We start from the raw sequence: 57,671 nt of genomic DNA, 5'->3' as shown, positions 1-57,671 counted from the left end.
GGCGATGGCATCGGGCTGCCCGCGGACCACGTCGGCCGTGATCAGCCTGACCGGATAGACGTCGGTGCCCGTCTTGGCGGACAGGTCGTCCTGGATGCGGCTCGCATCGAGCGCGGGACCCGGCGCCCAGGTGCAACCGGTGACAACGGTCGCCAGCGCAATGGCGGCCATCAGAGAGAACATGCGATTTACCATGGCAGCGTCTCCTTGTCGGCACATGCGTGCCCTTGTTGCTGCTTACCGATGGATGGCATTGAAGCGCCAGCGCCGCCGCGCTGGCTGTCTGTTTCCGCACGTAGCACATGGCGTGGCGTGGCGGGCACGGTCAGGCGCAGGGCCTGCGTGGCCTCGCGCCGCGCGCGCAGCGTCAGCGACAGGCGGCGCCATGCGCGCTGGCCCTCGCCGCCGAAGGCGAGCGTGAGCGCGCGCAGCAGACCCGGATAGTTGCGCGAGCCCGCAAGTACCTGGTAGGCGCCGGCGAGCGCGCGCCGCGCCGCCGGCACGCCGCTCGCGCGCAGGTGCTCGCCCAGCACGAAGTGCAGGTTATAGCTCGCGTTGTAGTAGGACTCGGCATTGAAGATCGCACGCTGGTCGGCATCGGCCCGTGGCGCGGGATAGTGGTCCACGCACAGCGCCGGGTCGTACAGCAGGCGCCAGCCGCGGCGGCGCACCGCCAGGCTGAAGGCGAGATCGTTGTGCACCTGCGCACCCGCGCCGCGCAGGCGCCCGTCGAAGCGCAGGCCGTCCACGGCGGTACGGCGCCACGCCATGTTGACGCCCTTGAGGATATCGACGTCGCGCGGCACGCCCGCGCCGATATGGTGGTTGCCGATCACGCGGCCATACCAGCGCAGCTCGCCCACGCAATGGGCGGCGCCCTGCAGTATCTGGCCGTTCTCGTGCACGCAGTCGCGTCCGCCCACGCCACCGAGGCCGGGATCGCGCTCGAAATGCGCGGCGATGCGGCCGATCCAGTCGGGATGCGGCGCGGCATCGTCGTCGGTGATGCACACGATATCGCCGCGCGCGGCTTCGAGCCCGCGGTTGTTGGCGGCCACCTGGCCCGGTACCGTGACCGTGGCCACGCGCAGGCCGGGCAGCGTGGGTCCCGTGGCGGTCGACAGCCAGCGGCTCAGCAGCGCCAGCGTCGGCGCATCGTCGGCGCGCGCCACCACCACCACTTCGTGGGCCTGCCGGCGCTGGCGGGCCATGGCATGCAGGCATCGGTCGAGATCGTCGCAACGCCTGTAGCTGGGAATGACTACCGAGACTTCCATGATGTTCCCCGTATGAACAGCGGCCGCGCGGCCGCGGCCCATGCCCGGCCGCCGCGGAACCGTCTTTCCTCTTACCCTGGGTAAAAGCCTGCGCGCGCTCTAGTAGGCGTTGCGCCGGAGCAGGATGCACGCCGGCGTGCGCAGGATGATCTGCAAGTCGAACCAGAACGACCAGTTGCGGATGTAGAACAGATCGAACTTCACCCGCGCTTCCATCTTCTCCACCGTCGAGGTCTCGCCGCGGTAGCCGTTCACCTGGGCCCACCCGGTCAGCCCGGGCCGGATGCGGTAGCGATGCATGTAGCCCTCGACCAGGTTCTTGTACAGATCGTCATGCGCCAGCGCGTGCGGCCGTGGCCCTACCAGCGACATCTGTCCGCGCAGCACGTTGAGCAGCTGCGGCAGCTCGTCGATCGATAGCGCGCGCAGCACGGCGCCGACCTTCGTCACGCGCGGATCGCCGCGCCGCGCCTGCGTCAACACGCCCGGCACCTCCTCGTGCTGGCACATGGTGCGGAACTTGAAGATCTCGAATTCGCGGCCGTCGTAGCCCTTGCGGCGCTGGCGGAACAGCACCGGCCCCGGCGACGAGCGCTTGACCATCACGGCCACCACCAGGAATAGCGGCAGCAGCACCACCAGCGCGATGGCGGCGGCGATGCGGTCGAACACCTCCTTCGGCCAGAGCTGGTATTCGCGCGCCGGCGACATGGCGAGGTTCAGCGTGGGATAACCGAGCACCTTGTCCACCGAACACTGCACATGCGGCACACCGCGCAGGTCGGGCATGTAGCGGATATCGACGAAATCGTTGCGGAATTCGCGCACGAAGCGGCGCAGGACGTGTTGCTCCGCAAGCGGCACCGCGAGCCAGATCTCGTCGATGGCGCGCGCGCGCACCATCGACGAGAACTCGGCAAAGTCGCCGCAGACCGGCACATTGCCAAGCCACCGCGGCGCCTCGCCGGCCTCGTCGAACACGCACGCGGCGCGGTACGGCGTGCCCGGCGCGTGCGCGATCTGCGCCAGCACGTTGCGCGCATGCGCGCAGTGGCCAACCACCGCCACCGAGCGCGTGCGCACCGCCCCGCGGCCAAGCGGCCGCGACAGCCAGGTCGGCACCAGCCGCGCCAGCAGCAGCGCGTTGAAGGCCACCAGCAACAGCTGCAGGTCGGCCCAGCTGGCGCGCACTGCGTGTACCGCGAGCTGCTGGGCAAGCAGCGCGCTGCCCGCCACCAGCAGCACGTCGACGCAGGCCACCAGGCCGGTGAGACGCCGCGTCGGGCGGGTATCAGCGGCGGCCATAGTTGTCCTCGAAGCGCACGATGTCGTCCTCACCGAGATACGAACCCGATTGCACCTCGATGATCTCGAGCGGCGTCCTGCCCGGATTCTCGAGCCGGTGCAACGTACCGATGGGGATATAGGTCGACTGGTTCTCGCTGAGGATGCTGACCGTATCGCCACAGGTCACGCGCGCGGTGCCGCGCACCACCACCCAGTGTTCCGCGCGGTGGTAGTGCATCTGCAGCGACAGGCTCGCGCCCGGCTCCACCACGATGCGCTTGACCTGGAAGCGGTCGCCGTGATCGATCGCGTCGTAGCAGCCCCACGGCCGGTGCACCTTGCGGTGATTGACGACCTCGGCGCCATGCTCGGCGCGCAGCCGCTGCACCACGTTCTTGACGTCCTGCACATGCGCCTTGTCGACCACCAGCACCGCATCGGCGGTTTCCACCACCACCACGTCGTGCACGCCCACGCAGGCGATCAGGCGGCCTTCCGAATGCGCGAGGCACGACGCCGCGCCATCGAATACCACGCGGCCGCGCGCGGCATTGCCCAGCGCATCCTTGGGGGCGATATCCCAGATCGCGGCCCACGAGCCCACGTCCGACCAGCCCGCATCGAGTGGCACCAGCATGCCCGGCACATCCGGCAGCGTATCGAGCTTCTCCATTACCGCGTAGTCGATCGAATCCGACGGGCACGCGGCAAACGCATCCGCATTCAGGCGGAACATGTCGCCAGCGGCGGCACCGGTCTCCACCGCGGCGCGGCACTGCACGTAGATCTCCGGCGCCAGCGTGCTGACCGCACGCAGCCAGACCGCGGCACGTACCACGAAGATGCCGCTGTTCCACCAGTATTCGCCCGACTCGACATAGTGGCGCGCGAGTTCGAGGTGCGGCTTTTCGACGAATTTCTCTAGCACGTAGGCGCCGTCGTGCGCATCGCGTCCGGCGCGGATATAGCCGTAGCCGGTCTCGGGCGCCACCGGGCGCACCCCGAGCGTGACGATGGCGCCGCGGTCGGCATGCTCGACCGCCAGTGCGAGCGCCGCGCGAAACGCGGCCGTATCCGCCACGCTGTGGTCGGCAGGTGCCACCACCAGCACCGCGTCGGCGCATTCGCCGGCCTGCGCAACCGCCTGCAGAGCCGCGACGGTCAGCGCGGGCGCGGTATTGCGGCCGCAAGGCTCGGTCACGATGCGGGCCGGTTTGCCGGCGCGCTTCATCATCTCGGCGATCATGAAGCGATGTTCCTCGCCGCACACCACGAGTTGGGGCTGCTCCATGCCGGCCGGGCGGCCCGCCATCAGCGCCATGCCGTCGAAGCGACGCGCGGTGGCTTCGAGCAGCGTGTCTTCCGCCACCAGGTTCAGCAGCTGCTTGGGGAACTGCTCGCGTGACAGCGGCCACAGGCGCGTGCCGGCGCCGCCCGCGAGGATCACGGGCTGGAGCGCCGGCAAGATGGACGCTGCCGCCACCGCAGCCGCGGCGGCAGCGTCCAGCGCGTGGGACGCGTCGGCGGACAGGCCCGTCAGAGGGGTCGATGGATTCATGATGTCTCCTGGCCGTGCCGCGGCGCGGCTCAGCGTGTCAGCCGGAACAGCCGGGCCCGGGCCCGCAGCGGTTGCCAGACCATGCCGATGAAATGCGTACCGTGTTCGAGGTACGGCCCCTCGCGCTTGACGAAGCCGAACTGCTCGCAGAATTCGCGCAGATAGAACGGCACATGGATGTTGGCCGGAATGCCGGGCCAGCGCGCCTGAATCGCTTCCTGCGTGCAACGCATGAGCGCCTCGGCGGTGCCGTCGCCGCGCCGCGAGAAGCGTGTGAGGAACTTGTCGATGCGGATCACGCCGTCATCGCCGTGCAGCAGGCGCGCATACGCCAGCACCTGCGGTGCCTCGTCGGCCGTCTCCACGCCGAGTACGTGCGTGCCGATAAAATCCTTGCCGTCGGCGTCGAGCACCAGGCTGCCCTGCTCGACGATGAAAACTTCGCTACGTACACGCAGAATCTGGTACAGCTCCCGCGTGCTCAGTTGGCTGAAATCCTTGTCCACCCAGTCCATGGCCGCCTTTCCAGTCGCTCCGCGACGCGTGCCCGCCAGCGGCCTCGCCAGGCGTCACGCATCCCCGTCTTGATTCGTGAGCCCAGTGTAGAAACGCCCCCTCGGTGGCTCTGTTCGCTTCCGCACACCGTGCCGGAAGTGCGTGCGCCAAGGCTTGCGGAAGCGCGCGCGTGTGGACTGTGTTGGCGAGCGCACCAATCTTTGGCGGCGATCGGGCTGTAATGGAATCCGCTCAATCGAACCGGAGAATTCCATGAACGGCACGGCGAATCTCGTGCGCAGCACGCCTCTGTCGGTCCCGGCGCACACCTCGCACGCGCTGCACGGCGAAGACGCGATCTGGCAGGAGACGAACTGCTATATCGACCTGTGGATCGAGTTGCTGCACGGCTGGGGCCTGGAGCCGCGCGCCGCGCTGCCCTTTACCGTGACGCAGGATTTCGAGGGCGACCACTTCACGTTCTTCAAATATCCCGCCAACGATATCGAGCGGCTGTACGGCACCATCGTGCAGGAGATGGCGATCTACGACACGCTGGAGGCACACCTGGTCGAGCAGGTCGGGCGCGGCCATACGGTGCTGGTGGAGGTGGACAGCTACTACCTGCCCGATACCAAGGCCACCGCCTATCGGCGCGGCCACGTCAAGACCACCATCGGCGTCGATACCATCGACCCCCAGGTGCGCCGCCTGGCCTACTACCACAGCCTTGGCTATCACGTCGCCGGCGGCGACGACTACGACGGCCTGCTGCGGCTGACCCCGGAGCTTGCCGGCAACGCCGACGTGCTGTTCCCCTATGCCGAATGCGCCAAGCGCGTGCGCGCCCCGGTGGCCGCCGCGCAAATGGCCGACGCTTCGGTCCGGCTGCTGCGCGAGCACCTTGCGCGCCGCCCGGCGGCCAATCCGGTCAGCCGCCTGCGCGCGGTATTTCCCGGCCACATGGAGCGCCTGCTGGCGCGCGGCGACGCGTATTTCCACCAGTACACGTTCAATGTGCCGCGCCAGCTCGGCGCCAATTTCGAGATGCTGTATCACTACCTGACCTGGCTTGGCCAGCAGGGGCACAAGGTGCCCGAGGCGGTAACCGAGGCGGCCCGCACCATCGCCAGCGAAGCCAAGGTGCTGCAATTCCGCCTTGCGCGCGCGGCGGCACGCGGCCGGGCCGACGCCTGCAGCGATTGCCTCGACGTGCTCGAAGGCGCCTATGACCGCACCCTGGCGGGACTCGTCTCCAACTTCGGCGCGGCCAGCCCGGTCCACGTCCATGCGGGCGCATGACCCCATCGCGGCGAGCGGCGGCGCCCCGGCCGAGGGCGCCGGCCCCGCCGTCATGCTGCCGCTGCTGTTCGCGGGCTGCTACGGCTGGCTCCATCTGCCCGCACCGGCCGCACGGCGTCCGTCCGCACCTGGCGTGGTGTTGTGCAATCCGTTCGGCCAGGAGGCCGTGATGGCGCACCGGGGCTGGCGCTACCTCGCCACGCAACTGGCCGCCAACGGCATGCCGGCGCTGCGCTTCGACTATCACGGCACCGGCGATTCCCTTGGCGAGGAGAGCGATCCCGCGCGCCTGCGGGCGTGGACGCAAAGCATTGTCGCGGCGGTGCGCGAACTGCGTGCGCAGACCGGCGTGACGCGCGTGGCGTTGTGCGGCCTGCGGCTCGGCACGCTGCTCGCCACGCTGGCCACCCAGGCGCTGGCCGAAGCGGCAGATGACGGCACGGGGGACCACGCGGGGGGTGTCGAGATCGAGGCCCTGGTGCTGCTGGCACCGGTGGTGCGCGGCCGCGACCACCTGCGCGAGCTGCGCGCGCTGCAGGGCACGGCCCAGGCCACGCTGGCGGACCAGCTCGATCCCGCCGAGACCGACGCCTTCATGACCGTGATCGGCAACCGCTTCTATCGCGAGACGATCGAGGCGATCCAGGCCACGGACTTCGGCAAACCCGGTCAGCTCGTGCGGCGGCCCGCCGCGCGCATGCTGATCCTGTCGGCCAGCCCTCACGATGGCGCCGCGCGCCTGGCCGATGCCGCCGCGCAACTCGGCTGTGCGGTGGAACGCGACAGCTTCGACGAATACGGGCAGTACGTCAGCTACCCCGAACTCAACGAGCTGCCGTGGCAGGCCTTCCGCCGCGTGACGGGCTGGCTGGCCGGTCTTGCGCCGGACGCGGTGCGCATGCCGCCCCACGCCGACGTGGCGCCGGTGGCGCAGGCGCCCGTGCTGCAGGGCGAGGGCTTTATCGAACAACGCATGCACTACGGTGCGGACGGCCTGTTCGGCATTCTGTGCGAGCCATTGCAGGCACGCCGCGGCGCGCAGGCGCCGGTGGTGCTGATCGTCAATACCGGCGCCGGCCACCATATCGGCGACGCCCGCATGGGCGTGCGTTGCGCGCGCGAAATGGCGCGGCAGGGCGTGGCATCGCTGCGCATGGACCTCGGCGGCATCGGCGACGGCGTTACGCTCGCGCTCGCGCGCTATCGCTTTCAGCCCTACGACAGCGCGCTGCAACACGATGTGGCCGCCGCCGCGAGCTGGCTGCGCGCGGAAGGTTTCGGCCGCGTCGTGGTGTTCGGCATCTGCTCGGGCGCTTATGTCGGCCTGCATGCGACCACCGCCTGCGAGCATGTGGCCGGCGCGTTGCTGGTCAACGTGCAGCGCTATATCTGGCCGGAAGGCCTCGGCATCCAGGAAGTGGTCCAGCAACGTCCGGGTCCACGGCAGGCGTCCACCCGCACCTATCTCGCGGCCAGCATGGATCCGCAGAAATGGGTACGCGTACTGCGCGGCGAGGCGGAGATCGGCAGCATCGTGCGGGAACTGGCACGGCGCGTTGGCCGGCGCGTGCGCGCACGGCTCGGCGAAGCCTGGGCGTGGGCGTGCCGCGCCGATACGCCGGTCAGGCAGGTACACCGCCTGTTTGCACGGCTCGATGCGCGTGGCGTGCCGGTGTGGCTGGTGTACGGCGGCTACGACCCCGGCCTGGGCGAACTCGGCCTGCACTTCGGCCATCGCGGACGTGGCCTGCGCCGTTATCGCCATGTGCGCCTGGTGCTATCCGACCGCGTCGACCATGCGCTGCGTGCGTATGCGGCGCGCGATGCGGTGATGGCGCTGCTCGAGGCGTACCTGCGTACCCATTTCTGCGTGACGCCGATCACGGCGCCGTCGGCTTCCACGCCGGCTCAGCCGGCCGCGGCACCGGCTTGCCAGGCGTCGGGACCGCTCAAGGCCTGAGCGATCAAGGCCCGCGCTTCGCCCGCGCCGGCCCTGCTAGAACACGAACTCCCGGCGCACATGGTCCACCACCGTCACCTCGCCGGTGGTGGTCATATGGTGCGAGCCGATCAGCCGGCGCCCGAAGTCCGGCTCGATCCGCAATACCTCGCGCTCGGCATAGCCGGTCTCGGAGACCGTCATCACCTCGTAGACGATGAGGCCCTCGCCGTAGCGGTCAAAGCCCTGTCGTTGCGCAAAGCGATAGACGCGCTCGCCCTCGATCGCCAGGCCGGCATTGCGGCCGCCCGCGGGATCGATGCGCACCGGGTTGGCCGCGCACGGCGTCCATGCCTGCCCAAGCGGTGACGGCCCCGAAAACAGGTAAAGCTCGCTGCAGTGGTCCTTGACGTCGGCCGCGTCGATGCTGGTCAGCATCCACCAGCGGCCATCGCGCGGAAACAGCATGGTGTCGGCGGCCGATACGTTCTCCATCAGCACCGCGGCCAGCTCCCATTGCAGCGGAAACCCCGTGCAGCGATAGACGCGGATCTGGCCCGATCCCGAACATTCGGGACACATGTACAGCGTGCCTTCATGCGTGAACAGGAACGGGAACGACAGGTGGTACGGTTCGACGATCACGGGTCCAAGGTCGGTGACGCGATTGCCGTCCACCTGCAGCGCCGAGATATGGGCGCGGCCGGTGGCGTACACATAGTCCTCGACGAAACACACCACGCGCCCGTCGGGGCCGGTCCACAGAAACGGGTCCGCCCAGAAGCGGCCGCGCGGCGCAAACACTTCCACGGCTTCACGCAGGTCCGCGTCGCGCCAGTGCCGCTGCAGGATCGAGATGCCGAAGCGGCGGCGGAAACGCAGCGTGCGCTGGGTGCCCTTGACCGCCAGGCGCATCAGCATGCGACCCGCATAGCCGGCCAGCTGCGAGAGCGCGGGCGACACCGGCGCGGCATCCGTCGTGACCGGCGCCACCAGCGCGGGCAAGGCGCGCGTGGCGGCCATACGCAGCAACAGCGCGCGCAGGTGCACATCGGCCTTGCGATACAGGTGCGCCTGGTTCTCCAGAAAACTGATGCGCGTGCCGACGCGGCCATGGGCCACCACCTGCCGGCGGCCGTCGAGCCGTTCGATGGCGAACGCGGTGGCGGGCTCGCGCCGCAGGCATTCGCGAAATCCCGCGGCCGGCGCCGCGCCATCGGTGCCGTAGCGCATCCACAACGTGCCGAGCGCCGCCGCGCGTGTCATGTCGGCACCGATCACGGCGCTGCCGAAGCCGAGCAGCACATCGAGCCCGAGCGCGCGCACGCTGGCCACCGCGGCCGCGTCGAAATGCAGCGCGCCGTCGGCGGCGCGGCGCGGCGCGGCAATCTCGAGCCGCAGCGGCGCCAGCGCCGCACTGTCGTGCCGCCGCACGTGACTGCGATAGGTCCGCCGCAATACCATCGCCTCGGCCCGCGCGATGCCGCGCAATGCCAGCGCCGACAGCCGGTGCGCGGCGCGTGTGGGCGCGGGGCCGTGCACGATCACCGCGACAATCTCGATCTCGCCGCGTGCGCGTGCCCATTCGACGAGCGTGCGCACATGGTCGAGAGCGTCGTTCCGGTCGAGCAGCAGGCCGATTTTCAGCGCCGATGGTGGCGTGGCAGTCATGAAAGGATCTCCGGGTGAAGGGGCGCCGCCTGCGACGACGCGCCCCGGCGCAGGAAGTCGCGCGTCTCCGCGTGACGTCCGGCATGGTCGGCATCGACGGCATTGAGCACGCTGCCGACCAGGCGCGCGCCGGCCAGATGCAGCCGGCGCACCGCCTCGGCCACCTTGTCGGCGGGCGTATCGTCGGCGCGCACGCATAGCAGCGTGGCGCCAGCCAGGTGACTGACAAACGTGGCGTCGGCCACCGCCAGCACGGGCGGCGTGTCGACGATCACGAGGTCGAAGCTGGCATCGCACGACTGCAGCGTGTCGCGCAGGGCCGGCAGCATCAGCAGTTCCGCCGGATTGCGCGGGGGCGCCCCTGCCGGCAACAGCGCAAGACCGGCCACGGCCGTGGGTTGCATCACATGCGCAAGCGTGGTCATGCCGCCGAGCAGTTCGGCCAGGCCCGGCGCCGCCGGCTGGCCCAGACGCGTGGCCACGTCGCCCTGGCGCAGGTCGGCATCGACCAGCAGCACGCGCCGGCCGGCCTCGGCGGCCAGCACGGCGAGGTTGATGGCGCCGAAGGTCTTGCCCGCGGCGGCGGTAGCGCTGGTCATCGCCAGTACCCCGTTGGGCGCCGAGGCGAGGATGAAATGCAGCGCCGCGCGCAGGCTGCGCAGTGTTTCCACCGCGAGGGCGTCGGGCGCACGCCGCGCCAGCAGGTAGCGATCGTGCAGTACCGTGGTGCGTGGTGCCCCCACGGGCGCGAGGGCCGCCATCGGCGAGACGGCTGTCGACGATGGCATCGCTGGCATGACTGTCATGGCTGTCATCGCTGGCGGCGGCCCCGGCATCGCCACCGGTAGCGGCGGCCGCCGGAACGCATCGTGCCGCATCCACGTGCCGGGCACGCCGGCATGCCGTGGCGGTTCCGGCTCGGGACCCGCCAGCGAGAGCCCGCACCATTCATCGGTGGCGCCATCGGCCGTGCTACCCGCCTGGGCATCGGCAGCCTCGGCGCCGTTCGCGCCGTTCGCGCCATCCACGCCATTTGCGGCCTCGTCGTTGCCCTGACGGGTGGGGTCGCTGCCGCGCAGGTGGGCGCCGTGGCCCGTGGCTGCGTGAACGACGTCGGCGTCCACCCCGCCCATGACAGGGTCCATCCCTGCCCGCGGCAACGCGTGTGCTAGCAGCACCGGCGTCCGTTCGTGCGTCAATGCCACCGTAGCCGGCGCCTCGCGCTCGAGTCGCAACTGCTCGGGGCTATAGACGATCTCGCCAAGCACCGGCAAATGGAAACGTCCTTCGAGCGTAGCGGCATCCGCCATCCGGCCGCGGCGCCGCCGCAGCAGCATGGCGAGCGCGGCACCGACCAGCAAACCGGATGCGCCACCGGCAGCGACGATGCGCGCGCGTGGTGGTCCCGCGGCCAGCACCGGCACCACCGCAGGGTCGAGCAGGCGTACCTCGCCGCCACGGTCGGCACGCGCCAGCATCAGCGCCTGCTCGCGATTGCGCAGGCGCATATAGGTGTCTTCGGCCACCCGCACATCGCGCGTCAATGCCACCGATTCGCGCTCGGCCTCCGACAGGCCGTGCAGCCGGCTATCCAGACGCCGCCGGTCGCCATCGAGCTGTGCGATCTGCGCGTCGACCGCGCGCACTTCCTGGCTCTCGCCGGTGAAATAGCGCAGCAGCCGCGCGCGTTCCACGCGCAACGCCGAAATCTGCCGCTGGTATTCGATACTGCCACTCAGGTACGACTGCGCCTCCTGCGTCGGCTGCAGCGAACCGCTGCGCGCCCGATAACGCGCCAGCGCGCCCTCGGCCTGTTCGAGCTCGGCCCGTACGCGCGGCAACTCACCCTGCACGAAAGCCAGCGCGCGCTCGGCCTCCTGCTGCCGGTAAGCCGCCTGGCGCTCCACATAGGTGCGGGCGATATCGTTGACCACGGCGGCCACGCGATGCCGGTCCGTATCGCGCCACGCGATCTGCCAGCCATCGCCCGCGGCGCCGCGCGGCACCACGGACAACGTGCGCGCAAGTTGTTCGACCGCGCTGGCCTCGTCGCGATGCCGCAGCGAAAAGACCGTACCCGGCCGCGCCACCAGCCGATCCACGCGCAATACCATACCGGCCCCCCGCGCGGTCTCGCCCACGGTGCCGGTCAGCAGTAGCCGGCCATCGGCGCTCTCGACGCGATAGCGTCCCGACCCGCCCGCCACCAGCGTGAGCACGCGGTTGTCGCCACGTTCTTCGCCACCATCGACACCGTCCGCCCTCCCCACCTCGAAGCGCCCGATGGCAATCGCCTCGCCGCCCCAGCCAAAGCGGTCCAGCCCGGCCACGGCGCCGACCAGCGGCGGCGGCGCGGCCAGCCCTGCGGCGCAGGCGCCGATAACGCCCATAGCGCCCATAGCGCGCCGAGTACCGGCACCTGCCGCGGCGCGGCTTCGATATCGAGGCCGTTGTCGCGCACCACGCGTCCCAGCACGGTGCGACTGGTGAGGATGCCGGTGTCGATCGGCTCGGCGCCCGTGTCGCGGCCGGTCAGGTTGCCCATCAGCGCGCGCGTGTCGCTCGCTGCCGGCCGTACCACGGCGTCGGCCGAGTACACCGGCGCCAGCGACCACGCATACAGCGCGGCTGCCACGGCGCCGACCACGCCGCACGTCGCGGCTACCAGCCCTGGGCTGGCACGATGTGTCCCGCGTCGCATGACGACGCCCCCCGTCGATACGGAAAGGTGAGTGGGCTCAGGCGTGCGCCAGCGCGGGCAGCAGGCGGTCGTACTCGCGCTTGACCAGCTTGTAGCACTCGCAGGAATGCGCTTCCAGGCCGCAACGGTCCAGCACGGTGATATGACCGCGGCTATGGTGGATCAGACCGAGGTCCTCAAGCTTGCCGGCAGCTTCCGTCACGCCTTCGCGGCGCACGCCAAGCATGTTGGCGATGACCTGCTGCGTGATCACGAGCTCGTTGGAGCTCATGCGGTCGATGGCCAGCAGCAGCCAGCGGCACAGCTGCTTGTTGAGCGAATGATGGCGATTGCAGGCAGCGGTCTGTGCGATCTGCGTCAGCACGGCCTGCACATAGAGCAGCGTCACGCGTTGCAGCGCCGGCAGGTGAGCAAGTTCGGCGCGCAGCGCACGCGCCGGAATGCGATAGGCAAAGCCCGGGCTGCGCACTTCGACGCGGCTCGGCATGGTGTCGCCACCGGTCACGACCGGAATGCCGACCAGCCCTTCGTTGCCCACCGCGGCAAATTCGACGGTGGCGCCATCCTCGAGCAGCGAGAGCAGCGAGACCACCGACGTGGTGGGAAAGTACACATGCACGATGCGCTGGCCGGAGTCCGTCAGCAATTCGCCGGCGCGCAGCCGTACGAGTTCGAAATGGCGAGACAGTGTTTCCCACTCGTGACGCGGCAAGGCATTGAGCAGGTGATTGACATGCAGGTCCGACCGATGCGTGATCATGATGCTTTCCTCCCTCTGACCCGGAAGCGACATCGGCTGCCCCGCCACGGCCGATGCCGTGACTGGTCGTGACCCGATTGTGCGCTTCACCCGTTACCGAAGCTGGCGATTGCGGCAACCTTGTGGCTGCCCCCGTCTGACCGGTGCGTGGTGCACCGCTTGTTGACTGTTCTGTGTCTGTATTAAGTGCCATACCGCACGGAACCGACAGTAGGCAGACGGCTGGTACCCGGTCGTGCTTTGGTAGGTTGGTAGCAGAGGGGATGGAAGTAGAACGACTGGCCGGTAGCGGCCGCGACGGCGTCACCCCGGCCACGTGGCGACAGGCGCCCCGGGCCGGTATGAGAGAGGTGGATCAATCGTCCGAACGTGCGCAGTAGTCGGCTGGCCGCTCGGCATTGAGGGCGTAGATCTCGCCCGAAGGGATGGCATCGGCGGCAACCTGCCTGCCCGGGTCATGCATCAGTCGGATACGGCGCGCCTCGCCCGGCCCAAGATGGAACCAGTTCTCCACCGGACGGAACGCGGCATCCTCCACATGCACCCAGCGCGCAAAGCGCCGCGTGCTGATCGTGAGCCACCACTCACCGTCCACGCGCGCCACCGTGCCGGACAACTCCGGCGGACGCAGTGCGTGCGCGCGCCGGTCGGGCAGGTACACCGCCTGGCTGAGCAACGCGTTGCCTTCCACTTCGTGCAGCGTCGCGATCACTACGTCGTGCGCCGGCGGCCCAAAGCGATAGGCGTAGGTGAAGTCGAAGAAGTGGTCGAGCATGGCGGCCGTGGCCAGCCGCCGCGTCTCGCGCGGCTGCAGCGTGAGCGTCTGCTCGGCCTGCGCGGCCACGGCCTCGCCGTCACGCAGGCAACGCAGGCGCAGCCGCACCGTGCGCGGCTGCGCGCTTTCGTTGATCGCGTGCACGTGCAGGCCGTTGAGCCCCTCGTCGGTCAGCAGCACCTGCAGCGGCTGCCACACCTGGCGCAGCGCATGCCAGGCCGATTTCGGCCGCCCGGCGGCGTCGATCACACCCCAGCCCGCGCCCGGCAACAGATCCTGCAGTTGCCACACCAGGCCACCCGCGCAGGTCGAACCCGCGCGGCGCCATTCGCCGAACACCTCGCCCATGATCTCCGCCACCACCGCGCGCGACAGCATCAGGTAGCGTGCCGGCTGTTCGTAGCGCAGCCGCGGCGGATCGACGTCGTACAGCGCGCGCAGGTAGAAGTCGCGGATATCCTCGAAGTCCCACGCCGCACCGGCATCACGCGGCACGCGCGCCTTCCAGCGCGGGTCGTGCAGCGGCTGCGTCAGCCCGGCCTCGTGCAGTGTGCGCGCAGCCGGCACATTGGCAAACGCCAGGCATTCGGATGTGAAGCGCACGTTGGCGAGCCGCGCGTCGGACAGGGGTCGCTGGTAAGCGCCCACGCCATAGTAGTGCGTGATGCCGGTATCGGGCTGAAACGGCCACGCGCCTTCGCTTGGCGAATTCCGTACATACACCACGTCGGGACGATAGCGCGACACCAGCTCTGGAATCAGCGTATCGAACAGCGGCTGGCGCCATGCGCCGCGCGGTGCGCCCATCATCGCCGCCTGCTGCTCGGCCTCGCTGCCGCCGCACAGTACGGCCAGGCTCGCATGCGCGCGCGTGGACGCCAGCCATTGGCCCACCTCCCGCGCGGCATCGTCCATCAGTGCCGGACTGGCCGTGGTGTCGCTGCCGTAGTCGAAGTTGGCGAACATGAAGTCCTGCCACACCATCAGGCCGAGTGCATCGCACTGGCGATAGAACGCCTCGCCCGGATAGCACGTCACGCCGCTCACCCGCACCATGTTCGCGCCCGCGTCACGCGCCAGCTGCAGCCAGCGCGTCACCGCCTCGTCGGTGTCGGCGAGGCCCGGCAGGTCATGGCTCGATACGCACGCCCCGCGGCAGAAGACCCGCTCGCCGTTCACGCGCAACGCGAACGCACCCGGCTCGCCAGCGCGGTCGGCCTCGATGGTGCGAAAACCGGTGCGCCCGCACGCCACCGCGGCACCGTCGAGCATCGCGTGCACCTGGTACAGCGCCGGCTCGCCATGCGTATGCGGCCACCAGAGCTGCGCCTCGCGCACGCGCAGCGTGCCGGTCATGGTCTGGTCGTCGTCGCGGCGCAACTCGCCGTGCCACTCGCCCCCGTGCCCATCTTGCGCGCGGAAACTGGCATGCCGGGGTGCGGTGCCGGCAAAGTGGAGCCGCAGCAGGATCATGCCATCGCGGCCATCGAGGTGCGACGCCAGTTCGGCGCGCACGCCATGGGTCGGGTCGGTCGTCTCGGGATCGAGCAGTTCCACGTCGCGCCAGGGTCCCACCGCATGCACGGGTGGGCACCAGCCCGGCATATGGCCAAGCAGCGTGGTACGTACCGCGCGCAGCGTCGGCGGCTGGATCATGCGCGGCTTCCAGCGCACCAGTCCGCGCTGCGTGCGCAGCCACGGATGCAACGCGCGGAAGCACAGATGGAGCTCGTTGCGGGCATCGTCAGCCGCGCCGGCTGCGGCCAGTTCGACCACCACCTGGTGCGCCGCGAACATGTGGCGCGTGGTCAGCACCAGCACGCCGTTGAGCCAGACCTCGGCCAGCGTCGCCAGACCGTTGAAGCGCAGCACGCGCCGGCCGCTGCCGGCAAAGCGCACGCGATACCAGTGGTCGTGCTGATGCAGCGGCGGTGGCGCACTATCGTCCCAGCGGCCCGCGGCGCGCATCGCGCTGGCCACGGTGCCGGGTACCGGCGCCGGCAGCCAGCCCGCCTCCTGCATGCCGGCGGACAGTTCGCGCGGATGCGCGGCGGCACCGGGGAGCGTGGTCAGCCACATCCACTCGCCTTGCAGCCGGGTATTGCGGCTCAGGGCGACACCGGGCTGAACCTCCGCCCGGGCTGGCAGGAGCGGCATCAGCGCGGGCACCGGATCGCGTGCGGTCATGTGACGGTCTCCCCGAAGTACGCCGCCAGCGCCGGCACCGTGCCCTGGTACGACAGCTCGAGCTGGTCGAGGCAGTCCGCACACGGATCGGGCTTGTGGCTGATCACGGCGCGCATCAGGCGGAACTGCATCACCATCGCCTCCGACGCCATCGTGTAGCAGGCCTCGCAGATCGAATCGGGCAACGGCTGGCCGTGATGCACGAGCCAGCGCAGATAGCGCCCGAGCAGCTCGAAGTTGGCACCGAGCTGGCGCAGCACGCTGGAGGCATAGACCTGGAAGTTGGGCTCGCCACGCGCCATCAGCTGCTCCAGGTGCGCCGGAAACGCGGTGCGGAACGCGGTGATGGGGTTCTGCCGCGGCCGGCGCGCCAGATGGTGGCGCAACAGTTCCAGCGACGCGCGCAGCAGGGCGGTGCCGTCCTGCGCGGGAAAGCGCCGGCGCACCACCTCGGCGTGCGGAAACACCGGCGCGTCCCACTCCGGCGGCATGCCTGGCTGGCGAAAGATGGCCGCATAATCGTCCCCGCTCGCGGTGTGATACCCGTCGCCGTGGTAATACCCGACGGCGCTGGCCTCGGGCACCATCACGTCGATGCCGATCGACGAGCGCGTATGTTGCCGACGATAGGCGCTGGGCGGCTGCGGCAGGAAATAGCTGTCCACCTCGAGCAGTACCACATTGCCGCGGCACGTCTGCGCGGCCACATGCGTCTCGAGCTTGTCGTAGGTCGACAGCTCGTGCGTGTCGATGCCGAACAGGCGCTCCAGGTCGCCCGGCGGAAAACTGGAGAGCGTGAACTGGTCGCCCTCGAAATCCTGCGTCACCGTGAACGGCAGCGCTGCAATCGGTTCCAGTTCCCAGCCATGCAGCAGTTCGACCCACAGATCGATATGGCGGTTGGCATGCGCCCAGACCGGATTGCCGCCATGCAACGCCGGTCCACCCCGCGGTCTCACCCTGCCGTCACCGTACATGATTCACAGACCCCCAAGCGTGTCCCTTACCGATTGCGGCCAGCGGGCCGGATCGAGGCCGTGATGCTTGAGCAGCGCCAGGGTCAGTCGTTCGATGCCGAAACCGACGCAACCCGTGTGGGCCACGCCGCCATCGGCGGTACGGATGCCCCACAGCGCGCCGAAGTGGTCCATGTGGTAGTTGAAACTCATGCATGCGGTGGCCGGCAGGCCGTCGTTGACCGGGATCAGCAGCTCGAACTTGAGCTTCAGCTCGCGCTGGCTGTCGGCCACGATCTTGCCGCCGCGCCCGAAGAACGGATCGTTGGCGACATCGAGCTCCACGGGCAGCTCCAGCGCGCGTCCCAGCGCCTGCCCGCGCTCCATCCACAGGTCGCGGAAGTCGACGATGCGCTGCGGCGAACCGAGGCAGACGTACTCGCGCTGGCGGAACAGCTGCATGCGTGTCGGCTCCAGCGAGGGCTCGTGGCGATAGCAGTACGACAGCACGTCCACCACCTTGCCCTCGGCCGGCAACGGCCCGCGCCGCGCCATGACCGGGTAGATCGGATAGCACGCGGCCGGCGTCAGCACCACGCCGGTCGGCTCCTGCTGGTCGGTCCAGTCCTCCTTGTCCTCCAGGCGCGCGAGCAGGCGGCGATGGCCGCGGTCGTCGCCGCAGAAGCTGTGGATGGTGCCGGCCAGCTGCGGAAAGCTTTTGAGGTACTCGCTGGTCTCGAAGTCGTGCTGGCTCATGGCCGGCGGAAAGCGCAACCGCTCGGCGTTCTGGTCGCGGCCGATCCTCGCCACCGCGCTACTGAGCCCCTCGGCAATCGCCTCGAACTGCTCGCTGCGGCCATACAGACCGAGCACGCCACCCGGAATCAGCAGGCCGGCGTCGATCAGGCGGTCAAGGAAGGTCGCGGTCGCACCTGGCACGCCGGCCCCCCCGACTTCCTGCTGTCCAGCGTCTTGCAGCAGGCCGGAAACATTGGCATCCATGGCGGACTCCTTACGAACGGTCGGCCAGCAACAGGTTGGCCGTATTGGTGAGGATGCGATCGTTGTTGATCATCAGCGGGGCCGACCACAGGTCGCGCAGATGGCGGCCCAGGCTGAACGGCGTGCCATGCTTGTAGGCGGCCATGCCGCACACGAGCAGGGCCTGCTGCACGACCTCCAGCGCCATCGTCGACACCGTCGTCTTGAGGCCGTTCATCTCGGCCGCGAGCGTGAACGACGCCGACACCGACTGGCCGGCATGACGCTGGCGCTGATGGACCAGCGCCATGTCGAGACGCGCCTCGATCATCTGCAGCAGGTTGACGGCTTCCGCCACGCGTGGTGCCGAGGGCGGCAGCGAGCCGGGCCGCGCGCGCGCCTGGCCCTGGAAGAAAGTCTTGGCCCGCTGCACGGCATCGCCGGCAATGCCGAGCCACAACGCACTCCACAGGATGTGCGAGACCGGGGTCATGGTGACGTCGGCAATCTCGCCGAACGGCACCGGCAGGATCTGCTCCGTGCTGCCGGTCGCCTCCAGGCGGAAGCCGTTGCTGCACGTGCCACGCATGCCGAGCGTGTCCCACGTGTTGAGGCTCTGCAGCGTGTAGTCGCTCTTGAGCGCGCACACCAGCACCTGATCCGACGGCGACGCATCGGGATGCCGGCGCGCGGTGATCAGGATGCCGTCCGCATGCGCGCCATACGAGATCGTGGGTGCCATCTTCAGCAGATGAAAGCGGTCTTCCTCGACGTTGACCGCGCACCCGCTGTTGCGCAGCGCGCCGCCGATCGCTTCCTCCGAGGTGGCCGAGGCCAGCAGCAGCTGCTCGCCCGCCACGCGGCGCAACAAGGCTTCATGCCAGGCGCTGCCCATGCCATGTTCGAGCACGCATGCCACCTGGATCTGGTGCATCGCGTACACCATGCCGGTCGAAGCACACGACGCGCCCAGCACGCGGCAGATCGCGGCGACCGTATCGAGCGATGCGCCGGCCCCGCCCAGGCTCGCCGGCACCATCGCGCCCAGCAGGCCCAGCTCGCGCACGCTGGCAAAGGCCTCGTGCGGGAAGCGCGCGTCGCGGTCGACGGCATCGGTGTGCGTGGCCGCCACGGCGGCCGCGGTCTGTGCGGCGGCCAGCAGGTCCACCGCGGCTACCGGTTCCACATGCGGGTGCGGCAGTTCCACCCGGGTCAGCGGCGCGTTCATCAGGCGGCCTCCTGCTGCAGCTGCGCGGCGGCGGCGGCCAGCGAGTCGACGCTCTTGAACAGCTGGCGTGTCAGCATGTGGTCGGGGATCTCGATGTTGAACGCGTTCTCGAGCGCGAGCATCACGTGAACGGTGGCCAGCGACGACAGCCCCGCCTGGTAGAGATCGGCCTGATCGTCCAGCGACTCGATCGGAACATCGAGCCGGGCTACTTCGGCGAGGATCTGTCGGATGGTTTCCTTCATGGCGCTTCTCCTGGTCAGTGTGCGTTGCGGCGGGGGCGACAGACAGTCAGCGGTACGGTTCCCGCTTTGCTCTCATTGAGCCGCAGCGCGCCATCCCGCTTCGGTGCGGTGGGCAACAGAGGTTGGGAATACGAGGGCCGTTATGCGGGGCGCGCGTGCGCCGCCACTCAGAACGCGTCGCGGCCGGTCCAGCCGTGCAGCGCGGTATGGAAAATGATCCGCAGGTCCAGCAGGAACGACCAGTTGCGGATATAGAAGATGTCGAACTCGGTACGGCGCCGCATCTTCTCGACGGTGTCCGTGCGGCCACGGCAGCCGTTGATCTGCGCCCAGCCCGTAATGCCAGGCTTGACGCGATGGCGCAGCATGTAGCGGTCGACGATTTCCTTGTAGTGCTCGTTGTGCTCGATCGCGTGCGGGCGCGGCCCCACCACCGACATCTCGCCGCGCAGCACGTTGAGGAATTGCGGCAGCTCGTCCAGGCTGGTGCGGCGCAGGAACGCCCCGATCGGCGTCACGCGCGGATCGCCGGGCACGGCCTGCGTCACGCGTGCATCGTCGTGCACCACCATCGAACGGAACTTGTAGACGTTGAACGGCTGCCCGTCGATACCGAGCCGGGCCTGTCGGAACAGAATCGGACCCGGCGACGACAGCCGCACCAGCAGCGCGATGACCAGCAGCAGCGGCGCCAGGCAGACCAGTACCCCCGCCGCGAATACGCGATCGAAGCTCGCCTTGAGCAGGCCGGTGACGCCCGGCGCCGGCGGGCTGTTGAGATCGATCACGGGCAGGCCGAGGAAGTCGGAGAAGCGATGCCCGAGCAGTTCCACCGACATGATGTCGGGTACCCAGCGAATATCGACGAGGTCGTTGCGGAAGTGGAAGACCACGTTGTAGAGATCGCGGCAGGCAGCCATCGGCAGCGTGAGCCAGATCTCGTGGACGCGCCGTTCGCGCACGAAGCGGCAGACGTCATCGAGCGACGGCAGCACCGTCACATCGGGCGGCAGCTCGCCGGTGCCGCCTTCCTCGTCGTAGATGCCCACCACGTCGTAGCCGGCACCCGGGATGCGCTGCACGCGGCGGTACATGTCGCGCCCGAGCGGACCGTAGCCGAGGATCACCACACGCTTGGCGTTGATGCCCTGCTGGCGCACGCTGGCCAGCATGCCATAGAGGGCCACGCGCGACGCCACCAGCCCGGCGGCCGCCACCGCGAACCACGTCACCGACCACAGCCGCGACACGTTGCCCGCCTGGTGCATCAGGAACGCGGCCACCAGCGCCATCAGGCACACCGCCAGCCACGCCGCCACCACGCGCACGCCGAGCGCGGCGACGCTGCGGCCGCGCCACGAGCCGTAAAGCCCGCATCCGGGGAACACCAGCAGCGCGCCGAGGGCGCACAGCGCGGTCAGGAATTCATGGACCGGGGCGGCGTGCAGCAATCCGTGCGGGAACACCGCCGCACCGACGAGGATGCCGGACACGCCGATGATCAGCGCGTCGGTGACACGATAGAGATACTGCAGGGTGCCCTGCCGCTCGGCCACGAAGGCGCGTACTGCTGACATGATCGTCCTCCCCGCTGGCGCGCATCGGCGCACAGCCCGCCACGACCTCGGCGGCCGTCTCTGGCGCGGCCGTCATCAGGGAGATCGTCATGCCGGACGGATACGGATTCTGTTTGGTGGCGCACACAGCAGCGCAGGCAGCGGCAGCGCGCCCCGCCAGTTGTCGCGGCGATAGGGGCGATCGCGGCCAGACAGCTGCACCGCCACGGCTTCGAGCCAGTGATGGGTAGGCAGGCTGAGCGCGCGCACGGGCACCGCCGTCGCCAGCAAGACCACGGTCAGTGCGGCCATCAGCGGCGCCGCGCGCAGTGGTTTGTCCGCCCACGCCAGAAACGCGCCACTGGCGGCAAAGCCGACCGCGAGGCCGGCCGCGGCCTCGGCCGGCGAGTGCAGACCCAGCACGAGGCGCGAGACGGCCACCATGGTCGCCAGCGTCATGCCGGCCACCAGTGCCAGCATGCTGGCGCGGGTCGAACGCGGCGGCCGCCCGGAAAGTTGCGATGAGGGTGCTGCCGGCGCCGGTGTGTCCGGCACCAGCAATCGCGCCAGTACCGGCCACAGCGCCGCCGACATCATCGCGTGGCCCGATACCCCGGTGAAGTCGAGCGCGTGACTGCCAATGCCCCAGCCCATGAAGGCAAGCTTGCTGGCCACCACGATCGCCACCGCCACGCCAAACGTCACCATCCAGCGCGCGGCATTGCGGCGATCGCGGCGGGCGGGGCCGAGCCATAGCGAGGCACACACCACCGCCGCGCATGGCATCAGCAGCGTGCTCTCGCCGAGACGGGTAACGAGGTGCCAGAGAGTCATGAGATCCGCCAAAGCGCGTAGTGACGCCACGCATAGCGCGGCAGTGTGGGGCGCCGGCCGACCGATCTCAACCTAGCCAGAAGTTTGAGAAGGGCTTGCCCCGGGCCCGGGCCATGGCACGCCATGCGGCTTGGGGCCGGCGTTTGCGCCGAAGTTGTAGGCACCGCGCCAGGTCGCGCGAAGCGTGCGCGAGGATGATGCTTCTGGCCAATGGAGCACGCGGGCTCGTTTGGCTATCGTCACCTGGACGGCCTTCGTGTTGCGCAAACGCGATGGTCGTTTCCAAAGCCCGCATGGTCCCCCGGTCGGCGGGCTTCTTTTTTGGTGCGACGATGCGCGCGGGGACCGGGATGACGAGCCGGTGCGATGCACCGTGGCAGCGGCAGCGGCGGGCCTATGACGATGACGACGCCGACGCCGTTCGCCGCAGCGCGAGCACCATCGCGCGCGCCTGTTCGAGATGGCGGCCGGCCTCGCGTTCGCCAATCTCCAGCGCGGCGACGATCGCGGCGGCTTCGCTCGCGAAGCGCCGGCCATGCAGTTCGCCCCGATACAACAACGGCCCGCCATCGATGATGGCGAGCCGGATCTCGTAGCAGCATGCCCACTTGCCCCGGCCCTCGCGCACGGCAAAGCCGTGGACGACCAGGATATCCACACAGCAATCCATTTGGCGACCCCCTGCACGCCGCGTCGGCCGGCTATGCAAAAGCTCGGCTTCTGTCCGCGGACGCATCCAGCATAGGCGCTGGAGGTCGCACGCGCCCTCATCCGATGGGCTTCATCCCATTGCCGTAGAACCGTCAGGGCGGAGGGCCGGCGACAGACCGGAGGAGGCGCGCAGCGCCGGGGCCGGCATGGGCCCGCTCGCGCGCAGCAGCGAGAGGGCCGAGCGCGGAAAACACTGGCCACCGGCCCAGGCCAGCGCAGCCGCCGCGCAGACCAGTTCGACCGGTGCGGGCACCGCGAGGCAGCCGCTCGCACCCAGCCGCGCGGCATGCTGCATCAACTCGGCATCGAGCGCGTCGGACAGGACCAGCCAGCGGCGTGGCGCCAGCCGTTCCTGCACGTAGTCCAGCAGGGAGCGCGGATCGCCGGGAAAGCCGCTGCAGTCGATCAGCGCGATATCGGCGCGCACCGGCGCATCGGCCAGGGCTGCTGCCAGCGGGTCGGCGTCGTTCTGCAAGAGCCAGTCCGGAGTGATCCAGCGCACCGGAGCGGGCAGGCCCTGCCCCTCCATGCGGCGCGCGAGGATGCGGCACATCATCTCGTTGCTGGCGATCAGGTAGGTCGTCATCGAACAATCGGCGAGTGAGGCCGCGTGGCGTCGTGCGCCAGCGCTGCCCCGGTCATGGAGGCCATTCCGTGCTGCATCGGGTCAGGCACGGCGGCGCTTTCGTTCTAATGGGTGTGACGGAAAGTCGGCCAGTTCGGTTGAAGGATCGTGCCGTTACGTACCTGCGGGCGCGAATGTCGGGGGCTCCTTCAGAAGCTAGCAACGCGCGCGCGCCAGCGCCTCATGCTTTCGGATGAGGGCGGCGCGGCAAATGGCGGAGACAGGTAAGGAAGCGGGCGGCGCGGGGCCGCCTGCGAGGCATCAGGCCGCCTCACATGCCTCCCGTACCGGCAGGGTCATGGGCGTGCCGGCATGGCTGGCCGACCGCGTGGGCGCGGGCGCGGCCGGTCCCTGCCAGTTCAGCGTGGCGCCTCGCTGCAGCGCGACATAAACCGCTTCGCCCTTGTTGCGCACGTGGAGGCGCTGATACAGCGTGCAGGCGTGGGTCTTGGCCGTGGCTACCGAGATATTGAGTAGCCGGCTGACCGTCTTGATCGGATAGCCCCTGGCCAGCAATGCCAGCACTTCATACTGGCGCTCGGTGATATTGAGAAGATGGGCACCGGCGGCCGGGGTCTCGATCGAGGCGGCCGCCTTGCCGCCCGTGGCGGCACCGGACTGCGACAGATCGCCGGCTACCCCGTGCAGCGGCACCACGATCGGTGCGGCGGCGTGGCGAGGTTCGGACGCAAAGCCCTGGGCTGCCGAAGCGGCGGGCTGCCATGCGGACGACCCCATGGCCGCGCGCGACGGCGCGGCATGGGCCGGCGCCAGGTCGTGCCAGCGCAGCGACGGCAGTTGCGACGGGAAGCACTCCCCGCCGGCCAGCACGAGGCGAATCGCCGCGTCGAGCGCATCGGCGCTGCAAGCCTTGGAGAGCAGGCCGCGCACGACATCGGGCAGGCCCTGCTCGGGCATGGCCGGCGGCACATTGTCGGCAAGGACCAGCACGCGTTGGGGCGACAGCTGGCGGCAATAGTCCGACAGCGTTTGCCAGCCAGCCGCGGCATCGGTCGGCAGACCGTAAATCAGGAGATCCGCGTGGCTGGTCCACGGATCGGGATCGGCCAGCACGGCCGGGTCAACGTCGATCAGGTCTCCGGGCATGTGCGCCTGCGCAAGCAGATGACGAAGTCCAAGGCGCAACAGCGGATGAGGCTCAAGCAAGAGGATGGTGGCCATGGCCGCTCTCTTCTTATTGGCGCGGCTGCGGACTGCGACAGGTCCGTAATACGCGCTGATTGGAAATGCTCCGCTTATGTCGTGGCTGCACTCCCATACGATATGACATCACCTCAGATCCTCGCCGCGCATGCCGACCCCGGCTTTGCTACGGCATTGGACCCTCCCTCGAAGGATGTCCTACCGCCCCGTTTGCGTCAGTAAGACGCGTTAGATACTTCTGAATACAGATTCAAAATAAATCTAATTCTGGGTTCCAGCATAGGTATGGGCCTCTGCGATTGCAAGCGCATGCTGCAACGCAACGGGTATTCCCTCAAAGGTATGACAACGTTTTCAGCGCATATGGGTACGGGGGGCCACTTACAGCGCGATAACGCACCATGGGTTACCGCTTCGGTAGGGTGTGGAAGGGAAACACGCTGTCGTCCCGATACAACTGGTGCGCGGCGACGGCGCGCTGACCAGGCGTGCACACAGGCGAGTGTTGCCTTTTGCACAAAAAATAATTTACATTAGCTTTTGTGACGCAAAAGCGCCCGGTTCACTTTTGCACTCGCTGAAATCTGTTGTAGATCAGTCACTTAGACGAATGAACGAGGATCGGGACACCATCGCCGCCACCAAGCTCACACGCACCGAATTCGCGGTGGTGCGGGCCTATGCGCAAGGGATGCGGCCGGTCGATATCGCCAATCGCTACCTGCTGGATCCAGATGACGACGAGGTGCTGACGGAGTCACAAGCCATCGCCCGCATCCTGTCACTGCGCGACCGCCTGGTGCAATTTGCGCTGCAACACGACCGGCCCGATATCGCCGCGATGTTCGAAGCGCTGCGGGGCCGCTCCGATGTTGGCATGACGCGGCGCGTCGATGCGCTCTCGTCGCTGGAGCAGCTCGGGCAAGGCCGGCCTCACGAGAGTCACGAGGTCAGCCTGTGGTTCGGCCCGAGCCTGGCACGCCGCCTCACCGCCGCCGGCATCATGCGCATCGCCGATCTGACCGCGCTCGCCAACCGGCGTGGCCGCAGCTGGTGGCGCGCCGTCCCGCGCCTGGGACCGAAGTCGGCCGATATCATCATTCAGTGGCTGGCCAGGCAAGGTGGGGGCCAGGGCGAGCGCGCGGGCGCCTGGGTACGGCCGTATGTGACGACGCCCCTTGCCGCGGTGGCCAGTCGGCCGCTGCGGCCCCTGCCGCTGGCGCCCGGGATGGCATATCCGGTCCCGCTCGAATGGATGGCGTCGGCCGTCGATCAGGGTACGGAGCGGGGTACGGAGCGGGGTACGGAGCGGGATGCGGACCGGCGCCACGTTATCGATCGATCCCGTCGTCCGGATCGCACGGATCTGGCCGATCCGCTGGCCGATCCGCTGGCCCGTCCGGTGTCCCATCCGCGCGCGCATTCGCGTCACGACGCGGCGCCTGCAACCAGCACGTTGGGCGCCGCGCTGGAGCTCGATCTCGCCTGGGTACGCCAGTGGCTGGCCGAGGGTCGGCGCGCAGCCCATACCTTCAAGAGCTACCGCCGCGAAGCCGAGCGCCTGCTGCTGTGGGTGGCGCGCGAACACCTGACACTGGCCACGCTGACCCCTGACGCGCTGGCCAGATACCTCGCCTTCCTGGCCGCGCCGGAGCCCGCCGGATTCTGGTGCGGTCCGGCCTCGCCGCGTGACCGCGAGCATTGGCGGCCGTTCGAGGGCGGGCTGGGTGCAAGCTCGCGCGAAGCGGCATGGCGCGTCATTCGCGCGCTGCTGCGCGCGGCCCATCGCGACGGACATGTTGGCGCGCCAGTCGATTTGCCACGGCAATTCGACGCGGCACGCGCGGACACCGCCCGCACGCCCGGCCGGGCGGACCCGCCCGTGGCCCCCGCGGCCGCTACCACTGCCGCGGATTTATCCGGAGCCGATACCCCGTCGGTGGGCGCGGCGGACCCGGCTTACCCGTCCCCTACCGACAGCGCGGCCTGCATCGGCGGCGCCGACATTGACGCCTTCCTGGCATGGCTCGAGGACGAGGTAAGTGCAGACGCAGAGGGCGGCGTGCCCGACGACCGCAAGCGGGTCGCCTTCATTGCTGCCCATCTGGTGCGACAAGGCATGACGCTGGGCGAACTTGCCGAGCTGCGCTGCGGCGCCCTGCCCGACGCGGTCATGCCGCCATCAGCGCTGGCGGCGCTGGACCGGCATCTGACAAACCGAGGCATCGATCGCGGCACCATCCCCGCGGCAGCGCTGCTCGGCCCGTTGACCGTCCCGCCCACCGGCCGCGCCGCCGCACGGCACCGCGACGGCATGCGCAACGGCTATTCGGCAAGCGGACTGGATCAGTTGTTGCGCACGGTGTGGAGGGAATATGTGCGCGTGCGCGGGCTTTCGCTGCCGCCATTCACGCCCAAAATGCTGCGCCGGCGGACGGCCGATAGCGGGAGGGACGTTGACGGGACGTTGGCGGGCATGCCCGCCGCGTTGACAGCAACCCCAAGCCAGGCGGTGTAGCTGGCCCCGTCCGCGACGGGAGGGGCGATCGCGACATCGGCCGCGCGTCCTATCACGGCCCCTGCTCGTGATCCCTCTGATTCCTGCGGCGGTCCCGCTCAGAGCAGCGTCTTGTCGAGCCCAAAACGGGTCTTGAGCAACTCGACGAGGTCCTCACGCGCATTGCGGTCGGCTAACTGGACATCGAGCATCACGCGGCCCGAGTCCCATTCCTTGATGGTGCCGAGCAACTGCCCGGCTTCGGTGCGGATCTTGTACTGGCGGCTGATTTCCTTGACCTTGCGCGACTTGCCTTCCTGCGCCTGCTTGCGGATCGCCTCGACCTCGCGGCTCGACAAGCCGTCGGTCATGATGCGTCCAGCCAGATCGCGCGTGCGTTCCTCGCCGGCGAGCTTGAAGTAAAGCGTCAGTTCGTAGCCAGCCGCGATGCCAATGGCGCTCGGGCGTTCGCGCATGACGGCAAGCACCGAGTCCGGCAACTTGAGCAGCGCCAGGGTCTTGTTGACGGTGCCTGCCGACATACCCGTCAGTTCGCAAATTTCTTCTTCTTTTTGTACTTTTCCTTCATCAAGCAGTTGCCGCCAGGCGATGGCATTATCGAGCGCCGACTGGTCCGAGCGCTGCTCGTTGAGCAGGAACGACAGGCGGTAGAAGTCGAGGTCGCTGAGGTCGCTCTCGATAAAGCATTCCATCTCGAGCTTGCCGGCCGACGCCAGCGCGCGCTTGCGGTAGTGGCCGTCGATCAGGATGTAGTGCCCCGGCCGCTGGGGGTCGGGTGCGGCCAGACCGGGCGTCTTCTGTCCGTGCGTGGCAATCGACGCCGCGCGCTCCTGCACCACCGCGGGATCGTAGATCCGGCGTGCATTGAGGGGATTGTCATGCAGTTGCGCCAGCGGGATCTTGATCAGCTGGCGTCCGCCCTCCCCGCCATCCCCACTTTCAGCGCTGAAACCCGTCGCGCCTTCCGCCGGCCGCGTCGGCATCAAGCCGTTAGGGTGCTGCGAAATCGCCGCCTCGGCGCGTGCAAAGCGATCGATGGTGTCGCTCCGCGTCTTCTCGGCCGCCATGCCTGCCAGCATCCCGGCCTTCAAACTCTTCAATTTCGTTGCCATACGTCTTACTCAATCAGGGACAACACCTCGTCGACCATCATGTCGACCTCCTGGACCGCTTCGCGTGCGCCAGGCACGCCGTGTACCGTGCAACCGATGGCCTGACACTCGCGGAAAGCGGAGCGCGATCCGATCATCGCGCTCAACAGCGGGATGTCGCCGTCATCCCCGAGAATCTCGATGGCCTGACGCGCGATGGACACGCGCCGCTGGACCATATTCGCCATCACGCGGATCTGCAGGGTCTCGTTCTGGACCTGGGCATGCTGCGCCAGCGTCTTGGCCGCCACCGCCGCCCATAGATCGGGGGGCGAGGGGACCACCGGAATAATCGCCAGATCCGAAATCAACAACGCACTGGACGGGGCGGCCGAATGCACGGCGGGCGGGCAATCGACAAGGATGTAGTCGTAATCGTGGATAAATTTGCGGACTTCGCGGTGCATGGCGCCACCGGAAGGCGCCAGCCCGATCACGGAAGCCGGGAACGGACGCTCATCACTGGCCTGCGCTGCCCACCGCGTGGCAGTGCCCTGTTCGTCCATATCGACCAGCATCGAGCGCGCGCCGCGCAGGCCGAGGGTCCCCGCCAGATGCATGCTGACCGTGGTCTTGCCGCATCCGCCCTTCTGATTGAAGACGGTGATGATTTTCGCTGCCACTTTCGGCCTCTCTTTCACTTTCAGCGCTGAAAGCGCGCCCACTGATTCCACGCGCCACTTTAGCCAAAGTGGCCCCTCTATTCAACCAGCGCTAAATTATTTGAAAAAAATGAGACACTTTTGATTTCTACGCAGGCACAACCTGTGGAAAACATGATGTAACTCAAAGCATGTGATATCTCGGGGATTCTTCTGCTTGAAAAGAGGCAGAGCATCCGCCTAAAGTAAAGGAAGTGCGCATTACCCCGCACATGACACAGCAGAACAAACTGGTTATGATGCGCGCTACAGTCGAGTCAAGTCGTGTCAACCTCGTCGACTTCCGTTCGGTATCTACGAGAACTCAACGTGCTTGAACGGTTGTTTGCGTTGTGTACAAGAACTTGCTTCGAAAGGAAATTCCTATGGCAACCGGTACGGTCAAGTGGTTTAACGAGACCAAGGGTTTTGGCTTTATCACCCCGGACGACGGCGGTGCGGATCTGTTCGCCCACTTCTCCGAAATTCAGGGTTCGGGCTTCAAGACCCTGAAGGATGGTCAGCGCGTTACGTTTGAAGTCAAGCAGGGCCCCAAGGGTCTGCAGGCCTCCGGCATCAAGCCGGCCTGACCCTGACTGACGTCAAGCGACCGTAGCGGCAGACTCTGCCTCTGCGGTAAAAAAAGGGCAAGCCAATGGCTTGCCCTTTTTGCTGATGCAGCCTTAGCGGCCAGAACTTCGGCGAGAACCTTGGCAACGGACCACATCCGCGCCCAGGTCAGTCGTCAGGCCAGCTTACGCACACTCGTACGCGATGGCTGCAGGATCAGCGCCTTGGACGAATCCGCATCCACCTTCGCGCCCGGATAGACCACCAGCACGTCCTTCAACGCCTTGCGGAACAGCGCACGGAATTTTCGCTCGCTCTCGGTCTCGGTGCCGAACTGCATCTGCAGGGCTTCCCACGGAATCTCGGTACGGCGCTGGATCGTAAAGAAGCGATACGTCAGCCAGGAATACACGTCGAGCGCAAACGGCGACTGTTTGAGCGCTTTGAGCGCGCGCATGTCGACCGGAACCGGACGATTGACCAGCTCATTGAAGAACGGCTCAGACAGCACCACAAAGCTTTCGAACATCGAGCCCTGGCCAGGCTGCATCGGATCCCACCACGTCGACAGCTGATCGGCGAGCAGATAGCCCACGCGATCGATCGACAGCGGCTCGTGATTCGGATTCTGGTTCTGCGTCGGCGTCGACTTGTTCTGCACGATCGCAATGGTCGCCGAGAACAGACGGATCATCTGCTGCCGCACCAGCGTCATGGTGCCGCGCTTCCCGCCCGTGGCCATCGGAATACCGAGGTTGTACATGAACTCTGACAGCGAATTGCCGAGCGAGATACGGCGGTCTTCCACGGTGCCTGTGAACTCCCCCCGCTTCTTCTTGGCCATGATCTCCTTGCCGATCCACGCGAGCATCAGGCGCGGATACGAACCGTACGGATAGCCCAGCGAGACCGTCTCGGAGACGATTTTCTGGCGGCCGTTCGACGCGCGCTCGGCGCGCTGCTGGGTGAAGTAGCCAGGCTGGATCATCAGCGAAATATTGCCGCTGGTGCGGGTCCAGACCGGTGGCGCGCCCTTGGGCGCGCGATACGGCAGCGTGACCTGGACGCTGGCGCGGCTCAGGAAACCGACCTCGCCGCTTTGCCATGCGTCCTCGCGCTCCATGGCTTGCGCTTCATCGAACAGACGCTGGAATTTTTCGGACGGCACCACGACGTTCTCGTTGCCCGGAACGATGATGCGGGACGGCTCGCGGTTCAGTTCGAGGACGGAGCGGGCCGGGGCCGGGACTGCGTGGTCCGGTTCCGGGACGACGGGGTCCTTTCCGGTGGCAAGGGAGCGTTTGGTGGCCATAGGGACGTGCTTCGGATTACCCGCCTTTGTACGCGAAGCATTTCTTCTTGTCACGCAGAAACAGGTACGCAGAGGATTTTCCCGGTGGCCCGTTGTGTTGGGCGCAGCGGCGCTCTCAATGGTGGCAGGCGGGCGGTCAGACGGTGGGCAACCCGGGAGGGTTGTCCACGGTTGGCTGCCTGCTAGCTACCAGTAAACGATACCGATACGGGTTAACTACTTGTAAACCGTATACGCAGCGTATACGTGCTTGATTTGAAAGCCGAAAGGGCACGTATACGTACCCGATTCTGCGCGCATCCGTACTCGATTCTGCGTACGGCCGAACTCAAATCTGCGCGCAGGCGAACCCGATTCAGCGGCACGACCGAACCGGATTCTGCGGGGATAAGTCCGTGATTCCACAAGCTTTTCCACAGTTTCACGCGGCCAAAGCGTACCCGTTTCTGCGCAAACGCCGGGCCGGCGCCCGCTGCTCCGGCGTTGCCGCTGCCGATGCACGGTTATCCACGCAGAATCGGGTACGAAAATCGACACCGCGGTGCCGCGCCAGCGTTTGCACGTACCCGATTCTGCGGCGCGGCGGGCCTTTGGCGCCGGAACGCCGTACCCAATTCTGCGCTGCCAGGGTTGGGGGCTTGCGTCTGGACTGGGCGTACCCGTTTCTGCGGTGTACCCAATTCTGCGAATCGAGCGTGGAGGCGGCCCAGCGGGCGAAAGCGTACCCGTTTCTGCGCGAGTCATACGTGCCCGCTACGCGCCGATCGGCGCTGCGCGCGCCCGCGAAGCGTACCTACTTCTGCGAGCCCCCAGAGCTGGAGCGCGGCAACGTTGCCGCCACGGCCCTCCCGGCCTCGCGCGGATATGGCAAAAGCCAGCGCTCACTGTACGCCACATCCGTTGCGCGCGTCGGCCGCGGTCAAAGCGTACCCGTTTCTGCGCGCCAATCCAGCGAGCTAGCTTGGACGCGGAAAGTCGCTCGGCCCGGGCGGCGGCCGTCGCGGGGAGGGAGGCGTACCCGATTCTGCGTTACGTATACATCGGGCGGCGGGCCCCAAAGCGTACCCGTTTCTGCGCCACCGTCGGCGGATGGCCTGGCGGCGCCTTTTTCGGGCCGCGCCGTACCCGATTCTGCGTGGATAACCCGATTGCCTATGCCAGCAGTGGACAACCTGACCAGCGCCGCGGCTGTCTCGTACCCGATTCTGCGTACACCAAGGCGTCTTGCGCCCACGTCGCGCGCACCCGTGCCACACGAGGCGTACCTGTTTCTGCGCGGGCCGTGGATGCGTTCCACCATGAAATTCCGCGGTGCCGGCCCGGGAAGCGTACCCGTTTCTGCGGCGCAGCAGCGACCCGATGGCCCACCGCGCGGTGCTCCCGCGACGCGGAAGCGTACCCATTTCTGCGGGGCAACATACCGGTCGGAGGTGAACCCGCGCCATGGAACGCACCGGTGGAACGCGCAGGGGAACAGAGGGGAACGCGGAGGTGGAACGCGGAGGTGGAACGGGGATATGCGCGAACGTCGCGGCGGAGGGATGCACCACGCGGAAGGACCTCGGAGGGGGTGGCGCGCGCCAGAGCGGGCGGCGGCACCAGCGGCAAGACAAGGCGCACGCGGACGAAAAAAAACCCTGCCGTGCAGGCAGGGTTTTCTTCGTTCTTCGTATCGCCGCGGTGCCAGTGGCTGGCACCGCAAGCCGGTACTTACAGCGGCGTGATGTTCGCAGCTTGCAGGCCCTTCGGGCCGGTCTTCACTTCGAACGACACGCGTTGGTTTTCTTGCAGCGACTTGAAGCCGTCGACGCGCACTTCCGAGAAGTGGGCGAACAGGTCGTCACCACCCGCGTCCGGCTTGATGAAGCCGAAGCCCTTGGCGTCGTTGAACCATTTAACGATTCCGGTTTGTGCGGACATGGTATTGCTTTCCAAAAATAAAAAAATAACGAAATCGATGACGAGACCGTCACCGTACTGCCAACTCAAGGAAAGGACACCATGGACAACCGAAATACCAAGACGGTGGCTAACGAATGTGCTGTTGCCTCGTCGCTTGAATCTGCCGGAGCAATTTATACGGGGGTTCGACGTTACCGTCAAGGTAGGGGGATTCCCAACGTCACTTTGCCCCCGGATTGGGCCGCTATGGGATGATCTCGCCTTTTTTGCCTATTGTCAGTGCATCACTTCCGACATCGCCGCAAAAAACAGGAGCCACGCCACATGTCCGCACCCGACCCGCAACCGCTCGCCAGTCCGCCATCCTCGTCGCCGCTCGAACGGCTGTTTCGGCTGCGCGAGCACGGTAGTAACGTCCGCACCGAGATCCTCGCGGGCGTGACCACATTCCTGACGATGGCCTACATCATCTTCGTCAATCCAAGCATTCTTGGCGATGCCGGTGTCCCGAAGGATGCGGTATTTGTGGCGACTTGCCTGGCCGCGGCCCTCGGCACCTTCATCATGGGCTTCCTCGCCAACTACCCGATCGCGATGGCGCCCGGCATGGGCCTCAATGCCTATTTCGCGTACACGGTGGTCAAGGGCATGGGCTTCTCGTGGGAGGCCGCGCTCGGTGCGGTATTCATTTCCGGCTGCCTGTTCCTGCTCGTCACGCTGGTGCGTATCCGCGAGATGATCGTCAACGGCATTCCACCCGCGATTCGCGCCGCCATCACGGCCGGCATCGGCTTGTTTCTGGCCATCATCGCGCTGAAGAACGCGGGCATCGTCACCGCGAACCCGGCCACCATGGTTGCGCTCGGCGACCTGCATCAGCCTGCGGCCGTGATGGCGGTGGCCGGCTTTTTTGTCATCGTCGCACTCGAGCGGCTGCGCGTGAAGGGCGCAATCCTGATCGGCATCCTGTTCACGACGGTGCTGAGCTTCATCTTTGGTGGCAATGCCTTCCACGGCGTCGTGTCGCTGCCGCCATCGATCGCGCCGACGCTCTTCAAGCTCGATATCTCGGCCGCGCTCTCGATCGGCATTCTCAACGTCGTGCTGGTGTTCTTTCTGGTCGAGCTGTTCGATGCCACCGGCACGCTGATGGGCGTGGCCAACCGCGCCGGACTGCTCAAGGCGGGCAAGATGGACCGGCTCAACAAGGCACTGATGGCGGACAGCACTGCCATCATGGCCGGCTCGCTGCTCGGCACGTCGTCGACTACGGCGTATATCGAGAGCGCCTCGGGCGTGCAGGCCGGCGGCCGCACCGGCCTGACGGCGGTGACCGTGGGCGTGCTGTTTCTCGCGTGCCTGTTCCTGGCGCCGCTGGCCGGTACCGTGCCGGCCTATGCGACCGCGCCCGCCCTGCTGTATGTGTCGTGCCTGATGTTGCGCGAGCTGGTCGAGATCGAATGGTCGGACGTGACCGAGGCCGTACCGGCCGTGCTGACCGCGCTTGGCATGCCGTTCACCTATTCGATCGCCAACGGCGTCGCGTTCGGCTTTATCGCCTATGCCGTGCTCAAGTTGCTGACGGGCCGCGCCAGGGACGTCCCCGCGATCGTCTGGATCATCGCGGCGGTGTTCATTTTCAAGTTTTACTATCTGCCCGGCCACTAAGCGCATGAGCGTACCCGTTTCTGCGCGAAAAGCGGTCCTTGCAATCGTTCTCATGCGTACCCGTTTCTGCGTCAAATGTGAGTACTCATTTACCTTGCAAGGCCGTGCGAAAGCGCCGTTCGGCTCTCATACAAAAGTATGAGATAAGGCTGAAAGCCCATACGACGGACTGGACAAACGGGCACAAATGCACTGAACTAGAGGCGTGGCAAAACCAGGGCGCGGCAAAGCGCCCTTTCTTGACTCCGGGTTCTGCCGGAGTCGGTCAGGCGGTCAACCGGCCTCCTGTTTCGGGGCAAACGCAGCATTGCCAGCCAGCAGGAATGCCAGCAAGCGGGAGCCGGCATCAAGCAGACCGCCAGACAGGCGGCAGTTGCCACCACGAAACCGAGACGTGCAGAGACATGTACGCCAGCCAGGACAAAATCGAAATCCAAAGCAGAAAGAAGTGGTAATAGCGAACGTGTAGTGCCGGGGGATGTTGTTCAACGGGGAACAAATCATGACCGCAGGAGAAATCCGGCGTCCCGACATCGGGCCCATCAGTGAATCCGCCAACCAATCCATCCATCGCGCGTGGGCACCCCTGGGGGAAGCCGCGAGCGATATCGCACTACGAGACGGCCACGAGGAATACACGATCGCCGACGTCGCGGCATTGCTGGCGGATGAGCCCGACCTGTCGCCGCGCCTGCGGTGCGCAGTCGAAGGACTGCTGCATCGGCACCGGCTGCTTGGCGACGAACTGGCACGGCAACGCAAGCTGCTGCAGGAATGGATCCTGAGCCAGCTCACCTACAAGGCGCTGTACCTGCAGTACTCGGGCCAAAGCCCGGATGCGCCGAGCGTCGAGCTGATGCGCGAGAAAGATATGGTCCGACGGCGCATTCGCGAGCAATTGCAATCGGGCCGCGATTATCTGAGCGTTCTCGACGAGCAGTCCCGCAGTCCGTCCAGGCCGTAATGCCTACGTTGCGCAATGGGGTTCATCCCCGGCCGGCAGAAGCCGAGGCCGCCGTCTGGTCCGCAAGGGGCCATGCGGTAACCGGTGCCGGTCTCGACAAAAAGACCAACGTCAGGGAGAACGTCATGGACCGACTGTGCAAGGCGTCGACACGCTCCGCACAGATCGTGCTCGTGTCGCGGTATGAGGATTTTGGTTTCAGTGCCAACCAGTTTGGCTCCGGATGGGAGATCCGGCGCGTGCAACAGGTACGCGATCTCGAACGCGTGGTGCGCGGCAGCGCGCCCATGGCAGGCATCATCGACCTGCAGGCTGCCTATACGGACGCCGAACTCGCCCAACTGGAGCAGGGTCTCCAGCATCTGCATGTCATGTGGGTGGCCATCACCTCGACCACCATGCTGGAGGACGAACGCATCCGCCGCCTGATCCGCGACTACTGCGTGGACTACGTGCGCACGCCCTTCTCGTTCGACGAACTGCTCTACACGCTCAAGCATGCGCACGGCATGGCGTGTCTGCACGGCGCCCGCGCGCTCGAACACGCCACGCACGGCCCGATGATCGGCGAATGTCCGGCCATGCGCCTGATGTTCCGCTCCCTGGCGAAGGTGGCCCACAACGACGCGCCGGTGTTCATCTCGGGCGAATCGGGCACCGGCAAGGAGCTGGCGGCGCAGGCCATCCATGAGGCGTCGAGCCGGCGCAAGGGGCCGTTCGTCGCCATCAACTGTGGCGCCATTCCCTCGCACCTGGTCCAGTCCGAACTGTTCGGCTACGAGAAGGGCGCATTCACGGGCGCGAACCAGCGCAAGATTGGCTGGATCGAGCAGGCACAGGGCGGCACGCTGTTCCTGGACGAGATTGGCGATCTGCCGCTGGAGAGCCAGGTCGCACTGTTGCGCTTCCTGCAGCAGGGCACCATCACCCGGCTCGGCGGGCACCAGTCGATTCCGCTGGACCTGCGCATCATCTCGGCCACGCACGTCGATCTGGTGGCGGCGCAGGCCGACGGTCGCTTCCGCGCCGACCTGTTCCACCGGCTCTGCGTGCTGACGCTGACCATTCCGCCGTTGCGCGAGCGCGGCGAGGACATCCTGCTGCTGGCCAATGCCGTGCTGGCCGAGCATGGTCACGAGGCGCACCGGCGCATCCGCGGTTTCTCGGCGTGCGCAACGCAGGCCATGATGCAGTACACGTGGCCGGGCAACGTGCGCGAGCTGATCAACCGGGTGCGTCGCGCGATCGTCATGACCGACAACCGCAAGATCACGGCCGAAGACCTGCAGCTGCATGGTGGGACCGAACTGCCGCGCAAGACCCTCGACGCGATTCGCGAGGAAGCCGAACGCGAGGCCATTCGTACCGTCATGGCCAGCCACGGTTTCCACGTGGTACCGGCCGCGCGCGAACTGAATGTCTCGCGCGTGACGCTGTACCGGCTCATGCACAAGCACAATATTCGCGTCGACACCCAGCCAGGCGTCAGCGAATAGCGTCTGCGGCGCGGCCTGGCGCGGGTGTGTCATGCCACGTCCCGCGCCACAGCGCCGTGGAGAAGCCGCCGACGTCCGCTCGGCGGCTTCTCCTGTCCCCCGCCATGCCGTCCGCGGGCCTGCCGGACAGCGCGGGGGTTAGCGCGCGGTTGAGCGCGAGCGCGTTGCCGGCACGATGGCGGGGCCATCGTCGGCGGCCACCGCCGCGAGGTTCATGCTGATCTTGCCGCGCGGGTGACGCGCCGGCGTACTGTTGTCCTGCCGCCGCCCGGGCGCAAGATCGCGCGGATCGCCCGTGGTCTCGTGCGCCTGCCGGCCTTGCGTCGGTGCGGCCGAAGTGTCCTGGCCAAAGCGCAGGTCGCCCCACGCCCAGCCAAAACCGCGTACGTAGACGTCATTGCTTACGGCGGCATGACTGTTGGGGTTGATCGGCTCGGGCCGGTCAAAGTAGGCGTAGCTGCCCGCAAACGCCGATGGGGCCGCTGCGGAGAGCAGGGCCAGCAGCGCGGCGGCAAAGACTCTGGCGGTCATCATGGCTCCCTCCCTTGCTGGAAAAAGGTGCCCGCCGGGGGACGGAGCACGTAAATCGAAACGACGTCGAAACGACGCGTCGGGTCACGCATCGCCGGCGGCGCCCATACGCGCGCCGAACGCCGCGCGGGCCATGGCGCGGCGGTCGGGGCAACGGGCCCGGCCAGCGCCCCGGCACGCGGCTAGCGTGACTTCCGCGAGCGGCTCGCACTGGCGGCCAGCACGCGACTCGATGCTGCGCAGTAAGACGGGGGCGATACCGGCGCATGGGGAAACGGCAGCAATGGCGGCGACAGCAGATCCTGTACCGACGGCGGGGGCCCCGCCAGCCGATGGGATCGCCTGCGTGCCGTCATTCGCGCGGGCGGATGACGCATGGCTATATCCTCTCCTGCGTTCTCGTGATGTTGTTGTCATGGACTCGTGACTGCTCCCTGTCCAGCCAGATGCGACAAGCGTGCCAATGGCCGCGAGCGCTTGTGTGACGCGGGGTTGCGCGGGCATCGGCAATATGTACACGGCCGCTTGGGTCCGGGCGCGCCCGGATCGGTTTCGCCGCTGTTACGCAGATGCAGAAAAGCCGCATGGCATGTCTGCACCGTGATGCCGGTGCGGCCGTGCGGCGGCGGACGGGACCGGCCCGACGCCCCCGCCCGAAGTGGGAGATACCCGCGTCCGTCGCGCCGATTTGCGCGCCGGCAAGCCAGCCGGCGCAACGGAGAGCCGTGCATCGGTCCGGCGCGGGCATCTCGTGCGCTCCGGCGCACGGGGCCGTTTTGCAAGGATTGCAAACGAAGGCAGCGTGCAGCCGGTTGCAGCACTGAAACAGGCGTATGACGCAGAAACGGGTACGCCGGCGCGGCTAGCGTGGCGCCGCGGGGGCGCTGGAGGGGGTGGCAGGGACCGCGCCGGGGACCGCGGCGCTGTGGCCCGAAATCGGTTTTGGCCCCGGCTGGCTGCGTTCGCGTTCGCAGCCGGTCAAGGCGACCAGGCAGAGCGCCAGTGCGACAACGACGGACCGCGAAATGGAAGTGCGGGTCACGGAGGTCTCCCAGGTTGTCCTCATCGATTCACTGTAGCAGGTCGCGTCGGCGTCTCCCGCGATGGGAAGTATCATGAACGCAGACCCTTTCCAGGACGCAAGCGGCATGGCCGACTTTCACCCCCCCAACGCCCGACCTGACCAACCCGACCGCGCCGACAGTGCGGACCGGCCGCCGTCGCCCAGGCGCGGGCGCTGGCTGCCGGACCGGCATACCGGTGCGCGCACCGTGCGCGTGGTCTCCGCCGCCATCCATGACTGGCTCGAGCATCGCGCGGCCAGCAAGGGCGCGGCGCTGTCGTTCTACATGCTGTTTTCGCTGGCGCCGATCCTGGTGCTGGTGATTTCGATTGCCGGCATGTTCTTCGGCGCGGAGGCCGCGCGCGGCGAGATCTTTGCCCAGATCAACGGGCTGGTGGGCGAGCAGGGCGCAGCGGCGATCCAGCAGATCCTCGCGGCCACCCACCGGGCCGGCGGCAGCGGTGTGGCGGCGATCATCGCCACCGGCATCCTGATGGTGGGCGCCACCAGCGCGTTCGCCGAGCTCAAGGGCAGCCTGGACGACATCTGGCACGCACCGCCACCCGCTGGCGCCGGCTGGAAAAAGCTGCTGCGCGCACGTCTGCTCTCGTTCAGCCTGGTGCTGGTACTCGCCTTCATGCTGCTGGTCTCCCTGATCGTCAACGCGGCGCTGGCGGTGGTCGACCGTTTCTGGGGCCAGCTGTGGACCGCGTCGTGGTTTGCGCCGGTGGCCGAGGCGGTGTCCACCGCATTCTCGTTCGCGGTGGTCACGGCGCTGTTTGCAGTGATCTTCAAGATGCTGCCCAACGCGCGCATTGCCTGGCGTGACGTGATCATGGGCGCCGTCATCACGGCGCTGCTGTTTGCGGTCGGCAAGCGCCTGATTGGCCTGTACCTGGGCAACAGCGCGGTGGCATCGTCGTATGGCGCGGCGGGCTCGGTGGTGGCGCTCATGCTGTGGGTGTACTACTCGGCGCAGATTTTTTTCTTCGGCGCGGAGCTCACGCGGCAGTACGCGCTGCAGTTCGGCAGCCTGCGCGGGAAGGACCCGACGCGCTCGTGCGAGACGGTAACGGGGGTGCCCGCGGCGGCAGGCATATCGGGGGACGCGGACACATCGCGACACCGCTGACGCGGCGAACCGGTAAAATGGCGCCCTTTCCCGAATTCCAGCCCTGCCTGATCCCGCTGCCGTGAGCTCGCTCGTTTCCGAAATTGCGCGTCGTCGCACCTTTGCCATCATTTCCCACCCGGACGCGGGTAAGACCACGTTGACCGAAAAGCTGCTCTGGTTCGGCGGCGCGATCCAGGTTGCGGGGGAGGTGCGTGCACGCAAGGCGGACCGGCATGCCACGTCCGACTGGATGGAGCTGGAAAAGCAACGCGGCATCTCGGTGACGTCGTCGGTCATGCAGTTTCCCTACCGTCCGCGGCCGGACGTGCCCGAGAACATTGTCAACCTGCTGGATACGCCGGGCCACGAGGACTTCTCGGAAGACACGTACCGCACGCTGACCGCGGTGGACTCGGCCGTGATGGTGATCGACTCGGTCAACGGCGTGGAAGCGCAGACCATCAAGCTGCTGAACGTCTGCCGCCTGCGCGCCACGCCGATCCTCACGTTCATCAACAAGCTCGACCGCGAGGGCCGCTCGCCGATCGAGCTGCTCGACGAAATCGAGGATGTGCTGAAAATCCAGTGCGCGCCGATGACGTGGCCGATCGGCATGGGCAAGGCGTTCCGCGGCGTCTATCACCTCATCGACGACAAGATCCAGCTGTTCGATCCGCACGGCGACAAGGGTACCGCCGCGATCCTCGACGGCCTCGACAATCCCGAGCTCGACCGCGTGCTGGGCTCGCAGGCCGAGGAACTGCGCATGGAAATCGAGCTCGTACGCGGTGCCTCGCATACGTTCGACCGGGAGCAGTTCCTCGCCGGCAAGCAGACCCCGGTGTATTTCGGCTCGGCGATCAATAACTTCGGCGTGCAGTCGCTGCTCGATGCCTTGTGCGAACTGTCGCCGCCGCCGCTGGCGCGTCAGACCGAATCGCGCGTGGTCGAGCCCGGCGAGCAGAAATTCACCGGTTTCGTATTCAAGATCCAGGCCAATATGGACCCGCGCCATCGCGACCGCATCGCCTTCGTGCGCGTCTGCTCGGGTCGTTTCGACCGCGGCATGAAGCTGCTGCACGTGGCGGCGGGCAAGACCGTGGCGATCAACAATGCCATCACGTTCATGGCGCAGGACCGCAATACCACCGAGGAAGCATTCGCGGGCGACATCATCGGCGTGCCGAACCACGGCACCATCCGCCTGGGCGACGTCTTTACCGAGGGCGAGCCGCTCAAGTTCACGGGCATCCCGTCGTTCGCGCCGGAATTCTTCCGCCGCGCGCGCCTGAACAATCCGCTCAAGGTCAAGCAGCTGCAGAAGGGATTGCAACAGCTGGCCGAGGAGGGCGCCACGCAGATGTTCCGCCCGCTCGGGTCCAATGACCTCGTGCTTGGCGCGGTCGGTATCCTGCAGTTCGACGTAGTGGCGCACCGGCTCGAGCACGAGTACGGCGTCGACGCCATCTTCGAATCGCACGAGTGCGCCACGGCGCGCTGGCTCAAGGGCGATGCGGCCGAAATCGACAAGCTGATCGACAAGGCCGGCCATAACGTCGCGCTCGATGGTGCCGGCGACCACGTCTATCTCGCGCCGAGCATGGTCAACCTGCGCCTGACGCAGGAGCGCTTTCCGAACCTGCAGTTCCTGGAGACGCGCGAAATCGTCTGAGCCGGCGTTGCCAGAGGCGGCGCGGCGGGGCGACCCATGTATCTGAATTGATACATGACGCACCGGTTGCGCCGCGCTCGGCTAGAATCCTCAACTTTGTCCGAGGACGCGCGCCGGGACGGCTTCCGGCGGGGCGCTTTCCTCACGCCCCTGCCGCCACCCCTTCATGTCCACCGCCACTCCCTTGCCGGCCATCGAGCCGGAGTCCGTTGCCCGTGATCCCGCCTTCCGGCACTACTGGTTTGCGCGCCTGTGCACCACCATCGCGTACCAGATCTTCACGGTGGCCGTGGGCTGGCAGATGTATGACCTGACGCGCGATCCGTTCATGCTGGGCATGGTCGGCCTCGTGCAGTTCCTGCCGTCGATCGTGCTGATCCTGATGTCGGGGCATGTGGCCGATCGCTTCGACCGCCGCGTGATCGTGCGCACCTGTCAGGCGCTCGAAGCCGTTCTCGCCGTCAGCATGGCCACCGCCAGCTTCAGCGGCTGGATCACGCGCGACTACATCTTCGTTTTCGTGGCATTGATGGGGGCGTGCCGCGCGTTCGAGACCCCGACGCTGCAGGCGTTGCTGCCAAGCGTGGTGACGCCGCGCGCGCTGCCGCGCGCGGTGGCGCTGGCGAGTTCGGCGGCGCAGACCGCGATCATCATCGGTCCCGCGCTCGGTGGCTTCGCCTATGTCGCGGGTCCGGGCGTGGTGTACGCGATTGCCGCGGCGCTGTTTGCCATTGCTGCCATCCTGGTGGCATCGCTGAAGCTGCGGCAGGCCGCCGTGCGCTCCACGGCGCCGGTCAGCATCAAGACGCTGTTTGCCGGCTTTGCCTATATCCGCAGCCACCAGATACTGCTCGGCGCGGTATCGCTCGACCTGTTTGCCGTGCTGCTCGGCGGCGCCACCGCGTTGCTGCCGATCTATGCGCGCGACATCCTGCACACCGGGCCGTGGGGGCTCGGCCTGCTGCGGTCGTCGCCGGCGATCGGCGCGCTGGTGACGGCGCTCTGGCTGTCGCGCCATCCGCTCAATCGCCGTGTGGGCCGCATGATGTTCGGCGCGGTGGCGGTGTTCGGCGGGGCCACCATGGTGTTCGGTCTCTCCAGCTGGCTGCCGCTGTCGATGGCCGCGCTGGTGGTGCTGGGGGCGTCGGACATGATCAGCGTGGTGGTGCGCCAGACGCTGGTGCAGCTCGATACGCCCGAAGACATGCGCGGCCGCGTGGGCGCCGTCAACTCCGTGTTTATCGGGGCTTCGAACCAGCTCGGCGAATTCGAATCGGGGGTCACCGCGGCGCTGCTGGGCCCGGTAGGTGCGGTCATGCTCGGTGGCATCGGCACGCTCATGGTGGTGGCCGCCTGGATGCGCCTGTTCCCCGCGCTGGCGGCGCGTGACCGCCTGCACGACCATCCGGAGCCGGCGCGCTAGCGCACGCCTTTGCGGCCGCGACTGGCGGCCCGCATGCTGGAACGGCGCGCAGAACGTACCCGTTTCTGCGAGCCGGCGGATGCAGGAATTGCCATTCCACCCGGTGCCGTTCTTGTAATGCATACCGTCGCGCGCGGCGCCAAGTGGCTCATGCGCCCGTGGCGCGGGCGCGCGCCGAGTAGCGATACCGTGCCGCAGGTAGCGCGGCCGTGCCGCCGCGCCTTGACGCAGAAACGGGTACGCTTTGCCCCGCTTTGCCGCCGCTCCGTCCTGGCGCGGCGCGCCCCGAGCGCTGGTCAACCGCCCGCACCGGTCCGGTTCGCGCCGCCCGCATCGCGCGCCTGGCATGGCCTTCGCAAGTCACAGGTCCATTGCCATCCGGAGCATGACGCATGAACCTGACTTTCCTCGATGCCGACAAGGTTCAGGCCGCCTGGGCCTATCTGACGCAATTTGCGGTTCACCAGGGCCTCAACTGCCTGGCCGCGCTGGCCATCCTGATCGGCGGCTGGTGGCTGTCGGCGCGCGCCGCCATGGCCATCCGGCGCGCGCTGCAGCGCACGCATGTGGACGACACGCTGCGGCCCATGCTGGCCAGCGTCGCGCAATGGATCATCCGCGTGCTGACGGTGGTGCTGGTGCTGTCCCAGTTCGGCGTGCAGACCGCCAGCATCGTTGCCATGCTCGGTGCCGCGGGTCTTGCCATCGGGTTGGCCCTGCAAGGCACGCTGCAGAATATCTCGGCGGGCATCATGCTGATCCTGCTGCGGCCGTTTCGCGTGGGGCAGTACATCGACGCACAAGGCGTGGCCGGGACCGTGCGCGAAACCGGACTGTTCATGACCGAGCTGACCACCTTCGACGGGGTGTGCCTGCGCGTGCCGAACAGCCGGCTGTTCGGCAGCCCGATCACCAACTACAGCGAAAATGCCACGCGTCGCATGGATATCGAAGTCATCGTCACCTTCGGCAGCGATATCGGCGCGGGGCTGGAGGCGCTGCGCCGCATGCTGGCGGCAGAGTCGCGCCTGCTGCCGGACCCGGCGCCGGAGGTGATGGTAGTCCGCTACACGGAGCGCGGCATTACGCTCAACGCGCGTTACTGGACCTCGAATGCGGACTTCTGGGCCGTGCAGTACGCGTTCTTCGGCAAGCTCAAGGCGACGCTGGATGCAGCCGGGTGCGTCATCGCGGTGCCGGTGCAGGAGGTGCGTGCACCCATGCTCGAGGCGCGTCTTGCCCTGGGCGCGGAGGATGCCGAAGACGGCGGCCAGCGCCATGAACGCGACGGCCGCGGCGATCGCAGCGAGCGAGGCTATCGCCTCCACGGCTCGCCAGGCGGGCGCACCAGCTGAGCGGCGCGTTCCGGGCGCCTGGCGCGCGCAGCCTACCCTCCCTGGGCGTACCCATTTCTGCGTCGCGGCGCCGGCCTGCCGCGACGCTCCGGCGCCCGACGCCTGCGCACCGTCGCGCCGTTGCCGCGCACCGTTGCCGCACTATTCTTCGTCCGCGAACAGCGAGCAGGCTCCCATCTCCGCCGTGCCGACATTGCGGCGGAAGGTGCCGAACAGATCGCGGCCCACGCCATGCCGGTTGCGCGAGAGATCAGGGCGTTCCACCTGGCGTGCCTGCCATTCGGCCTCGTCGACCTTGACGGTCAGCACGCCGGCGGGCGCATCGACGCGCACGATGTCGCCAGTGCGCACGCGCCCGATATCGCCGCCGTTCAACGCCTCCGGACACACGTGGATGGCAGCCGGCACCTTGCCGGAAGCACCCGACATGCGGCCATCGGTGACCAGCGCCACGTGAAAGCCGCGATCCTGGAGCAGGGTCAGCGTCGGCGTGAGCTTGTGCAATTCCGGCATGCCGCACGAGGCAGGCCCCTGCCACGGCAGCACCGCGACAAAGTCGCGTTCGAGTTCGCCGCGCTTGAAGGCCGCGAGCACGTCGTCTTGCCGTTCGAAGACGATGGCGGGCGCTTCCACCACCTGATGCTCGGGTTTGACCGCCGAGGTCTTGATCACGCAGCGGCCCAGCTTGCCGTCGAGTACCTTGATGCCACCGTCGGGCGCAAACGGCTGGTCGATGGTGCGCACGATGGTGTCGTCGAGCGAGGCGGCCGGACCATCGGCCCATTGCAGCTTCCCGTCGCGCAATACCGGCTCGCGCGTATAGGCGTCGAGCCCCTGGCCGACGATCGTGGTCACGTCATCGTGCAACAGGCCCTGCGACAGCAGGCCGCGAATCACCACCGCGAGGCCGCCTGCGGCCTGGAACTGGTTGACGTCGGCCTTGCCGTTCGGATACACGCGGGCCAGCAGCGGCACCGCTGCCGACAGTTCGTCGAAGTCGTCCCATGTCAGGATGATGCCGGCCACGCGCGCCATGGCGATCAGGTGCAACGTGTGGTTGGTCGAGCCGCCCGTCGCCACCAGGCCGACGATACCGTTGACGAAGGCGCGCTCGTCGAGCACGTGGGCCACCGGCGTATAGCGTTCCCCGCCATGCACGAGCCGCAATGCCTGGCGCGCCGACTCGCGCGTCAGCGCTTCGCGCAGCGGGGTATTGGGATTGATGAATGCCGTGCCGGGCAGATGCAGGCCCATCACCTCCATCAGCATCTGGTTTGAATTGGCGGTGCCATAGAACGTGCAGGTGCCCGGACCGTGATAGGACCTGGTTTCCGCTTCGAGCAGGCCCGCGCGGTCGATCTTGCCTTCCGCATAGAGCTGGCGGATACGGGCCTTCTCTTCGTTGCCGATGCCGGTGGTCATGGGCCCGCCCGGCACGAACACCGCCGGCAGGTGACCGAACGACAGCGCGCCCATCACGAGGCCAGGCACGATCTTGTCGCACACGCCCAGGTACAGCGCGCCGTCGAACATCTGATGCGAGAGCGCGACGGCGGTGGCCATGGCGATCACGTCGCGCGAGAACAGCGACAGATCCATGCCGTCCTGGCCCTGCGTCACGCCATCGCACATGGCCGGCGTGCCGCCCGCGAACTGCGCGGTGCCACCGGCCTCGAGCGCGGCTTCCTTGAGCCATTGTGGAAACGCCGCCAGCGGCTGGTGTGCCGACAGCATGTCGTTGTAAGCGGAGACGATCGCGAGATTGGGACGCTCTTGCGCCTTGAGGCGGATCTTCGCCTCGTCCGGCATGGCCGCGACGCCGTGCGCGAGGTTGGTACAGGACAGGTTGGCACGCTCGACCTTCTGGCCGGCCATGGCATGCGTGCGTTCCAGATACGCCTGCCGGGTGGCGGCGCTGCGGGCCACGATACGGGCCGTGACCCGTTCGAGGACGGAATGACGTGGCATTGTGGTTCTCCTGCGGGGAGCTACCAGCGTAGCCGAAAATGCCCGCGGTCGGGTGTCGGTGCCCGGCTGACGACTCCGGCTGCCGGGACCTGTTACCGGCTACCGGCTACCGGCGGCGATAGGCTGCAATGCCGACATGGCGGCTTTCCACATCGCAAAACAATGCGCGGCGGGGATCCCGGGCCGGGCATGCCCCGGCTCCGCAGAAACGGGTACGCCTACTGCCCAAGCGGCGGCGACTCACGTAACATGTCCGGAACTTCTGGCCGCCGGCCCGCACTCAACTCATGCTGCCGCAAGGTAGGCATGGGGCGAGAGACGACCCGGCCGCGGCGATAACCCCCGCAAGGAGTTCAGGGTGAGCATGCCCGATTTCGACATGGTGCTGTTTGGCGGCACCGGCGACCTGGCGCGGCGCAAGCTGCTGCCGTCCCTCTTCGATGCGCATCGCTGTGGCGGCATGCATCCGTCCTCGCGCATTCTGGCTACCGGCAGTCATGCCCAGACCACCGAGCAGTATGTCGCGATGCTGGAGGAGACCGTGCGGCCCGCGCTCGAACACGCGCCGCCCGAGCATTGGGCCTCGTTCCTGGCGCGCATCATTTATGTGCAGGCCGATGCACGCCAGCCCGCGCACTTCGATGCGTTGGCCGACACGGTGCGCTCGCGCAGTCCCGAAGTCGTGGTGTGCTACCTCGCCACCGCGCCACACCTGTTCGTGCCGATCTGCGAGCAGCTCGGCCGCACGCAGCTCAATACGCCCAACGTGCGCGTGGTCCTGGAAAAGCCGCTCGGCCACGACCTCGACTCCAACGAGGCGATCAACGCCGCGGTAGCGCAGTTCTTTGCCGAGGACCAGATCTACCGGATCGACCACTACCTCGGCAAGGAGTCCGTGCAGAACCTGATGGCGATCCGCTTTGGCAACGCGCTGTTCGAGCCGTTGTGGCGGCGCGAGTGGGTGCAGGACGTGCAGATCACCATCGCCGAGGAGCTTGGCGTGGAAACGCGCGGCGATTTCTACGACCGCGTCGGCGCGCTGCGCGACATGGTTCAGAACCATCTGCTGCAGCTGCTTTGCATGGTCGCCATGGAGCCACCGGCAAGTCTCTCCGAAGACGCCATCCGCGACGAAAAGATCAAGATCCTGAAGGCGCTCAAGCCCATTACGCCGCAGGATGTTTCCGAAAAGACCGTGCGTGGGCAGTATCGCGCGGGCGCGGTGGGTGGCAAGCCGGTGCCCGGTTATCTCGAAGAGCAGGGCATCGCGGCGGACAGCCGCACCGAGACCTTCGTTGCCATCAAGGCCGAGATCGCCAACTGGCGCTGGGAAGGTGTGCCGTTCTATCTGCGCACGGGCAAGCGCATGCAGTCGCGCCTGGCCGAGATCGTGATCCATTTCCGCGATGTCCCGCATGCGATCTTTCCCAAGCCGCTGACGCTGTCGCCGCAGAACCGGCTGGTGATCCAGCTGCAGCCCGAGGAAAGCATCCGCCTCTACTTCCTGGCGAAGCAGCCCGGCGATACGCTGGAGCTCACGCCGACCTCGCTCGATCTCGACTTCGCGAGCTCGTTCAAGGTCCGCCGCGCGGGCGCCTATGAGCGCCTGTTGCGCGATGTCATCCGCGGTCGCCTCGGATTGTTCGTGCGACGCGACGAGCAGGTGCAGGCATGGCGCTGGGTCGAGCCGATCATCGACACGTGGGACCAGAGCACGGTACCGCCCAAGCCGTATACGGCGGGCACCTGGGGGCCGGCCGCCTCGTCTGCGCTGATGTCGCGCGACGGTGCGTTATGGCACGAGGAAGTTTGACGCACCATTCGACACGCGCCCGGAGGCGGCCATGCGGCAATTCGAACATCCGACGCTGATGGACCAGGCCGAGGCGCTGGCGATCTCGGTGAGCCATGCGCTCGAACTCGTGATCCGGGCCAAGGGCTGGGCGGTGCTGGCGGTCTCGGGCGGCAAATCGCCGGTGCCGATGTTCGAGCGCCTGCGCTACCGGCCGATCCGCTGGAACGCGGTGACCGTCACGCTGGTCGACGAACGGGCCGTGCCGCCCGACCACGACGACAGCAACGGTGCGCTGGTGCGTAGCCACCTGATGCGTGAGGCTGCCGCGCTCGCCGCCTTTGTCCCGCTGGTGCAGGATGCGGACGAGGCCATGCAGCCGGAGCGCGCGCTGGCCCGCCTCAACCAGGCGTTCCAGCAGCCCGATGTGGTCGTGCTCGGCATGGGCGAGGATGGCCATACCGCGTCGCTGTTCCCGGACGCCCCGGAGTTGCAGGCCGCGCTCAGCGAGCCGGCACCGGCCTATACCGTGACCCATCCGGGTAGCGCGCCGCATGCGCGCATCACGCTGAACCTCGCCGCGCTGCTGGCCGCCGAACGGACTTTCCTGTCGATTGCCGGCCCGGCGAAGCTCGCCGTGCTGGAGCGCGCGCTGGCGGGCCCGACGCCGGCGCTGCCGGTCAGCCTGGTGCTGGCGCGCCATCGGCATGGCGTCGATATCTTCCGCGCCTGATTCGGCGGCGCATGACTCACCGGCGCATGACCTTGTGGCACATGACCTTGCAGCGCACGACCTTCGCGGCGCCCCGCGGCTGACCGACCGAACCGATGAACCGTACCTCCGCCCCTGCTTCCGACTATCCCCGCCTGCTCGCCGACGTGGGCGGCACCAACGTGCGCTTTGCGCTGGAAACCGCGCCGATGGAGATCGGTCCGGTGACCGCACTGCGCGTGGCCGACTACCCGTCGCTCGAACATGCGATGCGGCACTATCTCGATGGGCTCGACGGCAACCATCGTGGCGCGGCATCGCCGCGCCACGCGGCCATCGGGCTGGCCAATCCGGTGACCGGCGACCACGTCAAGCTGACCAACCATAACTGGGCCTTTTCGATCGAGGCGATGCGCACCTCGCTGGGCCTCGACACGCTGGTGGCGATCAACGACTTCACTTCGCTGGCGCTCGCATTGCCCTATCTTCCCGATACCGCGCTCGTGCAGGTGCGGTCCGGCACCGCGGTACCCACCGCGCCGCGTGCGCTGATCGGCCCCGGTACCGGGCTCGGCGTATCGGGGCTGATTCCGGCACCGGGCGGTGGCGCGGTGGCGCTGGCCGGCGAGGGCGGTCATATCGAGGTCATGCCGGTCACCGACGATGAATGGGTTGCCTGGCGCGCCGCACACCGGTCGCTCGGGCGGGTCTCCGCGGAGCGGCTGCTGTCGGGCATGGGCCTGTCTCATATTCATGCCGCGCTGGCCGCAGAAACGGGTACGCTTTTGCTCGCGCCGCTGTCGCCCGCGCAGGTCACGGCCGGTGCCATCGAACGTGGCGATCCGCTGTGCCAGCGCGCATTCCACGTCTTCTGCGGCCTGCTGGGCTCGGTGGCGGCCGACGTGGCGCTGGTGCTGGGCGCGCGTGGCGGCGTATATATTGGCGGCGGCATCGTGCCGCGTTTCGTCGAGGCGTTTGCGGCCTCGGCCTTTGCCGAGCGCTTCGGTGCCAAGGGCCGCATGGGCAAGTATCTCGCCGATATCCCGGTCTATGTCATTACGGCAGAATATCCGGCGCTGCCCGGCCTGGCCCATGCGCTGGCCGACCGGCTCGAGGGCGATATGCGCCGCGCCCGCGCGACTCCACACTGAACTTGCCGCCACTGACAACATGCGTGTATTGCTGGTCGAAGACGACGCCATGATCGGCGAAAGCGTAAAGGTTGCCTTGCGCCAGGAAGGCTTCACCCTCGACTGGGTGCGCGACGGGGAGGCCGGCCTCGATGCGGCGTCGGGAACTGCCGCACCGGGCGCCGGAGGCGAGGGCGGCTGCTACGACCTCATCCTGCTCGACCTCGGTCTGCCGAAGAAATCCGGCCTGGAAGTCCTGCGCGCGCTGCGCACGCGCAATATCCGCACGCCCGTGCTGATCCTGACCGCGCGCGACGCGGTGGCGGATCGCGTGGCCGGGCTCAATGCGGGCGCCGACGACTATCTGGTCAAGCCGTTCGACCTGCTGGAGCTGGCGGCACGCATGCACGCGTTGGCACGCCGCGCGGAAGGGCGCGCGGAGCCGCTGCTGCGCTATGGCACGATCGTGATCAATCCGTCGACGCGCGAGGTGACGCAGGCCGACGAACCGGTCAAGCTGTCGGCGCGCGAATTCGCACTGCTGTCGGCGCTGATGGCGCGCCCCGGCAAGGTGTGGTCGGTGGCGCAGTTGCAGGAGCGCCTCTATGGCTGGGATGACGAAGTCGGCAGCAATACCGTGGAGGTCTATATTCACGCGCTGCGCAAGAAGTTCGGCGCGACCCTGATCCGCAATATTCGCGGGGTCGGGTATGTGGTCCCCCAACTCGACGAAGGAAGCACGGCCTGATGCGATCGATTCAGCGAACCTTGCTGTGGTGGCTCGCGCTGGGGCTGCTCGCGGGCATTGCGATCGCCACCGCGCTGATCTACGGGCAGGCGCGGCAGGAGGCCAATGCGCTGTTCGACTACCAGATGAAGCAGGTGGCGGCCGCGCTGCCAAGCCAGTTCAGCAATCCCGTCCAGCCACCATTCGACCCGTCGATCAACGGCACCGGCGCGGATCTGCTGCATGGGGACGAAGATGTCGTGATCCATATCTGGGATGGATCGGGACGCAGCCTCTACCTGTCGCACTCGCATCCGGCGTTGCCGCCACGCGCGGAACTCGGCTTCTCCAATGTCCGCACCGACCAGGGCGAATGGCGCATCTACAGCGTGCAACTGGGACCCGCGGTGGTACAGATCGCGCAGCCGCTCAGCGCGCGCCGCACGCTGGCTGCGCATATGGCGTTGCGTACGGTGGCGCCGCTGCTGCTGTTGCTGCCGCTGCTGGGATGGCTGGTATGGATGGCGGTGGGACGCGGCCTGCGTCCGTTGCGCGAGATTGCCAGCGAGGTGCGCGCGCGCGATGCCAACACGTTGACGCCGCTCGCGCTTGGCCCGATGCCGGATGAAATCGCTCCCGTCACGCATGCGCTCAACCAGCTGCTGGCGCGGCTCGAGCATGCCATCGACACGCAGCGCGCTTTTGTCGCCGATGCCGCGCATGCATTGCGCACGCCGCTGGCGGCGCTGCAACTGCAGGCGCAACTGGTGGAGCGTGCCGACAACGCCATGGCGCGGCAGGAGGCGGTGGCGCAGCTGCGCGCGGGACTGGAACGGCTGACCCACCTGGTGGCGCAGTTGCTGACGCTGGCGCGGCAGGAGCCGGGCGCCGCGGTGCCCGCGCACGAAGCCGTCGACCTGCACGCGCTGGCTGGACAGGTGGTGGGTGAAATGTCGCAGGCCGCCATCGATCGCGACGTGGACCTTGGCCTGGAGTCGGCTGGCGACGCTGCCGTGGTCGTGCAGGGCGATGCCGACGCACTGCGCATCCTGCTGACCAATCTCGTCGACAACGCCCTCGGTTATATCCCGCGCGGCAGCCGCGTCGACGTGCGAGTGGGACACGACAGCGCGGGCCACGTGGAGCTGGTGGTGCAGGACAATGGCCCTGGCATTCCGGAGGCCGAACGCGCACGCGTATTCGACCGTTTCTACCGCCTGCCGGAAGCGCCGACCGGCGGCAGCGGCCTGGGTCTGGCCATCGTCGCGGAAATCGCGCAGAGCCACGGCGCGCGCGTGGCGCTCGAGGATGCCGTGCCGGGCCTGCGTGTGCGCGTGACGTTTCCGCTTGCGCGCGTCAGTTGACGGGCGCCACCAGCGGTTCGCCGGCAAAGTGCCGGCGCGCGTTTTCCAGGAACTGGTCGATCGAAGCGGTAATGGCCTCCGGCGACCAGCCTGCCATGTGCGGTGTCAGCACGACGTTGGGACAGTCGAACAACTCCACCGGCGGGGCCGGTTCGCTTTCGTAAACGTCGAGGCCGGCACCGCCGACCTCGCGGGCCTGCAGGGCCTCTGCCAGCGCCGAGGTATCGACCACGCTGCCGCGCGCGATATTGACCAGAAAACCCTGCGGCCCCAGCGCGCGCAGCACTTCGGTACTGACGAGGTGACGTGTCTCGCTGCCGCCCGGGGTCGCGATCACGAGGTAGTCGGCCCACGTGGCGAGCGCCATCACGCTGTCGAAGTAGCGGTACGCCACGCCTTCACGCGGCCGGCGGTTGTGATAGCCAACTTCCAGATCGAAGGCGGCGCCGCGCTGGGCGATGCGGCGGCCGATGGTGCCGAGGCCGACGATGCCGAGCTTCTTGCCGGAAACATTGGGCGGCAACGGCAGCACGTTGCGCCAGATGCCGTCGCGTGTGGCACGGTCGAGCGTCGGCACGCGCCGCACCGTGGCGAGCAGCAGCGCCATGGCATGGTCGGCCACGCAGCTGTCGTTGGTGCCGGCCCCGTTCCCCACCGCAATGCCGCGCGCACGCGCGTGCGCGATATCGATGTTCTCGTAACCCGCGCCGAGTGCGCAGACCAGTTCCAGCTCCGGCATGGCGTCGATCTCTTCGGCCGTCAGACCGGTGGTGCCATTGGTCAGGACGGCACGAAACGTTGCGCCATGGGTGGCCACTTCGGCCACGCGGCCAGCAGTGGTCGGGGCATAGCGGATCGCATAGTGCTCGCCGATGCGGGCGAGATGCTCGGAATCCAACTGGATCAGGATAAGCAGGGCGGGCTTCATGACATGCGGGGCGCGAGGCGAAAGGAAGGGACAGGAAGGAGAGGAAGGGAAAACCAGGCAATACGGTAGGCCGGGACGCGCCATTCTAGCCCCGTGGGCAAAATGCCGCATGCATGTCGGCGGCGCTCGGGCACGCATTATCAAATTGCGGCCAACATTGATTTCGACGGCACCCCCATGATCCGGAAGGCGGTGGTGCCCATAATGGGTGCACCTGCCGCGGTGACATTCATGTGCGCATACTGACGGCGATATGGTGACGGTATTGCCGGTATTGCCGGGATTGCGTCGGTATTGCGCCGGATGGCCATCACGGCTTTTCCTTTTTCTCGATCGTATCCAGCAAGGAGCTGCCCATGTTTCCCGATTTTTCCTCGCGCCGCGTGCTTGTCGTCGGCGGCAGTTCCGGTATCGGCCTCGCCGCCGCGCGTGCGTTTGCCGGCCATGGCGCCGACGTGACCATTGCCTCGCGCAATGGCGACAAGGTCGCGGCCGCGGTCGCTACCGCCAGCGAAGGCGCACGCGGCACCGTCACGGGCGCCATGCTCGACACCACCGACGACGACCAGGTCGCGCGCTTTTTTGCCGCGAGCCAACCGTGGGACCACATCGTCGTGTCGGCCGCGCAGACGCCCACTGGCCAGGTTCGCACGCTGCCGCTGGCGGATGCCTATGCCGCATTCAACAGCAAGTTCTGGGGCGCCTACCGCGTGGCCCGCGCGGCGCAGTTCCGCGAGGGCGGATCGCTCACGCTGGTGTCGGGCTTCCTGGCCACGCGTCCGAGCAAGAGCTCGGTACTGCAGGGCGCGATCAACGCGGCTGTTGAAGCCATTGGCCGCGGCCTTGCGCTCGAGCTGTCGCCGATCCGCGTCAACACCGTATCGCCCGGACTGATCGCCACGCCGCTGTGGGACAAGCTCGAAGCCGGCGCTCGCCAGTCCATGTACGAAGGCGCCGCCGCGAACCTGCCGGCCAGGCGTGTGGGTCAGCCCGAGGATGTGGCCAACGCGATCCTGTATCTGGCGGGCACCCCGTTTGCGACCGGCAGCACGGTGCTGGTCGATGGCGGCGGGTCCATCGGCTGAGGTATTGGCGCGTCGGCGGCCGCGGCCGACACGGCGGACGCATACGCAGAATCGGGTACGCCGTGCGGCGCGCGCGGCTGGCACGGTACGCAGAAACGGGTACGTTCCAGGTCGCGCCGGGGTCATGGTTCCCGTATCCTTCCGCCATGTCTTCCACGCTGACCTCATCGACCCCGCGCTGGCGCTGGCTGCCGGCCCCCGGCACCTGGCGCTACCACGTGCTGCTCGGGGCCGCCGGGATGCTGGTGCTCGGGCCGCTCGGCGGCGTGGCGGCGGCCTATATGAACTTGTCCCTCGGCTTTTTTGTCGGCGGGCAGGTGCTGGCGGGCATTCTGGGTTCAGCCGTGACCGTGGGCTATGGCGCGGCAGGGCGGCATGGCGCCAACTACATCCAGACCGCGGCGGCGTCCGTCGCCGGCATGGGCGGCATGGCGGTGGTCATCCAGGCGATGGCATGGATGGGACTGGCGGAGCCGCCGCTATGGCAACTGGTCGGCTACATGCTGTGTATCGGCATGTTCGGTGTCGGAGTGGGCATGCTCTATACGCCGTTGCTGGTGGACCGCATGCAGTTGACCTTTCCGTCGGGGCTCGCGGTCGCCAATATCCTGCGCGCGCTGACCGACCCCGTGCTGTTGCGCCGCTCGGTGGCAAGGCTGGCGGGTGGCATGGGGCTTGGCGTGCTGGCCGGTCTCGGTTCGGCGCGGATCGCATGGCTCGGTGCGATCGACTTCTCCGCCTCGACCTTTGGCGCCGGCATGATCGTCGGCGCGCGCATCGGCCTGGCGGCGCTGACCGGCGGGCTGGCCGGATGGCTGCTGACACCGTATTTCGTGACGATCGGATGGCTCGCGCCGGGCGATCCCTATCGCAAGATCACCTTCCTGATCGCGCTGGGGATGATCCTGGGCGCCGCCGGGGTCGATGTGTCGCTGTTGCTGGCGCGCGCATGGCGCGCGCGGCGTGGCGTCGAACCCGCCATCCATACCGGCATCGGGGCCCATCCCACCACCGGCATTGACGCGGGCGGCACCGCCGCGGCAAATGCCATCCGTTCCCCGCGCTCGTTGCCGACGCGCTGGGTCGTCACGTGGGTGACGGTTTGGGGTGCCGCCGTGGTGGCGGCCGGCGTCGTCTGGTTCCAGCAGCCGGTAGGCTATCAGCTGATGGCCGTGCTGCTGGTGCTGGTCTTTGCGCTGGTCAACGGCATCTCGGTCGGCATGGTCGATTCCAATCCGATCTCGTCGGCGTTCGTGCTGACCGTGATCCTGATGGCGGCGGTGGGTCTCAAGCAGCCCCATGTGGGTCTGATCGCCGCCACCGTGCTGCTGGTCTCCACTGCCGAAGCCTGCGACATGCAGCAGGACCGCTCCACGGGCTGGCGGCTCGGCACCGATCGCACCACGCAGTTCTGGTATCAGGTGGCCGGCATCGTGGTCGGCGCCGTATTGGCGGTCTGGCTGGCACGGCTGTTCATCGGCGCGTATCCGGTGCTGCGCCTCGACCAGACCATGCTCTCCGCCGATCAGCAACCGGCACGCTGGACCTCGGCTATGACCTACAAGATCGTCGGCGCGCTACGCAGCCTGACCGAGGATCGACCCTATCAGCGGCTGGCAGTGTGGATCGGCGTGGGCATCGGGCTCGTGACGGAGATCCTGCGCAAGGTCATCCGCGCTTCCACCCGCTGGCAGCGGTTGGTGGCGGCGCGCCGCGCGGGCAGGATATGCGACTTCGCGCTCGATGCGGCGATCTTGCCGTCGCCCTATGCTTCGTCGTTTGGCGGCTTCGTTCATCTGTCGGCCGCGGCGTGGTTCGCGGCGGGCGGCGTGGTGGCCACTGTGGTGGACCACTATGCCACCCGCCGTGACGACCGGTCGCTGCCCGAGGATATGACCACCACCTCGCTGGTGGGCGGTGGCCTGATCGCCGGCGACGCGCTGGCGGCGCTGGCGATCGGCATGGCCGGGCTGCTTGCGGCAATGGCCGGCTAGGCGCTGGCGCTACGCCGTCGCGCCCTGCGCGCTGGATCAGACTTCCCGGGTCATGCCCTTGAAGTCGATCCATTGGTTGAACTGCGCTTCATCGACGTGCCCCGAGGCAATCGCCGCCTCGCGCAGCGACAGGTTTTGCTTCACCGCCAGCTTGGCGATTTCCGCCGCCTTGTCGTAGCCGATATGCGGGTTGAGCGCGGTCACCGACATCAGGGAGCGTTCGAGCAGTTCCTGGATGCGCGCGCGATCGGGTTCGACGCCTTCCACCATATGCTCGGCAAAGCTCGCTGCCGCATCGGCCAGCAGCGTCACCGACTGCAGCACGCTGTAAATGATCACGGGCTTGTAGGCGTTGAGTTCCAGCGTGCCAAGGCTGTTGGCCAGCGTCACGGTGGTATGGTTGCCGATCACGCGGCAGCACACCATCGCCAGGGCCTCGGCCTGGGTCGGATTGACCTTGCCGGGCATGATCGAGGAGCCCGGCTCGTTGGCTGGCAGGATCAGCTCGGCAAAGCCGGCGCGCGGGCCCGAACCCAGCAGCATGAAGTCGCGCGCGATCTTGAGGAAAGACGACGCGGTGGTGTTCATCGCCCCGGACAGGTCGGCGAGCGCATCGTGCGCGGCCTGCAGCGCGTAACGGTTGGGCGCGGGCTCGAACGGCAGGCCGGTATAGTCCGCCAGCGCACGCGCGAAGCCGGCGGCGAAGCCATCGGGCGAATTCAGGCCGGTACCGACCGCGGTGCCACCCTGCGGCACCGGCATGGCGCGCAGCATGGCCTGCTGCAGGCGCGATTGCGCATCGGCCACCTGCGTCATGTAGCCCGAGAATTCCTGCCCCAGCGTGAGCGGCACGGCATCCTGCAGGTGGGTGCGGCCCACCTTGACGATATCGGCAAACGCTTCCACCTTGCGCGCAAAGGTCTGTTGCAACTGTTCGAGCGCGGGCAGCAGCTTCTGCTGGATTGCGCGCGTGGCGGCAATATGCATCGCGGTCGGAAAGCTGTCGTTGGACGACTGGCTGGCGTTCACATGATCGTTGGGATGGACCGGCTTCTTGCTGCCGACTTCGCCGCCCAGTATCTGAATCGCACGGTTGGCAATCACCTCGTTGAGGTTCATGTTGGTCTGCGTGCCCGATCCGGTCTGCCAGACCGACAGCGGAAACTCATCGGGCCACTTGCCGGCGATGACTTCCTCGGCCGCCTGCTCGATGGCACCCGCGAGCTCTGGCTTGAGTACGCCGAGATCGCGATTGGCGCGCGCGGCGCACAGTTTCAGCACGGCGAACGCCTCGATCAGCGCGGGCGGCATCTTCTCGATGCCGATGCGAAAGTTCTGACGCGAACGTTCGGTCTGCGCACCCCACAGGTGATCGGCAGGGACCGGGACATCTCCCAGGCTGTCTTTCTCGATACGAGTGGCGGCGGATGCGGCGGACGAGGCGAACGAGGAGGATGCGGACATGAGCTGACTCCAGTTTCAGAGAGGGGGCGACAGAGCTCACTAGAATAGCCGCCTTGTGTCGCCGCCGCCGCACTTGCGCGCGATGCCCCTGCTACCGTCATGCGTTAAGCTGGGGCATCGTTACCGGGCGGACATATTTACGCGGTCATTTTCAGGCAGAGTTCCATGCAGGCGGCGCAGGCTTTGGCGCATTCCTGGCAATGCGCGGCATCGTGGTGTTCGCACTCCTCCTTGCACCATTTGCAGACTTCGGCGCAGTCCTCGCACACCAGCGCCGCAAACTCGCTGTTGCGAAGCATGTACGATGCAGCAAGGTTGCAGATGCCGGCGCAATCCATGTCGAGCGCGATGCAGCGCGTCATCTTGCGCACGTCGGGTTCTTCCAGGCATGCGGCGGCGCACTTGAGGCACGCGGCGGCGCAGGCATTGCAGGCGGCGATGCAGTCGGCGTAACGGGCAAAGTTCTCCTGCACGGTAGGGCGAATCATCGGTAAGTCCTCCTTGGGTCCTAGGGGTGAGCCGCGGAACGGCGTCTCTCCACAATAGCAGCCGGTGGGCAAAGGTGCGGACGTGGCGGCGAACACCGAGACGCGGATGCATGACGTTCGCGATAAATTAGCTTGGTTTGACGGAAGTCGGCCGCAGATAGGGATAGATATCATGGGTGAAGCAAAACAGCGCGGAACGCCGGAAGAACGGGCGCAGCAAGCACGGGCAAAGGTGGAGGCACTGCGGCCCGCACAGCTGGTATGCGGCGCGTGCAAGACCGCCTTCCACGACTTCGAGGCACTCGAGGCGCCGGGCCTGCGCGGTATCGACGCAATCTTCGGGGGTCAATGTCCGAACTGTGGCAACGATGTGCTCGTGTTCAAAGG

General features: G+C 67.5%; 46 protein-coding genes (2 of these 46 cut by a window edge). 19 read left to right on the top strand and 27 right to left on the bottom strand.

The window, feature by feature from the left end; genetic code table 11:
- From DFLDMN_RS30380 to DFLDMN_RS30360, 5 genes are all read right to left on the bottom strand, one after another.
- Nucleotides 1-195 carry the 5' portion of a polysaccharide biosynthesis/export family protein gene (locus tag DFLDMN_RS30380; protein ID WP_423199450.1) on the bottom strand. It extends 987 nt beyond the left edge of the window, so 195 of the gene's 1,182 nt are visible here — the first part of the coding sequence; it begins with the start codon at nt 193-195; its stop codon lies beyond the left edge, outside the window.
- Nucleotides 189-1,277 (bottom strand): glycosyltransferase family 2 protein, encoded by a 1,089-nt coding sequence (locus DFLDMN_RS30375; protein WP_423199449.1) that lies wholly within the window; start codon nt 1,275-1,277, stop codon nt 189-191. Before DFLDMN_RS30375 ends, DFLDMN_RS30380 begins: the two co-directional genes overlap by 7 nt.
- 99 nt (nt 1,278-1,376) lie before the next feature.
- Nucleotides 1,377-2,582: an undecaprenyl-phosphate glucose phosphotransferase gene (locus DFLDMN_RS30370; protein WP_423199448.1), complete on the bottom strand. Its 1,206-nt coding sequence runs from the start codon at nt 2,580-2,582 to the stop codon at nt 1,377-1,379.
- Nucleotides 2,569-4,122, bottom strand: coding sequence for a mannose-1-phosphate guanylyltransferase/mannose-6-phosphate isomerase (locus DFLDMN_RS30365; RefSeq protein ID WP_423199447.1), 1,554 nt, complete (start codon nt 4,120-4,122; stop codon nt 2,569-2,571). The genes DFLDMN_RS30370 and DFLDMN_RS30365 overlap by 14 nt, the downstream gene beginning before the upstream one ends.
- A gap of 29 nt (nt 4,123-4,151) precedes the next feature.
- The gene (locus DFLDMN_RS30360) at nt 4,152-4,637 is read right to left on the bottom strand and encodes a GNAT family N-acetyltransferase (protein ID WP_423199446.1); all 486 of its coding nucleotides are present in this window, start codon (nt 4,635-4,637) and stop codon (nt 4,152-4,154) included.
- A 253-nt stretch (nt 4,638-4,890) separates the two neighbouring features.
- Between DFLDMN_RS30360 and DFLDMN_RS30355 the strand changes: the two genes are divergently transcribed.
- Complete coding sequence (locus DFLDMN_RS30355; protein ID WP_423199445.1) at nt 4,891-5,919, top strand: DUF1839 family protein; 1,029 nt, start codon at nt 4,891-4,893, stop codon at nt 5,917-5,919.
- Nucleotides 5,906-7,879 carry a serine aminopeptidase domain-containing protein gene (locus tag DFLDMN_RS30350; RefSeq protein WP_423199444.1) on the top strand — a complete coding sequence of 658 codons (1,974 nt, stop codon included), beginning with the start codon at nt 5,906-5,908 and terminating at the stop codon, nt 7,877-7,879. The genes DFLDMN_RS30355 and DFLDMN_RS30350 overlap by 14 nt, the downstream gene beginning before the upstream one ends.
- Nucleotides 7,880-7,915: 36 nt before the next feature.
- Here the strand turns inward: DFLDMN_RS30350 and DFLDMN_RS30345 are convergent, their stop codons facing one another.
- From DFLDMN_RS30345 to DFLDMN_RS30285, 13 genes are all read right to left on the bottom strand, one after another.
- Nucleotides 7,916-9,529, bottom strand: coding sequence for a glucosamine inositolphosphorylceramide transferase family protein (locus tag DFLDMN_RS30345; protein WP_423199443.1), 1,614 nt, complete (start codon nt 9,527-9,529; stop codon nt 7,916-7,918).
- Nucleotides 9,526-11,859, bottom strand: a complete 2,334-nt coding sequence (locus tag DFLDMN_RS30340) for a polysaccharide biosynthesis tyrosine autokinase (protein ID WP_423199442.1) — start codon at nt 11,857-11,859, stop codon at nt 9,526-9,528. Before DFLDMN_RS30340 ends, DFLDMN_RS30345 begins: the two co-directional genes overlap by 4 nt.
- Before the next feature lie 408 nt (nt 11,860-12,267).
- On the bottom strand, nt 12,268-12,990 hold the full coding sequence (locus DFLDMN_RS30335; protein WP_423199441.1) for a Crp/Fnr family transcriptional regulator: 723 nt from the start codon (nt 12,988-12,990) through the stop codon (nt 12,268-12,270).
- Between the two features lie 355 nt (nt 12,991-13,345).
- The gene (locus DFLDMN_RS30330) at nt 13,346-15,952 is read right to left on the bottom strand and encodes a beta-mannosidase (protein ID WP_423199440.1); all 2,607 of its coding nucleotides are present in this window, start codon (nt 15,950-15,952) and stop codon (nt 13,346-13,348) included.
- Nucleotides 15,949-16,929 carry a DUF1839 family protein gene (locus DFLDMN_RS30325; RefSeq protein WP_423199439.1) on the bottom strand — a complete coding sequence of 327 codons (981 nt, stop codon included), beginning with the start codon at nt 16,927-16,929 and terminating at the stop codon, nt 15,949-15,951. The genes DFLDMN_RS30330 and DFLDMN_RS30325 overlap by 4 nt, the downstream gene beginning before the upstream one ends.
- A gap of 3 nt (nt 16,930-16,932) precedes the next feature.
- Complete coding sequence (locus DFLDMN_RS30320; RefSeq protein ID WP_423199438.1) at nt 16,933-17,910, bottom strand: amino acid--[acyl-carrier-protein] ligase; 978 nt, start codon at nt 17,908-17,910, stop codon at nt 16,933-16,935.
- Between the two features lie 10 nt (nt 17,911-17,920).
- A complete protein-coding gene (locus DFLDMN_RS30315; RefSeq protein ID WP_423199437.1) occupies nt 17,921-19,117 on the bottom strand; it encodes an acyl-CoA dehydrogenase family protein in 1,197 nt (398 codons plus the stop codon).
- Nucleotides 19,117-19,362 carry an acyl carrier protein gene (locus DFLDMN_RS30310; RefSeq protein WP_423199436.1) on the bottom strand — a complete coding sequence of 82 codons (246 nt, stop codon included), beginning with the start codon at nt 19,360-19,362 and terminating at the stop codon, nt 19,117-19,119. The genes DFLDMN_RS30315 and DFLDMN_RS30310 overlap by 1 nt, the downstream gene beginning before the upstream one ends.
- 167 nt (nt 19,363-19,529) lie before the next feature.
- Nucleotides 19,530-20,939, bottom strand: a complete 1,410-nt coding sequence (locus DFLDMN_RS30305) for a sugar transferase (protein WP_423199435.1) — start codon at nt 20,937-20,939, stop codon at nt 19,530-19,532.
- An 87-nt stretch (nt 20,940-21,026) separates the two neighbouring features.
- Nucleotides 21,027-21,752 (bottom strand): phosphatase PAP2 family protein, encoded by a 726-nt coding sequence (locus tag DFLDMN_RS30300; RefSeq protein WP_423199434.1) that lies wholly within the window; start codon nt 21,750-21,752, stop codon nt 21,027-21,029.
- 394 nt (nt 21,753-22,146) lie between these two features.
- Nucleotides 22,147-22,422 carry a hypothetical protein gene (locus tag DFLDMN_RS30295; protein ID WP_423199433.1) on the bottom strand — a complete coding sequence of 92 codons (276 nt, stop codon included), beginning with the start codon at nt 22,420-22,422 and terminating at the stop codon, nt 22,147-22,149.
- 111 nt (nt 22,423-22,533) lie between these two features.
- On the bottom strand, nt 22,534-23,049 hold the full coding sequence (locus DFLDMN_RS30290) for a DNA-binding response regulator (protein ID WP_423199432.1): 516 nt from the start codon (nt 23,047-23,049) through the stop codon (nt 22,534-22,536).
- A 300-nt stretch (nt 23,050-23,349) separates the two neighbouring features.
- The gene (locus DFLDMN_RS30285; RefSeq protein WP_423199431.1) at nt 23,350-24,270 is read right to left on the bottom strand and encodes a LuxR C-terminal-related transcriptional regulator; all 921 of its coding nucleotides are present in this window, start codon (nt 24,268-24,270) and stop codon (nt 23,350-23,352) included.
- Nucleotides 24,271-24,754: 484 nt separating this feature from the next.
- Here DFLDMN_RS30285 and DFLDMN_RS30280 point away from each other — a divergent pair, with 484 nt between their 5' ends.
- Nucleotides 24,755-26,770 carry a phage integrase family protein gene (locus DFLDMN_RS30280; RefSeq protein ID WP_423199430.1) on the top strand — a complete coding sequence of 672 codons (2,016 nt, stop codon included), beginning with the start codon at nt 24,755-24,757 and terminating at the stop codon, nt 26,768-26,770.
- A gap of 98 nt (nt 26,771-26,868) precedes the next feature.
- Here DFLDMN_RS30280 and DFLDMN_RS30275 read toward each other — a convergent pair whose 3' ends face one another.
- Together DFLDMN_RS30275 and DFLDMN_RS30270 are read right to left on the bottom strand one after the other, a co-directional pair.
- Entirely contained in the window at nt 26,869-27,882 is a 1,014-nt protein-coding gene (locus DFLDMN_RS30275; RefSeq protein WP_423199429.1) for a ParB/RepB/Spo0J family partition protein, read from the bottom strand.
- A 5-nt stretch (nt 27,883-27,887) separates the two neighbouring features.
- Nucleotides 27,888-28,544, bottom strand: coding sequence for an AAA family ATPase (locus DFLDMN_RS30270; RefSeq protein ID WP_423200621.1), 657 nt, complete (start codon nt 28,542-28,544; stop codon nt 27,888-27,890).
- A gap of 404 nt (nt 28,545-28,948) precedes the next feature.
- On the opposite strand from DFLDMN_RS30270, the gene DFLDMN_RS30265 reads away from it, so the two are divergent.
- Nucleotides 28,949-29,152, top strand: a complete 204-nt coding sequence (locus DFLDMN_RS30265; RefSeq protein WP_029045138.1) for a cold-shock protein — start codon at nt 28,949-28,951, stop codon at nt 29,150-29,152.
- A 155-nt stretch (nt 29,153-29,307) separates the two neighbouring features.
- On the opposite strand, the gene DFLDMN_RS30260 is transcribed toward DFLDMN_RS30265, so the two are convergent.
- Nucleotides 29,308-30,444, bottom strand: coding sequence for a replication protein RepA (locus DFLDMN_RS30260; protein ID WP_423199428.1), 1,137 nt, complete (start codon nt 30,442-30,444; stop codon nt 29,308-29,310).
- 1,710 nt (nt 30,445-32,154) lie between these two features.
- Nucleotides 32,155-32,364: a cold-shock protein gene (locus tag DFLDMN_RS30255; protein ID WP_423199427.1), complete on the bottom strand. Its 210-nt coding sequence runs from the start codon at nt 32,362-32,364 to the stop codon at nt 32,155-32,157.
- A 306-nt stretch (nt 32,365-32,670) separates the two neighbouring features.
- On the opposite strand from DFLDMN_RS30255, the gene DFLDMN_RS30250 reads away from it, so the two are divergent.
- The 3 genes from DFLDMN_RS30250 to DFLDMN_RS30240 all read left to right on the top strand — a co-directional run bounded on the left by DFLDMN_RS30250 (nt 32,671) and on the right by DFLDMN_RS30240 (nt 36,474).
- Nucleotides 32,671-34,014 (top strand): NCS2 family permease, encoded by a 1,344-nt coding sequence (locus tag DFLDMN_RS30250; RefSeq protein WP_423199426.1) that lies wholly within the window; start codon nt 32,671-32,673, stop codon nt 34,012-34,014.
- Between the two features lie 502 nt (nt 34,015-34,516).
- Nucleotides 34,517-34,978 (top strand): hypothetical protein, encoded by a 462-nt coding sequence (locus DFLDMN_RS30245; RefSeq protein WP_423199425.1) that lies wholly within the window; start codon nt 34,517-34,519, stop codon nt 34,976-34,978.
- 125 nt (nt 34,979-35,103) lie between these two features.
- Complete coding sequence (locus DFLDMN_RS30240) at nt 35,104-36,474, top strand: sigma 54-interacting transcriptional regulator (protein ID WP_423199424.1); 1,371 nt, start codon at nt 35,104-35,106, stop codon at nt 36,472-36,474.
- A gap of 138 nt (nt 36,475-36,612) precedes the next feature.
- Here DFLDMN_RS30240 and DFLDMN_RS30235 read toward each other — a convergent pair whose 3' ends face one another.
- Nucleotides 36,613-37,008 carry a hypothetical protein gene (locus DFLDMN_RS30235; RefSeq protein WP_423199423.1) on the bottom strand — a complete coding sequence of 132 codons (396 nt, stop codon included), beginning with the start codon at nt 37,006-37,008 and terminating at the stop codon, nt 36,613-36,615.
- Nucleotides 37,009-38,120: 1,112 nt separating this feature from the next.
- On the opposite strand from DFLDMN_RS30235, the gene DFLDMN_RS30230 reads away from it, so the two are divergent.
- From DFLDMN_RS30230 to DFLDMN_RS30215, 4 genes are all read left to right on the top strand, one after another.
- On the top strand, nt 38,121-39,200 hold the full coding sequence (locus tag DFLDMN_RS30230) for a YihY/virulence factor BrkB family protein (RefSeq protein ID WP_423199422.1): 1,080 nt from the start codon (nt 38,121-38,123) through the stop codon (nt 39,198-39,200).
- A 61-nt stretch (nt 39,201-39,261) separates the two neighbouring features.
- Nucleotides 39,262-40,854, top strand: a complete 1,593-nt coding sequence (locus DFLDMN_RS30225; protein WP_423199421.1) for a peptide chain release factor 3 — start codon at nt 39,262-39,264, stop codon at nt 40,852-40,854.
- 166 nt (nt 40,855-41,020) lie between these two features.
- On the top strand, nt 41,021-42,277 hold the full coding sequence (locus DFLDMN_RS30220) for an MFS transporter (RefSeq protein WP_423199420.1): 1,257 nt from the start codon (nt 41,021-41,023) through the stop codon (nt 42,275-42,277).
- A 392-nt stretch (nt 42,278-42,669) separates the two neighbouring features.
- Nucleotides 42,670-43,632, top strand: a complete 963-nt coding sequence (locus DFLDMN_RS30215; RefSeq protein WP_423199419.1) for a mechanosensitive ion channel family protein — start codon at nt 42,670-42,672, stop codon at nt 43,630-43,632.
- Between the two features lie 141 nt (nt 43,633-43,773).
- On the opposite strand, the gene edd is transcribed toward DFLDMN_RS30215, so the two are convergent.
- A complete protein-coding gene (gene edd / locus DFLDMN_RS30210; RefSeq protein WP_423199418.1) occupies nt 43,774-45,600 on the bottom strand; it encodes a phosphogluconate dehydratase in 1,827 nt (608 codons plus the stop codon).
- Between the two features lie 364 nt (nt 45,601-45,964).
- On the opposite strand from edd, the gene zwf reads away from it, so the two are divergent.
- The 5 genes from zwf (at nt 45,965) to DFLDMN_RS30185 (ending at nt 51,325) form a co-directional block, all read left to right on the top strand.
- Nucleotides 45,965-47,413: a glucose-6-phosphate dehydrogenase gene (zwf, locus tag DFLDMN_RS30205; RefSeq protein WP_423199417.1), complete on the top strand. Its 1,449-nt coding sequence runs from the start codon at nt 45,965-45,967 to the stop codon at nt 47,411-47,413.
- 31 nt (nt 47,414-47,444) lie between these two features.
- Complete coding sequence (gene pgl, locus DFLDMN_RS30200) at nt 47,445-48,125, top strand: 6-phosphogluconolactonase (RefSeq protein ID WP_423199416.1); 681 nt, start codon at nt 47,445-47,447, stop codon at nt 48,123-48,125.
- A 95-nt stretch (nt 48,126-48,220) separates the two neighbouring features.
- The gene (locus tag DFLDMN_RS30195) at nt 48,221-49,255 is read left to right on the top strand and encodes a glucokinase (RefSeq protein WP_423199415.1); all 1,035 of its coding nucleotides are present in this window, start codon (nt 48,221-48,223) and stop codon (nt 49,253-49,255) included.
- 19 nt (nt 49,256-49,274) lie between these two features.
- On the top strand, nt 49,275-49,982 hold the full coding sequence (locus DFLDMN_RS30190) for a response regulator (protein ID WP_423199414.1): 708 nt from the start codon (nt 49,275-49,277) through the stop codon (nt 49,980-49,982).
- On the top strand, nt 49,982-51,325 hold the full coding sequence (locus DFLDMN_RS30185; protein ID WP_423199413.1) for a sensor histidine kinase: 1,344 nt from the start codon (nt 49,982-49,984) through the stop codon (nt 51,323-51,325). The genes DFLDMN_RS30190 and DFLDMN_RS30185 overlap by 1 nt, the downstream gene beginning before the upstream one ends.
- On the opposite strand, the gene DFLDMN_RS30180 is transcribed toward DFLDMN_RS30185, so the two are convergent.
- Entirely contained in the window at nt 51,318-52,253 is a 936-nt protein-coding gene (locus DFLDMN_RS30180) for a 2-hydroxyacid dehydrogenase (protein WP_423199412.1), read from the bottom strand. The genes DFLDMN_RS30185 and DFLDMN_RS30180 overlap by 8 nt on opposite strands.
- Before the next feature lie 356 nt (nt 52,254-52,609).
- Between DFLDMN_RS30180 and DFLDMN_RS30175 the strand changes: the two genes are divergently transcribed.
- Complete coding sequence (locus DFLDMN_RS30175) at nt 52,610-53,338, top strand: SDR family oxidoreductase (RefSeq protein WP_423199411.1); 729 nt, start codon at nt 52,610-52,612, stop codon at nt 53,336-53,338.
- 146 nt (nt 53,339-53,484) lie between these two features.
- Complete coding sequence (locus DFLDMN_RS30170; protein ID WP_423199410.1) at nt 53,485-55,332, top strand: OPT/YSL family transporter; 1,848 nt, start codon at nt 53,485-53,487, stop codon at nt 55,330-55,332.
- 36 nt (nt 55,333-55,368) lie between these two features.
- Here DFLDMN_RS30170 and fumC read toward each other — a convergent pair whose 3' ends face one another.
- Together fumC and DFLDMN_RS30160 are read right to left on the bottom strand one after the other, a co-directional pair.
- Nucleotides 55,369-56,796: a class II fumarate hydratase gene (gene fumC / locus DFLDMN_RS30165; RefSeq protein WP_423199409.1), complete on the bottom strand. Its 1,428-nt coding sequence runs from the start codon at nt 56,794-56,796 to the stop codon at nt 55,369-55,371.
- Between the two features lie 137 nt (nt 56,797-56,933).
- Complete coding sequence (locus tag DFLDMN_RS30160) at nt 56,934-57,284, bottom strand: four-helix bundle copper-binding protein (protein WP_423199408.1); 351 nt, start codon at nt 57,282-57,284, stop codon at nt 56,934-56,936.
- Between the two features lie 172 nt (nt 57,285-57,456).
- Here DFLDMN_RS30160 and DFLDMN_RS30155 point away from each other — a divergent pair, with 172 nt between their 5' ends.
- Nucleotides 57,457-57,671: the 5' portion of a hypothetical protein gene (locus DFLDMN_RS30155; RefSeq protein ID WP_423200620.1), read on the top strand. 157 nt of this gene lie beyond the right edge of the window; 215 of the gene's 372 nt are visible here — the first part of the coding sequence; the start codon lies at nt 57,457-57,459; the stop codon falls past the right edge of the window.

Source organism: Cupriavidus sp. H19C3 (assembly GCF_049393815.1).
GTDB lineage: Bacteria > Pseudomonadota > Gammaproteobacteria > Burkholderiales > Burkholderiaceae > Cupriavidus.
This window is presented reverse-complemented; position numbering and strand designations above follow the sequence as displayed.

Bases quoted from the DNA above. Each gene is read 5' to 3' on its own strand.
- DFLDMN_RS30375 (WP_423199449.1), bottom strand. From the start codon at position 1,277: ATGGAAGTCTCGGTAGTCATTCCCAGCTACAGGCGTTGCGACGATCTC.
- DFLDMN_RS30370 (WP_423199448.1), bottom strand. From the start codon at position 2,582: ATGGCCGCCGCTGATACCCGCCCGACGCGGCGTCTCACCGGCCTGGTG.
- DFLDMN_RS30365 (WP_423199447.1), bottom strand. From the start codon at position 4,122: ATGAATCCATCGACCCCTCTGACGGGCCTGTCCGCCGACGCGTCCCAC.
- DFLDMN_RS30360 (WP_423199446.1), bottom strand. From the start codon at position 4,637: ATGGACTGGGTGGACAAGGATTTCAGCCAACTGAGCACGCGGGAGCTG.
- DFLDMN_RS30355 (WP_423199445.1), top strand. From the start codon at position 4,891: ATGAACGGCACGGCGAATCTCGTGCGCAGCACGCCTCTGTCGGTCCCG.
- DFLDMN_RS30350 (WP_423199444.1), top strand. From the start codon at position 5,906: ATGCGGGCGCATGACCCCATCGCGGCGAGCGGCGGCGCCCCGGCCGAG.
- DFLDMN_RS30345 (WP_423199443.1), bottom strand. From the start codon at position 9,529: ATGACTGCCACGCCACCATCGGCGCTGAAAATCGGCCTGCTGCTCGAC.
- DFLDMN_RS30335 (WP_423199441.1), bottom strand. From the start codon at position 12,990: ATGATCACGCATCGGTCGGACCTGCATGTCAATCACCTGCTCAATGCC.
- DFLDMN_RS30330 (WP_423199440.1), bottom strand. From the start codon at position 15,952: ATGACCGCACGCGATCCGGTGCCCGCGCTGATGCCGCTCCTGCCAGCC.
- DFLDMN_RS30325 (WP_423199439.1), bottom strand. From the start codon at position 16,929: ATGTACGGTGACGGCAGGGTGAGACCGCGGGGTGGACCGGCGTTGCAT.
- DFLDMN_RS30320 (WP_423199438.1), bottom strand. From the start codon at position 17,910: ATGGATGCCAATGTTTCCGGCCTGCTGCAAGACGCTGGACAGCAGGAA.
- DFLDMN_RS30315 (WP_423199437.1), bottom strand. From the start codon at position 19,117: ATGAACGCGCCGCTGACCCGGGTGGAACTGCCGCACCCGCATGTGGAA.
- DFLDMN_RS30310 (WP_423199436.1), bottom strand. From the start codon at position 19,362: ATGAAGGAAACCATCCGACAGATCCTCGCCGAAGTAGCCCGGCTCGAT.
- DFLDMN_RS30305 (WP_423199435.1), bottom strand. From the start codon at position 20,939: ATGTCAGCAGTACGCGCCTTCGTGGCCGAGCGGCAGGGCACCCTGCAG.
- DFLDMN_RS30300 (WP_423199434.1), bottom strand. From the start codon at position 21,752: ATGACTCTCTGGCACCTCGTTACCCGTCTCGGCGAGAGCACGCTGCTG.
- DFLDMN_RS30295 (WP_423199433.1), bottom strand. From the start codon at position 22,422: ATGGATTGCTGTGTGGATATCCTGGTCGTCCACGGCTTTGCCGTGCGC.
- DFLDMN_RS30290 (WP_423199432.1), bottom strand. From the start codon at position 23,049: ATGACGACCTACCTGATCGCCAGCAACGAGATGATGTGCCGCATCCTC.
- DFLDMN_RS30285 (WP_423199431.1), bottom strand. From the start codon at position 24,270: ATGGCCACCATCCTCTTGCTTGAGCCTCATCCGCTGTTGCGCCTTGGA.
- DFLDMN_RS30275 (WP_423199429.1), bottom strand. From the start codon at position 27,882: ATGGCAACGAAATTGAAGAGTTTGAAGGCCGGGATGCTGGCAGGCATG.
- DFLDMN_RS30265 (WP_029045138.1), top strand. From the start codon at position 28,949: ATGGCAACCGGTACGGTCAAGTGGTTTAACGAGACCAAGGGTTTTGGC.
- DFLDMN_RS30260 (WP_423199428.1), bottom strand. From the start codon at position 30,444: ATGGCCACCAAACGCTCCCTTGCCACCGGAAAGGACCCCGTCGTCCCG.
- DFLDMN_RS30255 (WP_423199427.1), bottom strand. From the start codon at position 32,364: ATGTCCGCACAAACCGGAATCGTTAAATGGTTCAACGACGCCAAGGGC.
- DFLDMN_RS30250 (WP_423199426.1), top strand. From the start codon at position 32,671: ATGTCCGCACCCGACCCGCAACCGCTCGCCAGTCCGCCATCCTCGTCG.
- DFLDMN_RS30245 (WP_423199425.1), top strand. From the start codon at position 34,517: ATGACCGCAGGAGAAATCCGGCGTCCCGACATCGGGCCCATCAGTGAA.
- DFLDMN_RS30240 (WP_423199424.1), top strand. From the start codon at position 35,104: ATGGACCGACTGTGCAAGGCGTCGACACGCTCCGCACAGATCGTGCTC.
- DFLDMN_RS30235 (WP_423199423.1), bottom strand. From the start codon at position 37,008: ATGATGACCGCCAGAGTCTTTGCCGCCGCGCTGCTGGCCCTGCTCTCC.
- DFLDMN_RS30230 (WP_423199422.1), top strand. From the start codon at position 38,121: ATGAACGCAGACCCTTTCCAGGACGCAAGCGGCATGGCCGACTTTCAC.
- DFLDMN_RS30220 (WP_423199420.1), top strand. From the start codon at position 41,021: ATGTCCACCGCCACTCCCTTGCCGGCCATCGAGCCGGAGTCCGTTGCC.
- DFLDMN_RS30215 (WP_423199419.1), top strand. From the start codon at position 42,670: ATGAACCTGACTTTCCTCGATGCCGACAAGGTTCAGGCCGCCTGGGCC.
- edd (WP_423199418.1), bottom strand. From the start codon at position 45,600: ATGCCACGTCATTCCGTCCTCGAACGGGTCACGGCCCGTATCGTGGCC.
- zwf (WP_423199417.1), top strand. From the start codon at position 45,965: ATGCCCGATTTCGACATGGTGCTGTTTGGCGGCACCGGCGACCTGGCG.
- pgl (WP_423199416.1), top strand. From the start codon at position 47,445: ATGCGGCAATTCGAACATCCGACGCTGATGGACCAGGCCGAGGCGCTG.
- DFLDMN_RS30195 (WP_423199415.1), top strand. From the start codon at position 48,221: ATGAACCGTACCTCCGCCCCTGCTTCCGACTATCCCCGCCTGCTCGCC.
- DFLDMN_RS30190 (WP_423199414.1), top strand. From the start codon at position 49,275: ATGCGTGTATTGCTGGTCGAAGACGACGCCATGATCGGCGAAAGCGTA.
- DFLDMN_RS30185 (WP_423199413.1), top strand. From the start codon at position 49,982: ATGCGATCGATTCAGCGAACCTTGCTGTGGTGGCTCGCGCTGGGGCTG.
- DFLDMN_RS30180 (WP_423199412.1), bottom strand. From the start codon at position 52,253: ATGAAGCCCGCCCTGCTTATCCTGATCCAGTTGGATTCCGAGCATCTC.
- DFLDMN_RS30175 (WP_423199411.1), top strand. From the start codon at position 52,610: ATGTTTCCCGATTTTTCCTCGCGCCGCGTGCTTGTCGTCGGCGGCAGT.
- DFLDMN_RS30170 (WP_423199410.1), top strand. From the start codon at position 53,485: ATGTCTTCCACGCTGACCTCATCGACCCCGCGCTGGCGCTGGCTGCCG.
- fumC (WP_423199409.1), bottom strand. From the start codon at position 56,796: ATGTCCGCATCCTCCTCGTTCGCCTCGTCCGCCGCATCCGCCGCCACT.
- DFLDMN_RS30160 (WP_423199408.1), bottom strand. From the start codon at position 57,284: ATGATTCGCCCTACCGTGCAGGAGAACTTTGCCCGTTACGCCGACTGC.